Genomic DNA, 57,065 nt, shown 5'->3' with positions numbered 1-57,065 from the left:
CACCCTCCTCTTCAATGGGTTTGGAGCCCAGCAGTTTTTTGTACATCCGCTTGCCCCAAGCCCATTCCCAGGAAGCTGACTTCGCATTGAGGTACCGTTCCTTGGCCTCTTCCGGCAGGGTCTGGAAGAGCACGTTCTCTACCGACTTTACGATGAGCTCTATGGCGATCAGGATCAGCAGGACCATCAACAGGAACAGCTGTACCATAGGATACTCTATAAAGGCCGGTTTATCTCCTGAATCCACATAATACTCGACCAGGCCGAAGATCAAAAAGAAAATGAAGGGGATCCTGATCCACCAGGGTGACATAGTTCTCATGTTGCTTTATTTTGGTTGATTATCATCTAATGGGATTTCACTAACTTCTTTGATGTGCTCTTTGGAGGCGGAAAATACCCACCAGAACAACAGGGCAAAGAAGACAAAAAAGATCAGCAGGGAGATCAACGGATAGGTCGCTATCCCGTCTATACTCTCCATGTGGTTTTTGACGAATTTCAGCATGACTTATTTATTTTCTGATAATAGTTGATCGGTCTCTTTGACTTTGATGTCTGTACCCAGTCGCTGCAGGTAGGCGATCATGGCCACGATCTCACGGTCCTTCATTTCCACGAATTCCCGTCCGCTCTCCATCGCCCGGCTTTTGTCTTCCTCGTAGGATTTCGCAAAATCGGGATCGGAATACAGGTTCTTTTCGATCTGCAGGGCCTGTTCTTCCATAAGGGTGAAGGCGTTGCCGATCTCCTCTTCACTATAGGGGACTCCCAGGGAGACCATGGCCCGCATCTTGTCCTGTACGTCACTACGGTCATGCTTGTTCCTCACCAGCCACTGGTAGGCCGGCATGATGGAGCCGGAAGACATGCTCTGGGGGTCGTACATATGGTTCAGGTGCCAGTTGTCTGAGTATTTCCCGCCAACCCGCAGCAGGTCGGGACCTGTGCGCTTACTGCCCCAAAGGAAGGGGTGGTCATAGACGAATTCACCCGCCTTCGCGTATTCCCCGTACCGTTCCACTTCGCTCCTGAAGGGTCTTACCATCTGGGAGTGGCAGCTCACACAACCTTCCCGAATGTACAGGTCGCGACCTTCCAGTTCCAGGGGTGTATAAGGTTTTACACTGGTGATGGTCGGGATATTGGATTTTACCAGGATCGTAGGTACGATCTGTATGATACCCCCGATCAGTATGGCGATGGTGGCCAGGAGGGTCAGTTGTATGGGTTTTCTCTCCAGCCAGGTGTGGAAGGTCTCCCCAACCGTCCTTCTGGCGGACACCCTGGTAAGGGCAGGAGCTTCGGCCTTTTCGTCTACCACGGCACTACCGGAACGGATGGTGACCACGATGTTGTACAGCATGACGATAAAGCCGATGATGTAGAGGGAACCACCGATGGCCCGCATCCAGTACATGGGCATGATCTCATTGACCGTCTCCAGGAAGTTTCCGTATACCAGGCTGCCGTCCGGGTTGAAGTCTTTCCACATCAGTGCCTGGGTAAACCCGGCCACGTACATGGGAAGGGCGTACAGGATGATTCCCAGGGTACCGATCCAGAAATGGAAATTGGCCATGGGCAAGGAGTGAAGACGGGTCTTGAACATTTTTGGGACCAGCCAGTAGACCATCCCGAAAGTGAGGAAGCCATTCCAGGCAAGGGCCCCCACGTGCACGTGGGCAATGACCCAGTCGCTGAAGTGCGCAATGGCATTCACGTTCTTCAGGGAAAGCATGGGGCCTTCAAAAGTGGCCATACCGTATCCGGTGATCGCGACCACCATGAATTTCAGGGTGGGATCTACCCTCACCTTATCCCATGCACCCCTCAGGGTCAGCAGTCCGTTGATCATACCACCCCAGGAAGGAGCGATCAGCATTACAGAAAAGGCAACGCCGAGGTTCTGAGCCCAGTCAGGCAGGGCGGAGTACAACAGGTGGTGTGGTCCCGCCCAGATATAGATAAAGATCAGGGACCAGAAGTGAACGATGGACAGGCGGTAGGAATAGATCGGCCTGTTCGCTGCCTTGGGAACAAAGTAGTACATAAGTCCCAAAAATGGTGTGGTCAGGAAGAAGGCCACCGCGTTGTGCCCGTACCACCATTGCACCAGCGCGTCCTGAACACCCGCATAGACGGAATAGCTTTTCAGCGCGCTAACAGGTAGTTCCAGGCTGTTGAAAATATGTAGTACGGCTACGGTCACAAAAGTGGCCAGGTAGAACCAGATGGCGACGTATAAATGCCTTTGGCGACGCTTGATCATCGTGCCGATGAGGTTCCATCCGAAAGCCACCCAGATCACGGCTATGGCCAGGTCAATGGGCCATTCGAGCTCTGCGTATTCCTTGGAGGTCGTATATCCAAGGGGCAGGGTGATCGCAGCGGCCACAATGATGGCCTGCCATCCCCAGAAATTGAGGTTGCTCAGAAAATCACTGAACATCCGTGCCTTTAACAATCTTTGGGTGGAGTAATAGACTCCCGCAAAGATGGCGTTCCCAACGAAGGCAAAGATGACCGCATTGGTGTGCAGCGGCCTCAACCTGCCGAAGCTGAGCCAGGAGATCCCGTCCGTGAGGTTTGGGAACATGAACATAAAGGCCAGTAAAAGGCCTACCAGCATCCCGATGATCCCCCAGAACAGGGTGGCATAGATAAATTTCTTTACGATCTGGTTGTCGTAACTAAATTGCTGTACTTCCATAATTACATTTGTTTGCTTTTTGAATTGGTTTTTTGGATTTCAGGAGTCTTCCGCTCTTTGGTTTCATCGGATTTGAGTAACTCATCCTCAAAGAGCATCCGTACAGACGGGGTATAGGAGTCCTCGTACTGACCGCTCCGAACAGAATGTATAAAGGCAATAAAAAAAAGGAGTGCTACCATTATGCTGATGGTCAGCAACACGTAAATCACGCTCATACCTACCTGAATTCTGGTGTAAAACTACTTTGGCTCTGTTCCTTAAAAAATGACATAAATCAGTTTTTATTATTTAATGTATTTTCCTAGCCAGTTGGTTGCCATGGTGGTAAAGACAACGATACTGATCGAACTCAGGGGCATCAGGATGGCCGCCACCACGGGCTGCAACTGTCCGGTCACCGCGAAGTACAGCCCTACGAGGTTGTAGAGCAGTGACAGAACAAAGCTCATCCGAATGATCCCCATGGCTTTTTTTGAGGCCTGTATGTACTGGCCGAGATACTTGAATTTCCCGGCATCCAGGATACCGTCGCAGGCAGGGGAGAAGACATTGATGTCTTCCGAAAGTGCGATGCCCACATCGCTTTGAGCGAGGGCCCCTGCATCATTAAGGCCATCTCCAACCATCATAACCCGTTTTCCCGAATCCTGGAGACCGTTCACAAAGAGGAGTTTATCCTCGGGGCTCTGATTAAAGTACATAGGAGTAAGTGGGGGCAATAGGACTTCGAGGCGGTTTCTCTCCCCGTCGTGATCCCCGGAGAGAACCCCGATCTCTACCTGTTGTGCTAGTTGCTCCATCAGAGGTGAGATGCCGTCCCTGTACTGGCTCTGTAAAATAAAGTGTCCCTTGTATTCCTGATTCGTACTCAGGTGTACCACCGATCTGTCGGGGCTGCTGCTGGTACACTTATCGACAAATTCGGAGGAACCGATCTTGATGGAGGCAGATCCTTTGCATCCATACAGACCTTCGCCCAGGTGTTCTTCATACTGGTCGAGTACTGTGATATCGTGTTCTTTTAATAGTTGGTACAACGAGCGGCTCAGGGGGTGATTGGAAGCCCTAAGCGTACTTTTCAACAGGGAAGTTTCTTGGGGTGACAGGGCATCACCCTCATAGGTGATCTGGTCGTATTTCCGGGTAGACAGGGTGCCAGTCTTATCAAAGATCACCGTATTCACGCCTGCCAGTTTTTCAATGACGGCCGCATCCTTGAGATAGAACTTCCTCTTGCCGAAAATGCGGAGCATGTTTCCCATCGTAAAGGGTGCAGCCAGTGCGATGGCACAAGGGCAGGCAATGATGAGTACGGCTGTGAAGACGTTCCATATTTTAGAGGGGTCAGTAAATGCCCAGAAAATAGCTGATGTGAACGCTATGGTAAGTACGGCCAGGGTGAAGCGTTTACCGATCCGGTCTGTCAGGGTCTTGAACCTGCTTTCAGACCTCTCACCAAATACGGAATGGCTCCAGAGGCGTGTGAGGTAACTCTGGGAAACCTTTCCGTTGGCGAGGATCTCTATAGGCCCTCCGAGTTGTTTCCCTCCGGCAAAGAGTTTTTCGCCCCCGCCCACGTGTACGGGCCTGGCCTCCCCGGTTACGAAGCTGTAATCGATCTCTGCCTCCCCGTTTTGGAGGATCCCGTCTACCGGGATCAGCTCCCCGTGCCGGATGAGCAGTCGGTCTCCCTTTTCCACATCGTTGACCTGGACGATCTCCTCTTCTCGGGATTGGTTGATACGGGTAACGGCCACGGGAAAATAGGATTTATAGTCCCTCTCAAAGGAAAGGAAGGAATAGGTGCGTTTCTGGAAGTACTTTCCGAGGAGGAGGAAAAATACGAGTCCGCTTAAACTATCAAAAAAACCGCTTCCCCAGTCGAAAGTAATCTCCAGGGTACTCCGGATAAACAGGACGAGGATACCGAGGGCTATGGGCACGTCGATATTCAAGAATTTGCTTCTGAGGCCTTTATAGGCCGAAGTGAGGTAATCCAGGCCGGCATAGCATACGACGGGCACGGAAAAGGCGAACATCAGCCATCGGAATAGCAGTTTGTACTGGTCGAGCCAGAACTCTTCCACCTCGAAATATTCGGGAAAGGATAGGAACATGATATTTCCAAAAGCGAATCCCGCAACCCCCAGCTGGTAGATCAGCCTCTTGTCCTCAGGCTTTTTCTGCGGGCCCGAATCGGCGAGTGAAATGCTGGGTTCGTATCCTATGCGCGATAGCAGGATCGCGATCTCTTTCAAATCGGTCTCTGTGGCGCGAAAGGTGATCCTGACAGTCTTTTTTGGAAAATCGACCTGGGACTGCACTACTTCGGGAAGGAGCTTTTGCAGGTTTTCCAGGACCCAGATGCAGGAACTGCAATGAATCGACGGAATAAAGAACTCAACGACCTGGTGTTTACCGTTATTGAATTCCAGCAGTTGGGCCGCAATCTCAGGATTACCCAGAAAATCGAATTTGCCCGGGGCATAGTCGGGGGTCTTCCCGGCAGCCGACTGCAGCTCGTAATAGTACCTGAGGTCATTTGAGTCGAAAATCTCGTACACCGTCTTGCACCCCTGGCAACAGAACGACTTGTCCTGGAACAGTACAGCATCTATATCACAGGGGAGCCCGCAGTGAAAACAGCGCTCATTATCCATACACTAACTTCATACCTGAGGGCAAAGATGCGGACTGTAGCGTGCTCAAAATATGATATTAGTCAGTTTTGATTCTTAATTTTCATCCTCTAATACACCCATAGAATGATCAGAAAAATCCCGCGAATTCCATGGAGGACTCTTCAAATTGTCGTACCTTAGAGTACTGAAATCAGTACATCATGAACACCAGATGTGAGAATTGCATTATCAGGCAATTCAATTCTTTGCGGGCAATGAGCAAAGAGGAATTAAAACGGGTCTCCGATACAAAAACGACCAAGACCATTAAGAAAGGAGAGGCTATTTTTGCAGAGGGGGAAAAATTGAACGGCGTCTTCTGCGTCCGTGACGGAGTGTCCAAACTTTCAAAACTCAGCGCCAACGGGAAGGACCAGATCGTAAAACTGGCTTCCAAAGGAGAGGTCATGGGACAGCGCTCGGTGATCGCAGAGGAATCTTCCAATCTCAGTGCCATTGCCGTAAGCGACATGGAGGTCTGTTTTATCCCCAAGGAGGGGATCGTCGATGTGTTGCATCAAAACCCCAACTTCACCGTGGAAGTGCTGCGGCATATGGCCCACGACCTGAGGGAAGCAGATGACGTGATCGTAAACATGTCGCAGAAAACGGTAAAGCAGCGAATTGCGGAGGCCTTCCTGTACCTAAGGGACAACTTTGGGGAAGATGCCGATGGCTATCTCAGCATTACCCTTTCCCGGGAGGATATCGCCAACGTGGTAGGCACAGCTACCGAATCCTGTATCCGGATCATCTCCGAATTCAAGAAAAAGAAGTACATCAAGACTTCCGGTAAAAAGATAGGCGTGCAAAACGAAAAAGCACTTAGGGACCTTGTCGATGGGTTTTGAAAAAGCAGCCTGATTTACCTGCTTCACACCTCAAAGAGTTCATTTTACAGATCTTCTCAGGGCCCTTTTAAACCTGATAAATGTCATTGTTTCCGCTGGTTCGCTTCTCTACTTTTACCCCTGTTACTGTAGAGAAATTCCCATGAAACGTATTTTACTACCCACAGATTTTTCCGAGAATTCATGGAATGCCATCCGGTATATCCTGGAACTAATGAAGAAAGAGGAATGTGAATTCCATTTGTTGAACACCTATACCCCGGTCATCCCCACCAGTCGGTTTATGGCCTCTAACCTGCCGTCGAGCTCACTGGATGAGGGTAATAAGGAGACTTCCCTCAGGGGGCTGGAGGAGATCATGAAAAAGATCAAAAAGGGGTACAGGAACAAGAAGCATACCTTCAAGTTGAGATCGTCCTTTAATATCCTCGTCGAAGAGGTCAGGAATATCGTGGAGCAGGAAGGTATCCATCTGGTGGTCACAGGGACCAAAGGGGCATCAGGAGTAGATGAGGTCTTTCTGGGGAGCAATACAGTAAGGATCATCAAAGCGGTAAAGGAATGCCCGGTACTCACCATTCCCAAAGACTTTGCCTATGTGAAACCCCAGGAGGTGGTCTTTGCCACGGATTTCAAGAGGTATTACAGTCGCACCGAATTACAACCCCTGATCGACCTGGCCAAAAGTTTCAAGGCTACCATCCGCATTGTGTATGTACAGAACAAGATCAGGGCCCTTACTGAAATACAGCAATTCAACCTCAACATGTTGCGGAAGTATTTCGAAAAGATCGACCATTATATACACACCGTATCTGAACTGAATTCCGTTTCCAAGACCCTGGAGGTCTTTGCGGATGAGCTGGACATCCACCTTCTTGCCATGCTCAATTATCAGCATAGCTATATGGAACGAATGACCCGTGAGCCTGTGGTACGAAGGATGGCTTTTCACACCCAGGTACCCTTGCTGGTGATCCCTGAGCTAGGCATGAGCGCCCCGGGTAATCCAAAGAAAGAAAAGGAAATGCAGCTGGTGAAGTGAACTATTCCCGAATGGGGTGGTCTTCGTAAAAGTCTTCAAAAGTCTTGGTAGTGGTGTATTCATCCGTCAGGACCCTGTACACCATGTAGACGATCATTACCTGCCCCAGGACAGTGATATAGAAAACCCAGTTAAAGGGGAAGTCCATTGCCGCCATGATAGTCACGGTAAGCAGTACGAGGGTGGTACTTCCCACCCAGAACATTGCAGAATCTCTCATAACCTTTTAGGATAAAATTACGAGATATCCCGTACGTATCCTGTTAAGGAAATGGCAAAATCCGGGCGTTCCTATCAGTTCACCCCTGAACCCGTCCAAAACCTGACCGATGTAGGGATCTCTTTATCCCTTTCCAGCAAAAAGGGATCGAAGCCCTTCCTCACCATCAGGTACCAGGCGGTCGAGGAGACCGCAGGGGTCTTGTCTGCATGAGCCCAGAGTTGGGTGGCTCCGAAATTGGTCCCTGGATTCGACGTATAGGGCAGCCCCATGACCTCTTCATTGATCTCCCCGGGGATAAAGGCTCTATCCATCTCCAATATAATTTCCTGAACAGCTTCATGATGCTCTGCTACCTGGTAAGCCATGGCCATTTGGGCACTTCCCTCAAGCCACACCACGTCCCTGTCATCATCGAAACAATACCCGCTCACCGCATTTTTCTGGGCGGTAGCATGCTGGGTGGTAAGGAACCGGTCGGCTTTTTGCAATATTTCTTCCGGGTATCCGTCCAGGATGAGGTATCCCAGGGAATAGAGGTCCATTGCATGCTGGTAGGCCGGATTTTCCGAATCCGTGATCAGCGCCATTTCAAGAGGATCCCATCGTTGTTCTCCCAGGAATAAAAGGATACGCTCGTGGAACTCATCATAGCCCTTTACCGCGTTGAAGGCGGTGATGATTCCTTCGGTGACCCTGGGAATTGCACTCCCGTCTTCATTGGTGCCCCCTCTGAGTCCACCGTCTGTTTCCTGCAGTGATCGCAACCACGTTTCCAGGTCTCGAGCCATGGTATTATAGCGTTCAGACTGTGTGGTTTCGTGATAGTGGTTCAGGGCCCGGAGCAGCCAGGCGTTATCCCCCATCCAGATCCTGGAACCCCCTTCTCCTGAGGCATCCCTGTACTGAAAAAATCCCCCGTTGTTGGCGTGGAACTCCGATTGCAAACGCTCATTGAAAAAGTCGAAGATCCGCTCTGCCTTATCCAGATCGCCTTCTTCCATAAAGGTAAGAGCTGCAAGGGCATTGTCGTAAAGAGAGACGAAATTGGTGTACTCCGTACTTTCCACGAGTCCGCTGGACCTTTGCAAACCCGACATCCAATGGTACACCTTTTCGGGGGTGACCTCTGCCATTTCCTGCTGGGTTTCCTCAGCGGGGATATCGATAAGGACCGTTTCCGTGACGTGTTTCTCGTATACCGTGGTCACATCCTCCATACAGGAGGCCAGGCTCGAAATGAGTATCCACAGCAATACATTCTTTATCTTCATCGCAGGTTGTGTTTTGTCCCGAACCGGGGTTCAGAGCTTCTCTAAATAAACTCGCGTATCAGGCGGAACATACCCGATGCCGACCAACTCACGGACAAAATCGATTAAGGAATCCTGCTCATACCGTTCATCCTAAAATCCTGTTTATCATCTGGTTTTCGCGATTTTCCAAATCGGGGTGGATGGGTATTTCATCGATGATTTAAAGAGGCGTAAGGCCTTGAAGTCTCACGAAAGAGCGGAATAGACACAGGAATTGAGGTCCGGATATTCTATGTCGGCACAAATTCCCGCAGGGGATGCCGCATGTTTCAAAAAGCTTTCCTATCTTTGCCTTGTTGTGTTGGGCTTCATGAAAATGGAGCCGGTGTTGCGAACTAAGCGATTAGTAGCAGCCAATGAAAGGCTTTCCAAGTTGGGAGGCTTTTTTCTTTTTAAGGCGTGGTGATCCCCGTCAATGGTGACCTCAGACCGCGATGATTTCCTCCTCTTTCTTCCATATTGAAATTTTTCTTTCGGCCGTATTTGTTGTAATTTTAGGGACTAATTAAATGCCTCTGCACCATGCCGCTATATCACACTTTAGGGAAGATTCCACACAAGAGACATACTACTTTTAAGAAGCCCGATGGCAGTCTTTATTACGAGCAATTGTTCGGCACCATAGGTTTTGACGGGATGTCCTCCCTCATGTACCACATCCACAGGCCGACACAGGTGAAGGAGATCGAGAAGACGATAGACATTAGCCCTAAGGCAGCGGTTCAATACCATGTGAAGTCGAGATTGCTTAAAGGCCTGGAACTGCCTTCGGAGGACGACTATCTCACAAGCCGGAAAGTGATCCTTTTCAACGGGGATGCGCATATTGGGCTGGCGGCCCCCAGGAAGTCCATGACAGACTATTTTTACAAGAATGCAGACGCGGATGAGTTGCTGTTTGTCCACCAGGGTTCTGGTACTCTGAAAACCCTGCTCGGGGAGATCCCTTTCGGATACGGGGATTACATCCTGATACCCAGGGGGATGATCTACCAGATCCAATTCGATACTCCGGAAAACCGACTTTTAATCACGGAATCTTATCACCCCATCTATACTCCAAAACGCTATCGGAACTGGTTCGGACAGCACCTCGAACATTCCCCCTTTTGCGAGCGGGATTTCAGGCTCCCTCAAAACCTGGAGACCCATGATGAAAAAGGGGACTTCCTGATCAAGGTCAAGAAGCAGGGTCACCTCCACCACCTGATCTACGCCACCCATCCTTTTGACGTGGTGGGATGGGACGGGTACAATTACCCCTATGCGTTCTCCATACACGATTTTGAGCCCATTACCGGGCGTGTGCACCAGCCGCCACCTGTGCATCAGACCTTTGAGACCAGTGCTTTTGTGGTTTGCTCCTTCTGTCCGAGGCTCTACGATTATCATCCGGAGGCCATACCGGCCCCCTACAACCATTCCAATATAGATTCGGACGAGGTCCTCTATTACGTGGATGGGGATTTTATGAGCCGAAAGGGGATAGACAAAGGGTATATCTCCCTCCATCCCGCGGGTATCCCCCACGGACCTCATCCGGGGACCTATGAGGCGAGTATTGGGAAAAAAGGAACTGAGGAACTGGCAGTGATGATCGATACTTTCAGACCCCTGCAGCTTACACAGACCGCCCTGAACCTGGATGACGGAAAGTATTACCGTTCCTGGTTAGAGTAGGCTTTTTTCATGCATGATATAATGGATGATGCCGGCCGCGAGTTTGGCGGTCTGCTGGTCCCTGTCGTATTTCGGGTTGGTCTCAGCCACGTCCAAACCCATTACTTTTCCCGAAGTGAGGATCTCCTTCAGGCATAGCAGCACGATCTCCGGAGTAAATCCCATTGGGGATGCCGCGCTAACCCCCGGGGAGAAGGCCGAGGAAAACCCATCCATATCTACGGTCACATAGACACGGTCCAAGGTATCCAGGAAGCCTCTGAGACTTTTTTTCACGCCCTCCAATCGATTCAAAGTAAAATCCTTTAGTTCCAGATATTCTACACCCAATTCGCGGGCCCTTCTGAATAACTCAGGCGGATTGGCCTCTCTGCGGATCCCCAGGCAGAGATATTGAAATGGCTGGTCGATCTTCCTGCAATCCTCCGCGATCTGGTAAAAAGGGCTGCCGGAATGATTGCCATTTTCATGGGTTCTCAGGTCGAAGTGCGCATCGAAGTTGATAATGCCCAGGCTTTGAGAGGGGGGCAGGGTCGACCTTAGTCCGCGGTAATGGGCCAGGGATATGTCGTGCCCTCCTCCCAGGAGTACAGGAAATCCTCCCTGGTGGATGATTTTCGCCACGAGTTCTGACAGCATCTTCTGGGTCTCCTCCACATCACCCCCAATACAGCAGACATTTCCCAGATCGATCACCTCGTCCTTCGGAGAAAGGTGACTGGCCATTTTGCCAAGTTCCTTCCTAATAGCATCCGGCCCTTCTGCAGCCCCAACCCGGCCTCCATTGCGCCTGACCCCTTCATCGCATGCATAGCCTAACAGGGCGAAGGAACGGGCATCTGATTGGAATGTTTCTTCTCCCAAGGCCTCGGCCAATTGTACCTTCTCATGCAGGTATTCCTGCTGGCCGGAATTGCGGCCCGACCACAATGAGGGGTCCGGGGGAGTATATTTTCCATTCATGGTGAGCTGTTTCTTTAAGGATATTGCTTTTTATAAACCTTGTCGATGAGGTCGTCATCTACCAGGAAAGGCAGGGTGACCTTCATTTCCGGGGTTCGCTCCATTTCCCTTTTTATGGCGAAAAGGGCCTCCGGATTTCTGGCCCAGCTCCTGCGGGCAATGCCATTGTTTACGTCGTAGAAAAGCATTTTACGGATCCTGCCAGCCGCAGCCTCGCTTCCGTCGAGGACCATGCCGAAGCCACCGTTGATCACCTCTCCCCAGCCAACCCCGCCACCATTGTGTATGGATACCCAGGTGGCACCCCGGAAACTGTCGCCTATAACATTGTGAATGGCCATATCTGCCGTGTACTTACTGCCATCGTAAATATTGCTGGTCTCCCTGAAGGGGGAATCCGTTCCACTCACATCGTGGTGGTCCCTGCCGAGGACGACTGGGGCATTGAGTCGGCACTTTCTAATGGCCTCATTGAAGGCCAGGGCAATAGCTGTCCTGCCTTCAGCATCTGCATAGAGGATCCTCGCCTGGGATCCCACGACGAGGTTGTTCCTCTCGGCCTGCTCAATCCAGTGGATATTGTCCTGCATTTGCTGCCGGATCTCTTCAGGGGCGTGTTCCCTGATGCTTCTCATGACCTCAATGGCGATCTGGTCCGTTTTCCGAAGGTCTTCTGGATCGCACGAGGTGCAAACCCAGCGGAACGGGCCAAAGCCGTAGTCGAAACACAGGGGCCCCAGGATGTCCTGTACATAGGAAGGGTATCTGAAATCGGCGGTATTTCCTGCCATCACATCTGCCCCTGCTTTGCTGGCTTCCAGGAGGAAAGCATTGCCGTAATCGAAGAAATAGGTCCCTTTCTCTGCATGCGCATTGATGAGGGCCACCTGTTTTCTCAGGGATTCCTGAACCCTGACTTTGAATTGCCCTGGATCTTTCACCATGAGGGTGTTGGCTTCCTCAAAACCCATTCCGGCAGGGTAATAACCCCCTGCCCAGGGATTGTGGAGGGAGGTCTGATCGGATCCCAGGCTCACAAAGATGTCTTCTTCCAGGAATTGCTCCCAAACATCCACTACATTGCCCACGTAGGCCAGGGACACCACTTCTTTTCCTTTCATGGCTTTTCGTGTGCGAAGGACGAGTTGGGAAAGGGAGTCGTGAAGCTCGTCTACCCAACCCTGTTCGTGGCGTTTCCGGGCAGCAGCCGGGTTCACCTCTGCACATACGGTGACACACCCGGCAATATTTCCCGCTTTGGGTTGGGCCCCGCTCATTCCCCCTAGACCGGAGGTCAGGAACAATTTGCCCTCCGGACCTTCACCGGAACTGAGTACCCTCCTGAATGCGTTCATCACGGTAATGGTGGTCCCGTGTACGATGCCCTGAGGGCCGATGTACATATACGAACCAGCCGTCATTTGCCCGTACTGGGTCACCCCAAGGGCATTGAACCGTTCCCAGTCGTCCGGTTTGGAGTAGTTCGGTATCATCATCCCGTTGGTGATCACCACCCTGGGGGCGTCTTTTGAGGAAGGAAAGAGGCCAAGCGGATGGCCAGAGTACATATGCAATGTCTGTGTTTCGGTCATGGTGGCCAGATACTGCATGGTAAGGAGGTATTGCGCCCAGTTCTGGAAGACCGCCCCGTTTCCACCGTAGGTTATGAGCTCGTCCGGATGTTGTGCGACAGAAGGGTCCAGGTTGTTCTGTATCATCAGCATGATAGCAGCCGTCTGGGGCGTCCTGGCGGGGTAGTCCCCTATGGGTCGGGCGTACATGGGATAGCTCGGTTTGAACCTGTACATATAGATTCGCCCGTAGGTATTCAGTTCCTCGGCAAAATCAGCAGCGAGTTCCCCGTGCCAGTCTTTGGGGAAATAGCGGAGGGCATTGCGGAGGGCCAGGCGTTTTTCCTCATCCGTCAGGATCTGTTTCCGGGCCGGCGCATGGCTAACCTGGCTCCTTCCGGTGGTTTTTGGGGGGAGACGGGAAGGAATGCCTTCGAGCAGTTGTTCTTTGAACGATTTTTCTGTAGTAGTGCTCATGCTTTTGGTTTAGGATAAATGACTTTTCCCCTTTTGATGGTGTACATGGGCTGAAGGCTGCCCTGGTGGTAAAGGATCTCCCTGTGGTCGGATGTCGGGAAGAGGACCAGGTCTGCGAGCTTTCCTTTTGCAAGGACCCCACGGTCATGCAGGTTAAGGGCTGCGGCCGCCCTGAAGGTGATCCCCGCAAAGACCTCCGCCGTATTCAGTTTCTGCATAGCTCCAAGGATGGCTGCCTGGGTAAGGAGTTGCCCCATGGGAGCAGATCCCGGATTGTGGTCGCTGGCAATGGCCAGGCTGGCTCCGGCATCTAGGAGGTCACGGGCGGGTGCAAATCCACAACCCAGGCCCAGACTTGCCCCCGGTAGGGCAACGGCCACCACATTGCTACTTCCAAGGGCTGCGATCTCTTTTGAAGTGCTGGCCTCCAGGTGATCTGCACTGATTGCCTGGTAATCTATGGCAACCTGGCTGCCTCCCGTAGTGAACTGATCTGCATGGACCGTGATATCGAAACACAGGGCCCTGGCCTTTTTAAAATAAGGGATGATATCCGAAGGGGAAAAGGCTCCTTCTTCAATAAAGGCATCCACCCGTTTGGAGAGTCCTTCTGCCTTGATCTTTGGCAGTAGTTCTTCCCCCAGCACCTCCAAATATTCCTTCCTCGACCCTTTGAAATCCCGCGGAAGCATATGGGCTGCCAGGCAGGTGCTGACAAGATCGACAGAAAGGGATGCCCTGGCATTCCTGATCGCCCTGAGCATCTTGAGTTCCTCCTCTACCTGCAGGCCGTACCCACTTTTCACTTCCATGGTAGTAACGCCCTGAGCCAGGTGTTTCTCAGCCCTGGCAACGATCCCGAGGGTTAGTTCTTCCTCTGAGGCCTGTCTCGTCTTTGTCACCGTATCCCAGATCCCTCCCCCGGCTTTGGAGATCTCCAGGTAGGTGCTACCGGCGTTCCTCAGGGCGTAATCTCCGGCCCTGGAACCGCTGAAGCAAATATGGGTATGGCAGTCGATAAAGCCCGGAAGGGCAACCACTGGTATGTCGATGATCGTTATTTCCGCCCCAACCTCCCTGGCCTTGGATATGAGCCTTGAATGGTCATCGATCTCAAGGATAGTACCGTCTTTTACCAGTATTCCCTGATGGTGTAACACCTTTAGGGATTCTTCCCGTAGCCCACCCTTCAGAGAGAGGGCATCCATAGGGAGAAGTTCTGTAAACGGACCGATATAGGCGTAAGTATTCATGAATTAATACACTTCAAATTCTTTCCAGAAGGGGGTCTTGAGGGAATAGCCTTTTTTATTGCTGATGGCCCTTACCGCCTCAATGACCGACTTTTCCCTGATCATCCGGATCCCCTCTTCAATGTCGTCTGCGAAGACGCGGTCGCTGGATGCAAAGGAGACCTTTTTGCGTACCTCCTTATGGACCATTTCGAGGATGGCTCCCGATCTCAATGGTTTTCTGAACTCGAAAGCCTGGGCGGCTGTCAGGAGTTCGATGGCCAGGATCTTCTGTACGTTTTCTATGACCTGCAAGGCCTTCCTCCCTGCAATCGATCCCATACTTACATGGTCTTCCTGTCCGAGGGAGGTGGGAATACTGTCAGCACTGGCAGGGAAACACAAGATCTTGTTCTCACTGGCCAGGGCTGCGGAGGTGTATTGCAGGATCATATAGCCCGAATTGATCCCCGTCTCCTTCATCAGGAGTTTCGGGATGCCCGGACTATTGCCTTCCAAAGCGAGGTAGATCCTCCTGTCCGAAATATTGCCGAGTTCGGATGCTGCCAGGCAGGCATAATCTAGGGCCATAGCCAGGGGCTGGCCGTGGAAATTCCCCCCGCTGATCGTCAGGGATTCATCGATAATGACAGGGTTGTCCGTCACGGAATTCAGTTCAACCTCCAGAAGCTCTTTAAGGTGGAGCCAGGCATTGCGGGAAGCCCCGTGAACTTGCGGGATGCACCTGAGGGAATACGGGTCCTGAACCCGCTCACAATCGATGTGGTCTTCCATGATCTCCGATCCCTCCAGAAGGGACTTGATACGCCGGGCGACGTGCTGAGTTCCTTTAAAGGGCCTTAGGTCGTGGAGTTGGTTGTAAAACGGTTTAAGCGATCCCTGTAGCCCTTCTATCATCATGGCCCCAATGATGTCTGCATGCGTCAGGCAATTGTGGAAACCGTCCAGGACCTTGATGGCGTGCGCAGCGATGAACTGGGTGCCATTGATCAGGGCCAGGCCCTCTTTGGGGCCCAATTCTATGGGTGCTAACCCTGTTTTTTGCAGGAGCTGTTCCCCCGAGATCACCTCACCCCTGAAATGTACCTTCCCCAGGCCGAGCAGGGGTAAGAAGAGGTGTGATAAGGGGGCAAGATCTCCGGATGCCCCCACAGATCCCTTTGAGGGAACTATGGGGATGGCGTCATTCTCCACGTGCCAGAGGAGCCTTTTGAGAGTATTTTCAGAGATGCCGGAAAATCCCTTTGCAAGGGAGTGGATCTTGAGTACGAGCATGAGTTTTGCAATCTCAGGATCTACGGGATCTCCTACGCCTACGCTGTGACTTTGAAGGATATTTTTCTGGAGGATCCGCGTCTCTTCCCGTGAAATACTGGTGGTGCAAAGAGGTCCAAACCCCGTGTTGATCCCGTAGACAGGCTCCCCTGTATCTACGATACGCTGGACCACCCGGTGGCTCTCCCTGATCCTTTCCCAGGTGGCTTTTTTGATCTCCCCTCGAATTTCCAGCCTTCCGAGGGAAAGTGCCTTACCCGCAGTCAGGTGATCTTCCCCGAAATAAAAAATAGTATCTTTTTCCACCAACTCCTATGATTTGAATACCCTAAATGTATTCATTAAGTTTGAGATGCGCCAGAAATGGCAGAAGGCTTACACTCATGGACCATCACCTATTTTAATCCCACAGAAATTTATGATCATCGATCTTATCAAAAGTCGCCGCGCAGTATTCCCGGCCCAGTACAATGACAAACCTATAGACAGAAAGGACATCGAAAAAATACTCGAAGCTGCCCGTTGGGCTCCTACCCACCGAAAGACAGAACCCTGGCGTTTTAAGGTGCTGACAGGGGCCTCCAGGGAAAGTCTGGGATATTTCCTGTCTGCAAAGTACCGGGAAACAGAGCCCCGGCCCAAGGAGATCAAAGCCAAAAAGATCCTTGAAAAAACACAACAGTCAGCTGTTATCATAGCGATCTGTATGCAACGCGACCCGGAAGAAAGCGTTCCTGAATGGGAAGAGATCGCAGCGACGGCCATGGCCGTGCAGAACATGTGGCTTTGCTGTACTTCCATGAGGATAGGGGCCTACTGGAGTTCCCCTTCCCTTATCCGATTTATGGACGAATTCTTTCCATTGGCGGAAGGCGAAAAATGCCTGGGATTCTTTTATATGGGGTATTACGACGAAGAACCGGAACCCGGTGTCAGGTCCCCTGTGGAGGAAAAAACGGTCTGGCTAAATTAGAGGTGGCCCGGTTCAATAGAAGAAGGGGAAGAGTTCTGCCCTGTATTCCCAGGCCTTGGCAATAAAAAGACCCAGGAAGATCACCGTGACCACGAATTTGAGGAAGGTACCTGTCAGGAATCCGATAAAGGAACCGAAGGCAGCTTTGAGGGCCGATTTCTGGTCTGCCTTGTTCACTAATTCCCCCAAAAAAGCCCCGAGGAAGGGCCAGAAAACAATGCCAAAAATGCCGAGCACGGGAAAGATGATGGCCACCACCAGTCCGAGGGTGGTGCCTATCATTCCGGACCTGGTGCCGCCAAACCTCCGTGTTCCCATGGCCGGAATGATGTAATCCATGGCAAAGACCACAAGGGCTATCACCAGGGTGATTCCCAGGAACCACCAGTCGAAAGGCACGGCACTGGTGAGGTAGAGCAAGAGGAGCCCCACCCAGCTTACAGGCGTACCCGGTAAGACAGGCAGAATACTCCCCAGGATGCCTGTGAGCATCAGGATAAAACCGAGAACGAGCAAGACGATGTCCATGGAACTGTATTTCCGATAAGACTAAGGTAAGGCAGATTTGTTACACGGGATGGGAATTCGGTTTGACTAAAAAAAAGCGTAATTTTCAGCTCTGAATGCGTTCTTCTATGAGGGTTTTCGCTTTGTGCTGCTGTTTTTTCCTCCTGCTTTCATGTGACTGGCTGGCCAACCCCGAGTCTAAGACGCAGAAACTGGTGGAGGATGAATTGAGGGGGATCGACTGGAATGATGTGGATCAGTATCCCCTTTTTGAGGGGTGTGATGAGACCGCGTCAAAATATGAGCAGCGATCGTGTTTTGAGTTGACCCTCATGCAGAACCTCGGAATGAGTTTGCAGGAGTTCAGGTTTACCTCCAAGACAGACCTGCAGAGTACTGTACATATCGACTTCCTAGTGGAGACCACAGGGGAGATACAGGTGGTGGAGATGCAGAATGACAGTGCCCTTCAGGACCAGATACCGGAATTCCGGGAGATCCTAATAAGGAGCCTCAGGAATATGCCAAAACCCGAACCGGCGCTGAAACGCGGCATGCCGGTAAGGAGCCGCTTCAGATTACCCCTGGAGATAACCACAAAACAGAACGGGTGAAAAAAGAGAAGATCATCATGGGAATCGACCCCGGGACCACCATCATGGGGTTCGGGATCATCAAGGTCGTGGGCTCACAAATGTCATTCATCCAGATGAATGAACTCATACTCAAGAAGTACAACGACCCTTTTACCAAACTCAAGATGATCTATGACAGGACCATCTCCCTGATCGAAACCTATCATCCCGATGAGATCGCCATCGAAGCCCCTTTTTATGGCAAGAACGTCCAGTCCATGCTGAAACTGGGGAGGGCACAGGGAGTGGCCATGGCCGCAGGTCTTAGCAGGCAGATTCCCATCACCGAATACTTTCCCAAGAAGATAAAAATGGCCATTACGGGTAACGGAAATGCGAGTAAGGAACAAGTGGCCAGGATGCTGCAACAGGTACTCAAACTGGAGTCACTCCCTAAAAACCTGGACAGTACGGATGGGCTGGCCGCAGCCGTATGCCATTTTTACAACCAGGGAAAGGTCACACAGGGCAAATCCTATACAGGATGGGCCGCTTTCGTAAAACAGAACGGGGACCGAATCGATCGCTGATGGCCGGTGTATACATCCATATCCCCTTTTGCAAACAGGCCTGCCATTACTGCGACTTCCACTTTTCCACCAGCCTGAAGAAAAAGGAAGAGATGCTACTTGCTCTCGAAAAGGAATTGCTCATGCGAAAGGAAGAGTTGACAGGGCAGGTGGTAGACACCATTTACTTCGGAGGGGGTACGCCCTCCGTCCTGGACACTCAGGAGACCGACCGGCTGATCCAAACCGTATTGGATCACTATGTGGTGGGGGAGGACCCGGAGATCACCCTGGAGGCTAATCCGGACGACCTGTCTTCGGAAAAACTTGGACATTTTGCCGTATCCAAAGTGAACAGGCTAAGCATCGGGGTTCAATCCTTCTTTGATGAAGACCTCAGATTCATGAACCGTGCCCACAATGCAGAACAGGCCAGGGCAACCCTGGCAATGGCCAGGGAACAATTCGACAATATTTCCATCGACCTGATCTATGGTATTCCCATCGCGGAGGACGAACGCTGGAAACAGAATATTGAGATCGCTCTGAGTTACCAGGTGCCTCATATCTCAAGTTACGCCCTTACAGTGGAACCGGGAACTGCCCTGAAAAAATTCATTGACAAAGGCATCGTCCCTGAAGTGGATGATGAAAAGGCCGAGGCCCAGTTCCGTCACCTGGTCACCACGCTGGAATCGGCCGGGTTCCTGCATTACGAATTGTCCAATTTCGGGAAACCCGGGTATTTCTCCCGGAACAATACGGCTTACTGGCAGGGCAAGACCTACCTGGGGATTGGGCCTTCTGCCCATTCTTTCAACGGGCAGCAGCGGTCCTGGAATATTTCGAACAACACTCTTTATATCAAAGGGATCCAGCAGGGTCGACTCCCTGCTGAAACCGAAATTTTGACTCAAAGAGACCTGTACAACGAATACGTCATGACCGGACTGCGGACGATGTGGGGGGTTTCCCTCCAACGTATAGAACAGGAGTTTGGAAGTCATTTCCGGGAGTACCTCCTCAGGCAGGCTGAAAGGCATCTCGAAGACCAGTACCTGTATCTGGACGGGGATACGCTTCGGGTATCCCTCAAAGGTAAGTTCCTCAGTGACGGACTTGCGGCCGACCTATTTATGCTACCTTTAGAAAAGAAAACATAAACTCATATTATACTCCACTGAGCAATGATCATTTCATTTCAGATCGGCAAACGGAGGTTGGAGGCAGACCTGGATAAGCCCCTGGATATCTCCATCCCCCTCCATGCAGGACCTAACAACGTGAACGCATGGTATGTGGGACCTCCGCAGATCGAACCCCACCGGGAAGGGGACTTTACAGGAAGTGTACAAATGGGTGCCAGCACCAATTTCAATGATATCACCTTTAATCCTCATGCCCATGGGACCCATACGGAATGTCTGGGGCACATCACCCCGGAAATGGAGTCGGTCAACCAAACGCTGAAACGATTCTTTTTTCACGCCTTACTCATCACCCTTACCCCCGAGAGAGTGGGGGAGGACGCTGTGGTCTCCGGGGATCTGCTGCAGAAAGCCCTGGGCAGGTACCGGCCTGAGGCCCTTGTGGTAAGGACACTCCCCAATACTCGCGCAAAACTTTCCCGCCAGTACTCCCATTCAAATCCGCCCTATTTCTCTGAAGAGGCCATGACCTTTCTGGTGGCAAGAGGCGTTGAGCATTTGCTGGTGGACCTCCCCTCCGTGGATAGGGAAAAGGACGGAGGAAAACTACTCGCCCACAGGGCATTTTGGGGAATGGATGGAAGAAGGCGAACAGGAGCAACCATCACCGAATTCATCTTTGCCGGCAACGATATAGAAGATGGGGAATATTTGCTGGAACTGCAATTTGCACCCTTTGAGAACGACGCCAGTCCCAGCAGACCGGTACTTTATAAAATCCACTGAAAGCCCTGAATGTCTTTGCCTTTCCTTACCTTTATTGACAATACGAACGCATTATGGATGGCTTTATAGAAGCAGTGTTGGGCCTGATCCTGGGGGCAATCATCATGTACTGGGTCTACTCCTTTTTCAGGAAGAAACAGAACCGTGAAACCACGGAACGGCAATCGACCGTCCTTTTGGAGCGCATCAAAAGCGTGTGCAAACTGATCTCCGTGGAAGGCGACTTCGCCGAGATCTACAAATACGAGAACCGGAGGGAACGCTTCCTCAGCCTGGTCAGCAGTACCAAAAAAGCCCTTATTGTGATCAACGCCAAGGCCCATATCGGGTATGACCTGCAACAGATAGAACTTCGGGCCGACCCTTCGAACAAGAAGATCATCCTGGCCAATTTTCCCGAGCCACAGGTGTTGTCCATCGAGCCCAAACTAGAATTCTACGATATACAGAACGGACTTTTCAATGCCTTCAAGCCGAATGATCTCACGGCCCTGAACCAGGAGGCCATACAACACATCCGGGAGAAGATCCCCAAAAGCGGACTCATGGATACGGCCAGGAGGGAGGCCCTGGAGGCAGTGTTGCTGATGAGCAAGCTGGTGGAGACCATTGGATGGAAACTGGATTACTCGGCCCTGGAACTAAAGGAAAGTGAACGCCAAACCCTGGAAATAGGAACGGACTAAAAAACCTTGAATATGAAAAAAGTACTTCTGCTCTTCGCAGCGTTGACGGTAGTGATCTCCTGCAAAGAATCGACCAACTCAGCAGCGGACTTCGATCCTGCCTTCGTGCACTCCGTATACATTTGGCTCAAGAACCCGGACAGTGCCGATGACCGTGAGGCCTTTGAGGCTTCCATGGAGAAATTTATGAGCGGGACCCTCTATGCCAAGACCAAATTCCTGGGCACCCCACCCAGGGCCACGCGTGAGATCGTGGATGACACCTATACCTATAACCTGATCGTCACCTTTGCCTCCGCTGAGGACCAGGATAGCTACCAGACTGAAAAGTCCCACCTAGATTTCATAAAAGAATCCAACCACCTCTGGGACAAGATCGTCATTTACGATGCACTGGGCCTGCCCTCAGATTAATATTCGGTAAGATATGGATGTGGAAGAATTCAGGCAGTTCTGTCTGGCCAAAAAGGGGGTCACCGAGGAGTTCCCCTTTGATGAGGTCACCCTGGTCTTCAAGGTCATGGGCAAGATGTTTGCCTTGGTCCCATTGGAAAGGGTGCCTTCCCAGGTGAACCTGAAATGCGAACCCGAAAGGGCCCAGGAGTTGCGCGAAGAATATGACGGGGTTGTGATGCCGGCCTACCACATGAGCAAGACCCATTGGAATACCCTCTATCTCGAACAGCTGCCCCCGAAGCTTATCAGGGAACTGACAGATCTGAGCTATGACCTGGTGATTGCGAACTTCACCAAAAAACTCAGGACCGAATACGACGCCTTATAGGGTTACAGGCTTTTCACCTGCAGATCGTGAAAGGCATCGGCCTGCAGTCTGAGAAGCTCTTCGGCCTTTTGTTTCTTGTGGGCATATACCCTTTCCTCTTCTTTGATCTCACCGTAGATCCGTTCGTTCAGGGCCGCATCTGTAGCCATGATGTGCTGCCTTTGAGAAACCTTCTGGGTCACCCAGGCTTCCACGGTACTTTCCTCTTCCTCCAGTTTAAAATCATATGGCCCTTTGGGGGCGAGTAACTTCACGATGATAGGTGCGGTCTCAATGGAGAGGAAAAGCAGGAAGATAAAGAAGGATGGGAACCAGGGTAGTTCACCCAGGGCATTGATCCGGGCCATCAGGCCGTCGAAGCCGTCTATGATGGGCTGGGAGGTGACCACGGCATTCTCGTAATCGGCCGCGAGTTTCTGGATCTGGAATTCGATGGCAGCGATCCGCTTTGCGTTGTCGGCTTTCAGTTGCCTGAGTTCCAGCAGGGCTGCGTCATGCTTTTCGCGTTTTTCTTTGTACACCGGGCCTTTCCCTAACAGCATGGTCCCGGCCGTACCTTCTGCCTCTGAGATATAGGTATCGTATAGTGCATTGGTCTCTGCTTCCTTGGCGGCCACTTCCTCCTTGAGACGGACGATGTCCTGTTCCAGCTCCTGGACGGCAGGGGTGTATTGTTCCGCGATCTGGTTCTTGTTGGCCAGGGTGAATTCGTTCTTTTGTTCCAGCAGTACCCGATCGATCTCTTTCTCGAAGATCTTCATCTCCAGGGGTTTTGAGATGACCACGGCAATGATGACAGCCAGAAGGATCCTGGGTGTGGCCTGTAGGAATTCGCTCTTAAAACTGTTTCGCTTCTTGATGGTGGAAACGATAAAACGGTCGAGGTTAAAGATCAGCAATCCCCAAATAAGCCCGAATCCCAGGGCTGTGTATACATTGTCAAAAACCGTGTAAAGCGCATAGGCTGCTGCAAGAAAGGCCATGACCGCAGTAAAGAATACGGTAGCGCCTATTCCGGCGTATTTGTTGCGTTCGCCGGGGGAACAAGTGTCTAGAATAGAGGCGTCGGCCCCTGAACAGAGGATAAAAAAGCGTTGTATCATAACAGTGTTCTCAATTGATTGATAGACTATTAGAACGCGACCCCGGTAAAATTGTTACATAAAAAGGAAAGGAATTATGTTAAAGGTTCCTTATTTTGACATTTCAGTAAAATACTGATAGAAATAAGGAATGGTCTCTATGCCCTTCAGGTAATTTTCCACCCCGAAGTGTTCATTCGGGGAATGGATGGCATCGCTGTCGAGACCAAATCCCATCAGGATGGTCTTGCTTTTAAGTTCCTGTTCAAAAAGGGCCACAATGGGAATGCTTCCCCCAGAGCGTTGGGGGATGGGTATTTTACCGAAAGTCTTTTCGTACGCTTTTTCGGCGGCTTTGTATCCCGCGAAGTCGATAGGGGTGACATAGCCCTGCCCTCCGTGGTGGGGTGTGACCTTGACGGTCACCCCTTTGGGGGCGATGCTTCTGAAGTGGGAGGAAAAGAGTTCGGTGATCTCATGCCAGTCCTGGTGGGGCACCAGCCTCATGGAGATCTTGGCGTGAGCCTTGCTGGGGATCACGGTCTTGGCACCTTCCCCTGTATAACCACCCCAGATCCCATTTACATCCAGGGTTGGCCTGACGGAATTCCGTTCGTTGGTAGTGTATCCCTTTTCCCCGTAAACGGATTCTATCCCGATCTCATCCTGGTAGGCTTTCAGGTCGAAAGGGGCTTTGGCCATGGCTTCTCTTTCCTCTTTGGAAAGCTCCTGCACCTTGTCATAAAAGCCCGGAATGGTAATGCGGTTATTCCCATCGTGAAGGGAGGCTATCATTTTTGCCAAAATGTTGATGGGGTTAGCCACGGCTCCTCCGTAAAGACCCGAGTGCAGGTCCCGGTTAGGCCCGGTTACTTCGACCTCCACATAACTAAGGCCCCGCAGGCCCGTGGTGATGGAGGGAACGTCCCTGGCGATCATTCCCGTATCGGAAATCAGGATGATGTCGTTGGCCAGTTTTTCCTTGTGTTCCTTGACAAAGGTTACCAGGCTGTTGCTGCCCACTTCCTCTTCCCCTTCGATCATGAATTTGACATTACACGGAAGTTTGTTGTTCTTCACCATGTATTCCAGGGCTTTTACGTGCATGTACATCTGTCCCTTGTCATCACAGGCTCCCCTGGCGTAGATGGCACCTCCGGGGTGCAATGGGGTCTTTTTGATAACCGGCTCGAAGGGAGGGGAGGTCCAAAGGTTAAGCGGGTCCGGGGGTTGTACGTCATAATGGCCGTAAACGAGCACGGTGGGGAGGGACGGATCTATGGTCCTTTCTCCGTATACGATGGGGTAGCCTTCGGTTTCACAGATCTCGGTTTGGGTACATCCGGCTTCTTTCAGGGCGCTCTCCACGGTCTCAGCCATATGGAGCACGTCATGGCTGAAGGCTGAGTCGGCACTGATGGATGGGATCTTCAGAAGATCCATGAGTTCATTGAGGAAACGGTCTTTGTTTTGTTCGATATACGCTTTGGGTCCTTGCATGTGTCAATCATTGAATGGGCCTAAAATTACGAAAACCCGTGCTATTAAATTTGACGTGATGTCATTTTAAAGTTGAAAAATTGGATTATATTTGCAGCCCCGTTCAAAGCGGTAAATGCAGGCGTGGTGGTCCCGATATCCCGATAAATATCGGGAGGGAGGTAGCCAGCTAGACTTAATAAGCCTAGTGCCTTTTTTTATAGATGCAGGCGTGGTGGAATTGGTAGACACGCTAGACTTAGGATCTAGTGCCGCAAGGTGTGGGAGTTCGAGTCTCCCCGCCTGTACAGAAAAGAAACCTCCGATCCCCGGGGGTTTTTTTGTACGCGGAACGCCCGTATAGGCGTGGAGAGAGAAGTGTACCATGAAGGCGCAGTCCTTCATGGAGTCTCGCCGCCTGTACTGAAGCACTTCCAGTATTCAGGGTTTGCAAACAAATAATTCCTCACTAATCACAGCAACAATACTTCTCACTATTTACCTTCTCAAAACACTCCTTCCCTTCTTTAAAGGCGAAATACGAAAGTCCGAGAGTACCTAGGCTGTCTATGAATCCGATCCCAAAGAGCTCGTATATGCCACTGCTGAGGAGCAGGATCACGGACATATATACGCAGACCATGGTGCAATTGGCATCTGCCAGGATAGGAGCCGAATCGAGCCGGTGTCCGACCTTCCTTTTCCAGGCCACAAGGAGCCACATGACCAGAATGGAGATCACAGAGATCACCACGCCCCAGTAAGTCGTGATAGGTTTGTGGCCCGTCCAGATATTGTACAGGGAGGTGATCACAAGGCCTGCCACTAACAGATAAAAGGCCACTCCGGTAATCCTCAGGGCAGTCCGTTCAAACCCGTCCCTGCCGCTGTTGGGATTATTCCTGATCCGCACCACCATATGAGCGATCCCTAAACCGGAGATCACTTCTATAAAACTGTCCGTCCCAAAACCAAAGAGGGCCAGGCTTTCATCTTCAAACCCAAGATAGGTGGAGATAACGCCCTCGGCAATATTGTAGAGTATGGTAAAGACCGCCAGGCCAAAGGCCGTTTGGTACAACTTTCTGATCTCCGTGGCAGTGAGTGATTCCATGACTATTCCTTTCCCAGCTACTAAGATAGAATACTCCCGGATAAAAGATATGCGCAAAGGAGGTAGTTAAATTGAATCCATTCACCCATTAAATCAAAGCTTTTTCAGGAAGTCAATACTTTCCTTCAGGGCAATTTCAGGAGCTTGAACAGTGTCCTGTTCCACAAAAAAGTGTTTGACCCCCGCTTTTTGGGCTTCTTGTACGATAGAACGGATGTCGAGCACACCGTTACCCACCGTGGTCATATAAGGGAAAAGCTCAATCCACTGATCAGAGGTTCCCCCATCTCCTGAGAACGTAACGGATTCCTTCATATCCTTTAGATGCATGGCCAGGTAACGGCCCGGATAGGACCGGAGGTACTGAATGGGGTCGGCCCCGCCCGCACTAGTCCAGTAAATGTCCATTTCGAAAAAGACAAGGCCGTGATCTGTTCGTTCGAGGATGAGATCAAAGGGGATCACCCCTTCCACTTCCTGCAGGCCATACCCGTGGTTGTGGTAGATAAATTTAAACCCTTCTTTTTTGGCTTTCTCTCCGATGATATTGAACTCCTCGGCCATCCTCCGGTAATCGTCCAGGGAATTCCTTTTTTCCTCGGGAATGGCTGAAATTCCCATACAGTCGAGTCCCAGTGTTCGCGCCGCTTCCCCTACTTCCGTCATTCGGGTTTGCAGGGTCTCCAGGTCGATGTGAGAGGAGGTGGCCCTCAGGCCGTACTGTTTCAGGAGGGTTGCAAATTCCAGGATCGGTCGTCCAAAAAAACCGCTTCCTGAAAAACCCAGTGCGGGGGTTACACGTTCCCATCGGGCCCTGGCCGACTCGGAACTGAACGGAAAGGGTCCATAGAGTTCCACCTCCCTGTACCCCATTCGGGATAGCATCTCCAGGCTTCCTTCCAGGTCTTTCTCCAGTGATTTAGGCAGGGAAAACAACTGGATCCCTATGCTGTTCAGTTCTCTACCCGGAGCACAGGCCCCTGCGCCCAGGGCGAGTACAGCCCCGGCAGTCAGCGTAGTGTTTAGGATAAAATCTCTCCGGATCATATGATGGTGTTTCATCAGGCACCCACGAACCAGGCCCCCGAGTTATACTTTGACGGCTTTTAAGGTCAGATCGGGTTCATGGACCGTCAGGGAAAGGACCTCATTTTCCCTGACCTCAAAATGCACTTCTACAGAGGGGACCCCATTATAGGTAAAGACATTGGGGGATTTCTGGAAAAGGGCCCCGCCCGACTTTCCTAGCTTGCCCAGGGAAAGGTTGCCCCTCATGTTGTACTTCACGGAGAAACCTTCCTTTTCCCCTTCTCCGTACCGGTAGTCACCGGTGTATCTATCTTTTTCTTCCTGCGTCATGGGGATATCTTTCTCCTTCCGGTCTGCGGTCCCGAGTTCTTCCAGGTAAGCGATAAGCTGATTTGAAGATTCCACCTGCTCGTCGGAAAGGGGGATCCCATAGTCCGTTCGGAGACCTGCCTTCACATGACTCAGCAGGCTGATGCCGTGTGGGCCGGCAATGGATTCGATCCCGGGGGAGGATGCGATCATCGATTTCACGACCTCAAACCGACCGAACATTGCGAAGGTGAAAATATCCGGCCTGGCACCATGTTCGATAAGGAAATTAGCGATATCTCTGCGACCGACGTGGGAGGCAGCTCCAAGTGCCGTTTCCCAGTCGCCAAAGGCCCAGTCCCAGGTAGCCCTAGCCAGTTCGGGCCTGTGGGCGACCAGCTCCTTGACCCTGTCAAAATTAAAATGGGATGCACCCACAACCTCGGCAACTATGTCGTCATCTATGGAAGGATACCGGTGAAAGAGAGGCCCTTCTTTCTTAAAGCCTTCCCCGGGTCCCGCATTCCCTTTGGCGAATAAAAGACCTGAAAATGGCACCGCTAAAAGCCCGAAGACACCGCTCCTTACCAGGGTACGTCTCGAATAAGTTGTCATTTTTTTCATGATGAGATAAGATTTAGCTGCCTGTTACTTTGAGGAGGTTACCCGGCAAGAGTGAGATTGGGGTCCTGTCCCTAAGGTAAGAAATCATTTGCTGATCCCCCTGATTATCAGCCGACAAAATCCTCACGTGGTGAATAGGAAAGGTAAAAAGCGGGATTTTGGCGGGGTCTGAGTCGATCAAACTAAAATATTCAGATCCAGGACCGATCCGCACCTTTCTTGAAAAATCTCCTGTTTCTTTTCCCAAAGCTTGTAATCCTAATTACTCTACATTTAGAGAAGTCTAACACGGTGGAAGTACCGGTTGGAAATAGAAACAATCCATTAAAAAAAACGGAATTATGAACCCACTGAACGCTTTTGTAATTCGATATATACGACCTATAGAAATGCTCGGGGTGCTGATGCGAATCTTTAGTTTTTCCCTGGTGAGCTGGCTGGGGGAAGACAGCCCTTTTCTCTTTGTGTGGATCTTCAATACCTGTGATGCGGTATTGCTCTCCTGGACTTCTGTTCTGAAGAAAGACAATGCCTACACCTTGCTCAATGTATTTTGGATCGGAGTCGGTCTGATAGGGATCCTTCGCGCTTCAGGATGGATCTGATCTGTGATCACACCCGAGAATGATCTCTGGAGCCGGGGTGTTTTTGAACTCCAACTGAGCACGCATAGGCCGTAATCATCCCAGCAGGTGATCCACAGCATCTTCTATCGCCTTATCGAAATGATCCGAAGTGTCAAAGTATGCGATATGATTCTCTTCACAGGCCTGCTTAATATTTTTGCTATGTGCTATCATATTGTTGATGTGGTCTGCTATGTAATCGTCCGATTTATCGGTTAACCAGTCGTTCGTGCCCGTACTGAATTTTTTTATCTGTTCGATTTTTTTCCAAATGGAAACATCGGTATATCCCAGAAAACAGATCCGGATATTGTCCGGGTGTTTTTTTATTAATTCAGCCATATAACCGGGAAGTAGGGCTTCACCTTCGATTACGCAATCCGTTTCGACGTATATCATACTTTCGAGCATTGCCTGTAAAAATGGCCAGGATCTTTCGGCGATCTCATCGGGGAATAAGGTATCCCGTATTCCCACTTCCGGCATTCCATTCGTAAATCCCATCACCAGCCAATCGAGTGACAAATAAGTAATCCTTCGTTCTTCGAGGATTTTTCCGGCCATTAGGGTTTTGCCTGACCGGGATGCCCCGCTAATGATATACAACATTTTATATTCGAATTACTCTGTTCAATCACCGGACCGATCCTTTGGTCAAACGGTATTCTTAGAACTGCCGCGCTGTATTTTCAACTCTCTAAGAGTCTAAGATAAGAAACAGATCTCTAGGGGGCATTTATTTAAGCCGCTTAGAAAGCATAATTTGTCACAAAGCTAATCTGGTCAAAATTACTGCTGTTGAAGATGATTTCCGGGCCGGAATTGTTCCGGTTCTCCTTGTGAATGTAGAGCAGGTCGAAATTCAGGCCTTCCAGGTAGCCTTTAAGCTCGTAGTGTAGCCTTAAATTCAATTGATAGTATTCATCCAGGTTGTATTTGTTGAACTGGAAATCACCCACTTTAGCCCCGAATACTTCCGTAAAATCGAGCCCTACATAAAATCCTTCCCGTTTGAACCTGTGCGTGCCCGAAAGGGTGAGGACATCCACATCGCCAAGGCCCTCCAGACGGGACCGCGGAATAGAGGTAAAGAAATGGTCGCGCCCCAGTTCTTTGGGAAAGAGGAACCTTCCTGTGTCGAAGGCCCTGGTGTAAGCCAGGCTGAAATTCCAGGGCTCGGCTCCATAGGCCAGTTTTCCGCTGAGCACTTGGCCTTTCTCCTGGGGTTGTACGTATCGCCCGATGTAGGGAAGCCCGTCCTGGAATCTGTCTGGGAATTGGATGGCGTATTGTATTCCCAGGGTCCAGTCATTGTAATGCAGGTCCACCTCCAGCATGCTCGTATAACTGATGTGGTGGAGGTACCAGTGATTGGCTTTAAGATCTAAAGAGCTGATGTGATTTTCATACTGAAGCAGGGCGATGCCTTTGGATTCTGTCTTATCCCTGTAATCTGCCGTTTCCCCGTTCGGCTGGAAACCGTTGTTCACCAACCCGATGGCCTCGTTAAAGTCGTACCACTCCACCGTGCTCCTGGGGGAGACCCTGTCCAGCCAGCTTAGGGTTAGGTTCTGTCCTCCTTTTTGGTATTGAAACCAGATCCCTTTAAAGGCAAACGGTTTCATCCGTCCATCGCTCTCATTAAGCAGGGGGGTATCCTCTATGGCCAGTTTGCCATAAGTGAGATAGCCATGTTCGAAATTGAATCGGAGGTACAATTCCTCGAGTCGGTCCAGGTCGTTGAAATTGTCGAAATTAGTAATGTCGTAGAGCTCGTGCTCCCATTTGGAGATCTGGCCGGTCGTTTCATCGGCCTCATTGAGGTCTGTGGAGAACCCTTTGTAGGTGAAGATCCCCTTCACTCCCAGTTCAAACCCCTTGAATTCCCGGGTCTTGTAAGCCAGGGCCCCTCCGATTGCGTTCGTGTAGTAATCCTTGAGAGAGCCTTCATTCAGTGTAGTCATAAAAAAGTTGCGAATATGGCCTTCCACCTCCCCCCTGGTAAAAAGCTCCTTCAGGCTGTTCGGATCTCCAGGTTCGGGATGTTCCTGGGCCAGGACATGAATATACAGGAGGAAGAAAGGGATAAGGAAGATTCTTTTCATGGGTATTCGGGTTCCTGATCAGACTACTTGCGGAGTATTAAAATCTGCATGCAAAACTAGCGCTCCGGGCCTTCTTTGCCAGTAACCTGAGTTACGCTTCACCGGTGCGTTGAATAATCCTGGGATCCTACATATTTCTGATGAAGGAAGGAGAGGATCTATTGATTTAAAGACTCTGTTGCCGGACACCTTCATTTTTATAGAAATATTCCTTTTACAAAACAATTCTTCTTTTGTATCTTTGACGCCCTGTTTGCAGGTGTGGTGGAATTGGTAGACACGCTAGTATCAGGAACTAGTGCCGCGAGGCTTGGGAGTTCGAGTCTCCCCACCTGTACAGAAGAAATGAGAACCCTTCAGCAATGGAGGGTTTTTTTATTTCATGAATCAGCTCTGGCAGGATGCCGGTAGAAGTCTGAACTAACACACCCACCCGCGCACGGGTATCCGAGAAAATCCCATGGCAGTTTCAAAAATTTGTCAACTTTTTTCTGTTGATAAGTATTTAGTATGCTGATAATCAGATATTTTACGCATTGAATCGGTTCACTTTATGATTTTTATCATAAAACGGTTCCATATTTCTTGCCTACTTTTAGTCTCGTAGAATTCCTAACCGTAGATCCCATTTTTATGCAAACTACTTCCAACCCTGCTCTTTCCAAAACCTATACACAGGAAGAAGCTTTCGAAGCCTCCTTGTCCTATTTTGACGGGGATGACCTCGCAGCCCGCGTATGGGTGAACAAATACGCCCTGAAAGACTCCGAGGGGCTGTTATACGAGCGTACCCCGGACGACATGCATCGCAGGATCGCCCGGGAGATCGCCCGTATCGAGGCGAAATACCCCAACCCCATGTCCGAAGATGAGGTCTTTGGTCTCATTAAGAACTTCCGGTACATCGTACCCCAGGGTAGTCCGATGGCGGGCATCGGCAATCCGTTCCAGATCGCTTCCCTGTCCAATTGCTTTGTGATCGGTACTGAAGGGAATTCGGATTCGTACGGAGCAATCATGAAGGTAGACCAGGAACAGGTACAACTGATGAAAAGAAGGGGAGGAGTAGGGCACGACTTGTCTCACATTCGCCCCAAGGGATCGCCGGTCAAAAATTCTGCCCTTACTTCCACAGGCCTGGTTCCCTTTATGGAACGCTATTCCAATTCTACCCGGGAGGTTGCCCAGGATGGTCGCCGAGGCGCCCTAATGCTATCTGTATCCATCAACCATCCGGATGCAGAGGATTTCATCGATGCCAAAATGGAGCAGGGGAAGGTCACCGGGGCCAATGTCTCCGTGCGGATTGACGATGCGTTTATGAAAGCCGTGGAATCGGATGCAGCCTATACTCAGAAATTTCCGATCCACAGTGATACACCTAAATTTTCAAAAGAGATCAGCGCGTCTCAACTCTGGAATAAGATCGTGCATAACGCATGGAAATCGGCGGAGCCCGGGATCCTCTTCTGGGATACCATCATTCGGGAATCCGTGCCTGACTGTTATGCCGACCTCGGATACCGGACCGTCTCTACCAATCCCTGTGGGGAAATACCCCTCTGTCCCTATGATTCCTGCCGTTTGCTGGCTATCAACCTGCTTTCCTATGTGGAGGCCCCCTTTACGGAAAAGGCTGCATTCAATTTCCCGCTCTTCAAAGAGCACGTGGCCGCTGCCCAGAGTATCATGGACGATATCATCGACCTGGAGCTCGAAAAGGTGGATACGATCCTGAAAAAGATAGAAGATGACCCGGAAATGGAAGAGACCAAAAGGGTGGAACACAAACTCTGGAAGAACATACAGAAGAAAGCCAGGGAAGGCAGGCGCACCGGGATCGGTATCACCGCCGAAGGCGATATGCTGGCAGCCCTGGGCCTTCGCTATGGCAGCGAGAAAGCCAATGCGTTCTCCGTTGAGGTACACAAGACCATCGCCCTGGAAGCCTATCGGGCATCGGTACACACTGCCAGGGACCGGGGACCTTTCGAGCTTTTCGATGCCGAAAGAGAAAAAGAGAACCCCTTCATCCTTCGCCTGAAAGAAGCCGATGAACAGTTGTATTACGAAATGCTGGAGTACGGCAGGCGAAATATCGCCCTCCTAACCATTGCGCCCACAGGCACGACCAGCCTCATGACACAGACCACCTCAGGAATAGAGCCGGTCTTCCTTCCCGTATACAAGCGTAGGAGAAAGGTGAACCCGAACGATAAGGGTGTGAGGGTCGATTTTGTGGACGAGGTGGGGGATTCCTGGGAAGAATACCTGGTGTTCCACCATCAGTTCAAAGTCTGGATGACCGCTAATGGGTACGACGCACATAAGAATTATTCCCAGGAAGAGATCAATGCCATCGTCGAAAAATCGCCTTATTACAAGGCTACATCCAACGATGTGGACTGGCTGAGCAAGGTGAGATTGCAGGGAGCGGTACAGAAGTGGGTAGACCATTCTATCAGCGTAACCATCAACCTGCCTAACGATGTCTCTGAGCAACTGGTGGGGGAATTGTATCTGGAAGCCTGGAAAGCCGGATGTAAAGGGGTGACCGTGTACCGAGACGGATCCAGATCGGGTGTGCTGATCTCCAACGATGAAGAAAAAGAGGAAGAGGTCTCAAAACTCACTTCCTTTCCCGCCAAAAGGCCCCAGGTCCTGGAGGCCGATGTGGTCCGTTTTCAAAACAACAAGGAAAAATGGATCGCCTTCGTCGGACTCATAGACGGCAAACCCTATGAGATCTTTACCGGACTGGCCGATGACGAGGACGGGATCCTCATCCCGCGATGGGTGAACGAGGGCCTGATCATCAAGAACCGGGATGAGAATGGCATTTCACGCTATGATTTCCAGTACAAGAATGCGCGGGGATACAAGACCACCATCGAAGGGTTGTCCCATAAATTCGACCCCGAGTACTGGAACTACGCCAAGCTCATCTCCAGCACCCTCAGGCACGGGATGCCCATAGAGAAGATTGTGGACCTGATCGGCAGCCTCCACCTGGACAGTGAACAGATCAATACCTGGAAGAATGGAGTGGCAAGGGCGTTAAAGCGGTATGTGGCAGACGGGGTGGCCGCCAAGGGTCAGAAATGCAGCAATTGCAAATCAACGAACCTCATCTATCAGGAAGGATGTCTTACATGTACGGATTGCGGGTCTTCAAAATGCGGATGATGAAAAGAAATGCAATAGGAGCAATGTCATTTTCCTGAGAGAGAAAACAGGAAGATTACAAATAAATCAGCATTTGATCAGCATCAGGACCAGAATCCGAATAAGGCCAGGATCAGCGCTATAACAACGGATGCGAGAATCAATACGAGTACCGTTACCATGACGCGCAGAAACCCATTCAGTATTTTGGTGCCGATGTTCAGTTGTTCGTCCATGGTTCTCGTGCTTAGGTGAAAGTTACAAAAAATCCCGAACCCGGTCTTTTTTTGCATCCCCCAATTTGAATAAAAAATTTACGGGATATTATATTTAAAAGTCAGGTGGTAAAAATCTTCGATAAAAAGCGGATTCCCTGACCTTCACGGCTTTTGCGGACTCAACTTATTGCTTAGTTCCTCCAGGGATAGGCCTTTCGTCTCCGGCATCATGAATATCACAAACAGCAATTGCAGGACCATCATCAGCGCGAATATACCGAAGACCGTACCCGGCCCTATGCTGCTGAAAAGGAAGGGTATGGATGATGGGATGATAGCCGCGAGTACCCAGTGAACCGAACTACCGAAACTCTGACCATATCCCCTGAGATGATTTGGAAAGATCTCAGAAATAAATACCCATATAACGGTACCCTGCCCAATGGCATGGGCTGCTATGAAAACAAACAGGAACAGGGCGACGGCAAGGCCTTCCCACTCAAAAAAGAAAGCTGAGGCCACCAGGGTCAGGGAAAGGATGTAGCCCACAGACCCTATGTACATCAATTGCTTTCTGCCCATGCGATCGATCAGATTGATCCCAATAAGGGTAAAAACCATATTGGTTACCCCTATGCCGATACTGCTCAGGAGGGCAGTACTCGCTCCGAGTCCGGCTTCTTCCAGGATGCGGGGAGCGTAGTATAAGAAGGCATTGATGCCCGAAAACTGGTTGAAGAACGCGATGAGAAATGCCAGTAAAAGGGGAAAGCGGTACTTTCTGATAAAAATGGTCTCCCCCGGGATGGTGTTCAAATTCTCCAGTTTTACATCTTCCAGGAGCTGTTCGATATGACCCTCGGGATTTATTTCTTGCAATACAGCACGCGCTTCGTCAAAACGGGACCTGCTGAGAAGCCATCTCGGGCTTTTGGGGAGTCCGAAGGCCATTACGGTATAGATGAATGCGGGGATGGCCTCCACACCTACCATCCACCTCCAGGCATTTTCGCCTATGTTGCTGAGCAGGTAGTTGGAAAAGAAGGCGATGAGGATCCCGAAGACGATGTTGAACTGGTACAGGCCCACGAGTTTTCCCCTGTTTTTGGCCGGGGCTATCTCCGAGATATAGGTGGGGGCAGCCACGGTCGAAGCACCCACGCCGAGCCCTCCCAGGAAGCGAAAGACCGCAAAGGTAATCGGGTCGTTGGCAAAAGCAGAACCCACGGCTGAAACAGTGTAAAAGATACCGATCCAGACCAGCGTTTTTTTCCTCCCGAGCCTGTTGGTGGGAAATCCCCCCAGCAAAGCGCCTACCACAGTTCCCCAGAGGGCCATGCCGATGACCACCACTCCGTGAAAACTATCCGACGACTGCCACAGGGCCTGGAGGGTCTTTTCTGCCCCGGAGATCACTACCGTATCAAAGCCAAATAAGAATCCGGCCAGGGCAGCCGTGACAGAAAAGCGCAGAATCTTGCGGTCCATACCAAAGGGGTTTGTTGTAAATCTAGGAAAAATTAGATCTCAATCCTTTTATGGCGCCAGGATTCACAGGTCCATTTTGTCTTTGAGATAGGCCGTGATCTTTAGGGTGGCCCCTGTTCTGGAAGCTACGAAATCGGCATTGATCTTTCCTAGTCTGTTCCTTTCACGCTTGTTCCTTACGAGCTCCAGGATCCGAATTGAGAAGGATTCCGGGTTCTCTACCACAGAGATCCCGCCCAATTCCACCAGGTCCTCCGCCTCCGTGAATCCTTTGAAATCAGGGCCCGTCAGTACAGGGATCCCGAAGACCGCCGGTTCCAGGGTATTGTGCAATCCGGTGGCGAATCCCCCTCCCACATAAGCTATATCGGCATAGGAGTACACTTTGGTAAGAAGACCTATCGTATCCAGTACCAATATCCTGAATTCTGAAGGGTCCTGTTCCCCAAGCTCTGAATAAAACAGGGTTTTAGCAGGTAGGGATTCCCTGAGGGAATGGAGATGGCCTTCCTTGATGTCGTGAGGGGCGATCAGTATTCTCAGGCCGGCCGGTAATTCCGGCAAAAAAGAGAAGAGTAAAGCCTCATCCTCGGGCCAGGTACTGCCCATGACCAGACAGAGGTCGTTACCCTTAAAGCGATCCATAAATGGGAGCGTATTGTCTCGCTCCAGGATCTCGTTAACCCGATCGAAACGCGTATCCCCCGAAAGGGTGACCCCCGTGATCCCGAGTCTTTCCAGCAATTGCACAGACCTTTCGTCCTGTACAAAATAATGGGAGAATTGCCTGAGGGCCTGCCTCATAAATCCCCCGTATCCTTTAAAAAAGACCTGGTCCGGCGTAAACCTGCCTGAGATAAGGACCGCTGGAATTTGCCTTTTGGAGAGGGCATTGAGGTAGTTGGGCCAGATCTCGTACTTTACAAAGAGGGCGATCACAGGCTTTGTCAGATCCAGGAAGGTTTCTACCTTACTCCGGACATCTATCGGCAGGTAGGTGATAAGATCTACGTCCCCTGAATTCTTTTTCACCTCATAACCCGAAGGGGAGAAAAAGGTGACCAGTACCTTGTAATCGGAACAGGATTCTTTTAACGCTTTGATCACGGGAAGTCCTTGCTCGAATTCTCCCAGAGAGGCCGTATGTATCCAGATAACCCGGTCATTCTGTCCGAGGTGTTCCCTTAGAAAACTTAATACACCCCGTCGGCCTTCTACGAACAGCTTTAATTTTGGCTTGAAGAATGCGGCGATCTTCAGGAATTGCCAGGAGGCCGAGATCAGAAGATTGTAAAGGGAATACACAAGGGGTTCATTTGTCGCTAAAATAAGCTTCTTTGGGGAATTACATTGGCCGCAGTTCCTTAATTTCGTAATATTGCGGGCATAGTTTCAGGCATGAAAAAGATACAAATGGTTGACCTTACGGGTCAATACGAGGACATAAGGGAAGAAGTAAACCGGTCTATCCAGCAGGTCATGGATACAGCGGCCTTTATCAACGGTCCGGAGGTTCAGGGATTTCAGAAGGAACTGGAAGAATATCTGGGGGTAAAGCACGTGATCCCGTGCGCCAACGGCACGGATGCCCTGCAGATCGCCATGATGGGCCTTGGTCTAAAACCGGGGGACGAAGTGATCACCGCCGATTTTACCTTTGCGGCCACCGTGGAGGTCATCGCCTTGCTGGGGCTGACCCCGGTACTGGTGGATGTGGATGAGGAGACCTTCAACATCGACCCCGCGGCCGTCAGGAAAGCCATTACTCCGAAGACCAAAGCCATTGTTCCAGTACACCTTTTTGGGCAGTGCGCCCCTATGGATGAGCTTTTGGAAATAGCCGAGGAACACGGGCTCTTTCTTATCGAGGACAATGCCCAGGCCATAGGCGCCACCCATACTTTTAAGGACGGTAGCAAAAAAAAGGCGGGTACCATGGGACACGTAGCCGCTACCTCTTTCTTCCCCTCAAAGAACCTTGGATGTTACGGGGATGGTGGGGCTATCTTCACCAATGATGATGACCTGGCTCATTTTATCCGGGGGATCGTGAACCACGGGATGTATGAAAGATACCACCACGACGTGATTGGGGTGAATTCCCGCCTGGATTCCATCCAGGCCGCGGTTTTGAGGGCAAAACTGCCTCGTTTGGATACCTATTGCGAACGCAGGAGGCAAGCCGCGAGGAAATACAACCAGGCCTTCCGCGGGAACAAAGAACTTATCCTCCCAAAGACCGTGAACAATTGCGAAGGGATCTGCAGCACCTGTGACTGCCATGTGTTCCATCAGTATACCCTCAGGATCACCAATGGCAAAAGGGATGCCCTGGCGGCTCACCTATCGGAAAAAGGGATCCCGTTCGGGATCTATTACCCCATCCCCTTGCACAAGCAGAAGGCTTACGCGGACACCCGTTACAAGGAGGCTGATTTTCCTGTAACCAACCAATTGGTAAAAGAGGTGATCTCCTTGCCCATGCACACAGAACTCGACGACGAGCAGATCAGCTACATAACCACGACCATCCTGAATTTTATCTAGATCGATATGAAAATACTGGTAACCGGAGGCCTTGGATTCATAGGCTCACACACCGTTGTGGAACTTCAACAGGAAGGATACGAGGTGGTGATCATCGACAACTGCTCCAACGCCTCAGAGGACGTACTTGAGGGGATTACCTCCATCACAGGAAAGCAACCCCTCTACGAGAAAATTGATCTCAGGAACAAATCGGATGTGATCGGGTTCTTTTCCCGTCATCCCGATGTGGAGGGAGTCATCCATTTTGCCGCTTCCAAGGCGGTAGGGGAGAGCGTGGAGAAACCCCTTCTGTATTACGAGAACAACCTGTCTACCCTGGTCTACCTCTTACAACAACTGACCCGGAAGAACAAGGCCCATTTTATTTTCAGTTCGTCTTGTACCGTATACGGCCAGGCCGATGAAATGCCCATTACGGAGAACGCCCCGGTAAAACCTGCCGAGTCGCCTTACGGGAATACCAAACAGATAGGGGAGGAGATCATACGCGACACCTGCCGGGTCTGTCCCCAGCTGCAGGCTATTTCTTTGAGGTATTTCAATCCCATGGGCGCTCATCCCAGCGCTGAGATCGGGGAACTCCCCCTGGGCGTACCTCAGAACCTGGTACCCTTTATTACCCAGACAGGGATCGGGCTTCGGGAACAACTCTCGGTTTTTGGGGACGACTACCCCACGGAAGACGGTACCTGTATCCGGGATTACATCCATGTGGTGGACCTCGCAAAGGCACATGTGGTAGCTCTTAAACGCCTGCTGGAACAGGGGAATGAGGAGAACTACGAGGTATTTAATGTAGGGACAGGTACAGGGAGTTCGGTGTTGGAGGTCATCCGGAGTTTTGAACGGGTGTCCGGATCGAAATTGAATTACAAGGTGGTGGACCGCAGGGCCGGAGATGTTATCCAGGCCTATGCAGATACCTCCCGAGCCAACAGGATCCTGGGCTGGAAGGCCGAGTCGACCCTGGATGATGCCATGCGTTCGGCATGGAAATGGGAACAAAAGATACGGTCCTGACCCCCCTAGGGGATTTCCCTGAGGAGGTCCGTCCGGGCGGTTACTTCGTATATACCGTATGGGTAATGAATTGAGCAATAGTTCGGAGGTGTTGCGAAAGGCCGCTTCCCTCGACCTCTACCACAATCTGGTGGACCAGCTGGTCAAGGACTTTGCACTGGCCAACATCTCCTTCCAGCCCCGAAAAGAAGTATCACCGGCAGAGTTGACTGCCCTTCTCAGGGAAAAGGTCTATGTGTTATTGCTGGAAAGATTCCCGGACTACCTTAACCTCCTCTACATCATCGATGTGCCTGAAAACTCCCTTTCTTCTGGAGAGACAAGGGATGCTGCTGATATGGCAGAGGAAGCTGCCTACCTAATTCTGAAAAGGGAATGGCAAAAGGTATGGCTGAAACACAGCTATAGAGGGGGAGGGGTATAATCCCACTAAAAGAAAACCCTCACAAAGGGGATCCAGGCATTGGCGTAGATGCTTTTGTTCTCATCATACAGGACGTCATAGCGAATGCCGAAGGTGACAGGTCCGGAATTGTAACCGATCCCGAGAAAGAGCATAGGCAACCAGTAATCCTCCTCCACCGGTACTGCGTTGAACTGATACCTCCGATTTACCCGCAGCTGTTCGAATTCTGAGGAGAGCTGCAGGCCCTGGAAGGGTGTAAAATAGGCCAGTGCCCCGGCTCCGTAGGCCGTGAACCGGTCATCCCCGAATTTGGCATAGGAAAAACTGACATTGGTGCCAAGGGCCACATAGGGATTCAATGGATAAATGGCCGCCGGGGAGGCATTGATATTGAAGGAATTATTGCCAAATCCGATCCCGATGGCTCCTCCGTATCTCACCTTGCTCCAAAAAGGGTCATATGAACGGTTGCTCTGGCCCCTTACCTGAGTCAATCCAGACACAAAAAGAAAGGAGATCAGAAAAAGTATTCCTTTTATTTTTAAGGTACCTGACATAGGTTTGAAATTGTGAATATTAGAACGGGACATCCCTGCAAATAGTATTAAATATTGTATTTTTGATAAATTTTTACAACGGTAAGATCCGCTGATTATATGGACAAATATTCCTTTTTAAACGCTGCACATACCTCCTTTTTCGCTGAGATGTACGATAAGTACCTCACACATCCGGACAGTGTGGAGCCCAGTTGGAGGGCCTTTTTTCAGGGCTTTGATTTCGGGATGGAAAGCGCACTGGATGAGGTCGGGATAGACACGCATTCGGGTACCGCCACCCTGTCTAATGGGCAGGATGTAGTGATCCCCGAAACCCTGCAGAAGGAATTCCAGGTAGTGCGACTCATAGACGGGTACCGCAGCAGGGGCCACCTTTTTACGAAAACGAACCCCGTGAGGGAAAGGAGGAAATACTCCCCTACGCTCGACATTGAGAATTTCGGGCTTTCCGAATCAGATATGGACACCGTTTTCAATGCGGGGGAGATCATAGGGATAGGTTCCAACACACTGAGGAATATCATCTCCCACCTGCAGCAGATCTATTGTGATTCCATAGGCGTGGAATACATGTACATCCGGAGCCCCGAAAGAGTCGAATGGATTCAGGCCTGGCTGAACAGGAACAACAACCACCCGGATTTCAGCCCGGATCAGAAAAAACACATTCTCAGGAAACTCAACCAGGCGGTCTCTTTCGAAGGCTTCCTTCACACTAAATACGTAGGTCAGAAGCGATTCTCCCTGGAGGGGAACGAATCCCTGATCCCGGCGGTGGATACCATCGTTGAAAAAGCAGCAAGAATGGGGGTTAAGCAATTCGTGATGGGAATGGCCCACCGGGGCAGGCTCAATGTGCTGACCAATATTTTCGGGAAGGCTGCCAAAGATATTTTTAGCGAGTTCGACGGGAAGGATTACGAACAGGAGATTTTTGACGGGGATGTAAAATACCACCTCGGCTGGACGTCCGAACGGACAACGGAGAACGGCAACAAGATCAATATGAACATCGCCCCCAACCCCTCCCACCTGGAGACCGTAGGCGCAGTCGTGGAAGGGATCTCGAGGGCCAAGCAGGACGCGCATTTCCCGGATGACTTCTCGAAGGTGTTACCCATTGTCGTACATGGGGATGCCGCCATCGCCGGCCAGGGCATCGCCTATGAGCTGGTGCAGATGGCAGACCTCGACGGGTATCGCACCAACGGGACCATCCATATCGTGGTGAACAACCAGATCGGCTTTACGACCAACTATCTGGACGGGCGTTCGTCTACCTATTGCACAGATGTGGGCAAGGTGACCCTTTGCCCGGTCCTGCACGTGAATGCCGATGACGTGGAAAGTGTGATCCACGCCTCCCTTTTTGCCCTGGAATACCGTATGCAGTTTCAGAGGGATGTCTTTCTCGACCTATTGGGATACAGAAAATACGGCCATAATGAGGGGGACGAACCCAGGTTCACCCAACCCAAGTTGTACAAGGCCATCGCAAAACACAAAAACCCAAGGGACATCTACGCTGAGAGATTGATGTCCGAAGGGGTTATTGATCAGGACTTTGTCCGGCAGATCGAAGAGGAATACAAGTCGAGCCTGGAGGAAGAGCTCGAGGATTCCAGGAAAGAGGAAAAGACAGAAATCACCCCTTTTATGGCCGACGAATGGAGTGGCTTCCAGAATGTTCGGGAATGGGAGATGATGGAATCCGTGGATACTACCTACAACCGGAAAAAACTGGACGCCATTGCCGAGACCATTACCACCCTGCCTGAAGGGAAGAAATTTTTGAGGAAGGTGGAAAAGCTGGTCAGCGACAGAAAAAAGATGTACTTCGAAACAGACAATCTCGACTGGGCGATGGGGGAATTACTGGCCTATGGATCCCTGCTGGAGGAAGGTTTTGGGGTGCGAATGAGCGGACAGGATGTGGAGAGGGGTACCTTTTCCCACCGCCATGCGGTCATGAAGGTGGAAGAGAGCGAAGAGGAAGTGATGCTGCTGAATCACATCTCTGAAAAGCAGGGAATTTTCCAGATCTACAACTCCCTCCTTTCAGAATATGGAGTGCTTGGCTTCGACTATGGGTATGCCATGGCCAGTCCCAATACGCTGACCATATGGGAAGCCCAGTTCGGGGATTTTAGCAATGGGGCCCAGATCATGATAGACCAGTACATCTCTGCGGCAGAGGACAAATGGAAGCTGCAAAACGGACTGGTGATGTTCCTGCCTCACGGATATGAAGGGCAGGGGGCCGAACACTCCTCGGCCAGGATGGAAAGGTATCTTCAGTTGTGTGCCAGGGACAATATGTACGTGGCCGATGTGACCACTCCTGCGAATATGTTCCATTTGCTGAGGAGGCAAATGAAAAGCAATTTCAGGAAACCCCTGATCGTCTTTACCCCCAAGAGTCTGCTGAGGCATCCGAAAGCCGTTTCATCTGTAAGCGAACTGACAGAAGGCAGGTTCATGGAGGTCATCGATGACGAGTCCGCAAAGGTGGATAAGGTGAAGTCGCTGGTATTCTGCACCGGAAAATTCTATTACGACCTCCTCTCGACCCGGGAGGAACGCAACAGGGACGACGTGGCTTTGGTGCGTCTGGAACAGCTCTTCCCTCTTCCCGCAGAAAAGATGAGGGAGATCATGGCCAAATACAGCAAGGCAGAGGAAGTCGTTTGGGCCCAGGAGGAACCAAGAAATATGGGCGCATGGTCGCATCTTTTGATGCATTTTGAGGAAGCCCGTTCTTTTAGGGTAGCTTCGAGGCGTATCTATGCTGCTCCGGCAGCCGGTAGTTCGGTGCGGTCCAAGTTGAGGCATCAGCAGGTCATCGATTACGTCTTCGACAAGACCAAGGACAATATGACAAGACCCGCAATGAAAAACTGACCGAGGACCATGAGGACATTCCTGCTCTTTTTGCTTTTCTCCTGGGTCAGTTATTCTCAAAATGAGCTGCCCCAATACGCCAACATGATCTCTCAGGTAGCGGCCCTCTACAATGCCCAGGATTATCAGGGTATCTATCGCCTGTACGACGAGAACATGCAAAAGGCCCTCACTCCGGAGGAGAACCGAAAATTTTTCTCGGAGAATGTGAACCGCATCATGGGGAATATCAGGGAATGGGAATTCATTGGATATCAAAGGGGAGCCCATGTCTATCGCACCTCCTTCGAGAAGTCCATGACCAACCTGATGCTCTCCATCAGCGGGCAGAATAACAAGATCAGCGGTTTCTACATCGCCCCGGCCAGACCCATAGGTATCCCCGTACTCGAAAGGAATACCACCAAAATGATCCTGCCATTCAAGGAAGAGGTCTTTGTATATTGGGGAGGTACAACCGTGGAACAAAACTATCACGTTGCCGAGATCTCCCAGCAATATGCGTATGACATCCTGCAGGTCAGGGACGGAAGATCCTACGAGGGGGACCCAAAGCGCAATGAGAGCTACCTGGTTTTCGGGAAAGAGATCATAGCGCCCTGTGATGCCAGGGTAGTCCTGGTCATTGACGGGGTTCCGGACAATGAACCCGGTATTACCAACCCGGAACAATTGACGGGAAACACCATCGTCCTGCAGACCACCGCGGACGAGTATATCCTCATGGCGCATCTGCAGGAAGGTTCGATAGAGGTTGAAGAAGGAGAAGAGGTCAGACAGGGACAGGTAATTGCCCGCTGTGGCAATTCCGGAAATACCACAGAACCTCACCTGCACCTGAGCCTGCAGAACACGGTGAATATGGAGGAGGCAACCGGAGCAAAGTTGTATTTTGATCAGCTCAGGGTTAATGGGGAAATTAAAACGGATTATCTGCCTATAAAAGAAGATTTTATCAGAAATTTGGAATAACGTATTCAATACAAAAACAGAACCATGATATTAGAAATGAAAGTTCCCTCTCCGGGAGAATCCATAACTGAAGTCGAGATCGCTGAATGGTTGGTCAAGGATGGTGATTATGTGGAAAAAGACCAGGCTATTGCTGAGGTGGATTCTGATAAGGCTACGCTGGAACTCCCTGCTGAAGAAAGTGGTATCATCACTCTTAAAGCGGAAGAAGGTGATGCTGTTGCCGTGGGAGAGGTAGTCTGTCTGATCGATACAGATGCCCCCAGACCCGAAGGGAAAGGTGGAGAAGCCAAAGAGGCCAAAATTGAAAAACCCGTTTCTGAAGATAAACCAAAACCTGCTGAGAAGCCCAAGCCTGCTGAGGCGAAAAAATCCTATGCCAGTGGCACCCCTTCTCCTGCAGCGAGGAAGATCCTGGATGAAAAGGAGATTCCGGCCTCTTCGGTAAAGGGAACAGGCAAGGATGGCAGGATCACTAAGGAGGATGCGGTCAATGCCGTTCCATCCATGGGGACACCTACCGGTGGAAAAAGGGGAGAGACCAGGACCAAACTATCCATGCTCAGGCGGAAGGTGGCGGAACGACTGGTCTCGGCTAAAAATGAGACCGCCATGCTCACCACGTTCAACGAGGTCGACATGTCTGCCATTTTCGAGCTGAGAAACCAGTACAAAGAGGAATTCAAGGAGAGGCATGGGGTGAGCCTGGGCTTTATGTCCTTCTTCACCAGGGCGGTTATCCGCGCTCTTCAGGAATTCCCAGCAGTAAATTCCATGATAGACGGGAAGGACATGATCACCTATGACTTCTGCGATATCAGTATTGCCGTTTCCGGACCCAAGGGACTTATGGTGCCCGTGATCCGAAATGCGGAGAATCTTACCTTCAGGGGTATTGAGGCCGAGGTAAAACGCCTCGCCATACGCGCCAGGGAAGGACAGATCACGGTGGACGAGATGACCGGCGGAACTTTTACCATCTCCAATGGAGGGGTGTTCGGTTCCATGCTATCCACGCCCATTATCAATCCTCCTCAGAGCGGGATCCTGGGGATGCACAATATCGTGGAGAGACCCGTGGTGAAGAATGGGGAGATCACTATCGCACCCGTGATGTACGTGGCCTTGTCCTATGACCACAGGATTATAGACGGTCGGGAGTCGGTTGGTTTCCTGGTGGCCGTTAAGGAAGCCCTAGAAAGCCCCGAAGAGCTTCTCATGGGTGGGGATGTGAAAAAGGCCCTGGAGCTGTAGGTCATTATAAACGATCAGAAAAGCGCTCTTCAGGAGCGCTTTTTCTTTTTGAGGTAGAGGGTGCTGGTCTTGTAATCTATAATGGCCCTGCCTTTTTCCAGTAGGTCGGCGCCTATGATACCATCTACCGGAAGGGCTTCATGGGAGGTCAGGGCCTCGTTGATATGCCCGAGGTCAAACAGGATGATCTTTGTCTTTTTCCTTTTCCATTTCCCGATTTGCAAAGCGTTCTTTGTAGACAGTTGTGTCTCCATATCGGTGGCACCCGCTCCTGCGGCTTTCACCTCAGATGCCCTGGAACTGAGTTTGAAATATTCGATCTTATCCATACCCACACAGGTATTCGAAGCCCCGGTGTCCACGATGAACCTCCCGATTATTCCATTGATCGCGGCGGTGACCTCCATGTGATGGGTGGCCGTGATCGTCAGGGGTACTGCCAGGTATCCCTTCTTTTTTAAAAACGTCTTTAAGGTTCCCATTCCCGTGTTTTGTGCTAAAGATAATCCTATTTTTGTCACATGCTGATCACAGACACACACATACACCTCTATTCGGAATCTTTTGAGGAAGACAGGGCCCAGGTGGTAAAAAAGGCGTTGGCAAATGGAATTGAGCGTTTCTTCGTCCCTGCCATCGACTCAGAGTATACCGATTCCATGTTCCGGCTGGAAAAGGATTTCCCGGGGAAGATCTTCCTGATGGCAGGGCTGCACCCCACCCATGTAAAGGAGAACTACCGCGAAGAACTGGACCATGTCAGAAACCTGCTGTCTCAAAGGAAATTCTGGGCGGTGGGCGAGATCGGGATCGACCTGTACTGGGACAAAACGTTTTTTCCCGAACAACGCTTGGCCTTCAAGGAACAGATCGCCCTGGCCAAAGAATACGGGTTGCCCATCGTGATCCATTGCCGGGAATCCTTTGATGAGATCTTTGAGGTCCTGGAGGAGGAAAAGGGGGACGACCTATACGGGATCTTCCACTGTTTTACAGGGACCCTTGAACAGGCAGAAAGGGCGATCGGGTTTAACATGAAGCTAGGGATCGGGGGAGTGGTGACCTTTAAGAATGGAAAGATCGACAGGTTCCTGGACCGTATCGGACTGGAGCACCTGGTCCTGGAGACCGATGCCCCCTACCTCGCACCCGTTCCGCATCGCGGCAAACGGAATGAGCCTTCCTTTCTCATGGAGGTTTTGAACAAACTTTCGGATATTTACGGGGTGAGGGAAGAAGAAATAGCGAGGATCACCACAGAGAATTCAAGGCAGGTCTTTGGGGTCTGAGGCAGGTTGCATTAGGCAGGTAACTTTAACACACTCTATTCCGCATGTCCGTTAAAAAAGAACAAAGCAGGATCCTGATCATCTACACCGGAGGAACCATAGGCATGGTCAAGGATTACCACACCGGGGCCCTGAAGGCATTCGATTTTGCCAAGGTCGTCGATGGGATACCCGAACTGGGTCAGCTCGACTGTGCTATTGACAGTGTTTCCTTCAAATCGCCCATTGATTCCTCGAACATGAACCCTTCCCATTGGGTCGCTATAGCTACCCTGGTCGAAAAACACTACTCGGATTACGACGGCTTTGTGGTCTTACACGGGAGCGATACGATGAGTTATACCTCCTCTGCCCTGAGTTATATGCTGGAGAACCTGGAGAAGCCGGTGATCTTTACCGGCTCCCAGCTGCCCATCGGGGACCTTCGCACGGACGCCAAGGAGAACCTGATCACCTCCATACAGATCGCGGCTTTGAAGCAGGAGGGGTTGCCCGTGGTGCGGGAAGTAGGGCTCTATTTTGAGAACAAACTCTACCGGGCAAACCGCACCACCAAGATCAACGCGGAGCATTTCGAGGCCTTTGCCTCCCCCAACTATCCCATCCTGGCGGAATCCGGCGTGCACCTGAAAATACATCCGGAAAACCTGTGGAGAAATCGAATTAAAAAACCTCTAAAGGTGCACAAGGAACTCGATGACCGGGTGGCTATCCTCAAACTTTTCCCGGGGTTCAACAGGGACCTGGTCAGGAGTGTGCTCGGCATTCCCCATCTCAGGGCCCTGGTCCTGGAAACCTATGGGGCAGGGAATGCACCAACGGCCGACTGGCTGCTGGCCGACCTGAAAGGAGCGATCGACAGTGGATTGTACATCGTGAACGTGACCCAGTGTTCCGGGGGTGGCGTGATCATGGGGCAGTACGAGACCAGTAGAGAACTGGAGAAAATGGCCGTGATAAATGGTAGGGATATTACCACAGAAGCCGCCATAACCAAGCTGATGTACCTGCTTGGCAGCAAGGTTTCGGGCAATTCATTCGGGACCATATTCGAGACCTCCCTCAGAGGTGAAATGACCTAAATTTTAAGGGATAAAATTTTAAAGATCCCGATTTTTTTTGTTTCTTGAGCGCCCGTTCAAAACGGAATTTAGAGAGGTGGCCGAGTGGTCGAAGGCGCACGCCTGGAAAGTGTGTATACACCAAAAGTGTATCGAGGGTTCGAATCCCTTCCTCTCTGCTAACACCATGTGAAAGAGCTTCGCTCATGGGAGAAAAATTAGGATTTCTAATTTTTCCACTTATATTTGTCAAGTTGGCAAAATACGAAGGATTCAATGTCCTGAAGTGCAAATCTTTTAATTATTAATTGTTTATTTTTTATATCTTTAAACCTATTAACTAACTAAATTCAAGTTAAACAAAATGAAAAGATTATTCTCGATCCTGGCTATGGCTGGGCTATTTGTCCTAAGTACAAATACGGTAAGCGCAAAAGCGAATGCAATGGTTTCTAATCTCTCTGCGACTGTTGTCTCCGCGGCAATGACGATTCAGGATTCGCCAGCTGAGGAGATGGTGGAAGAAAAAGGATTCCAGCAAGTTTTGAAAGAGCAATTTATCCAAGGGGGTGCAGGATTCATGGGGATCGTACTTCTCTGTCTCATTCTGGGTCTGGCAGTAGCGATTGAAAGGATTATATACTTGAATATGGCTAGCACAAACACCGATAAACTGAAACAACAGGTAGAAGACGCCCTTGCCTCCGGTGGGGTTGAAGCTGCCAAGGAAGTATGCCGAAACACTCGTGGTCCGGTGGCTTCTATCTACTACCAGGGTCTCGACAGGGCCGGAGAAGGTGTAGAATCTGCCGAGAAGGCGGTTGTGGCCTACGGTGGTGTGCAAATGGGACAGTTGGAGAAAAACGTTTCCTGGTTGTCTCTCTTTATCGCCATCGCCCCTATGCTAGGGTTCATGGGAACGGTTATCGGTATGATCCAGGCCTTCCAGAAAATTAGCGCGGTGGGTAACCTCAGTGCCTCCCTTATTGCAGGAGACATCCAGGTGGCCCTTTTGACAACGGTATTTGGTCTTATTACTGCGATCATCCTCCAGATTTTCTACAACTACATCATCGCCAAGATCGATGGTATAGTGAACGATATGGAAGATTCCTCGATCACCCTGATCGACATGTTGGTAGATCACAAGAAATAATAAGCGCCTAAAGACAAAAGATTATGAATAAAATTGTAAAAATAGCACTGGCCGTTCTGGGTCTGATCTCGGCGATACTCTGGTATCAACTGCCCAGTCAGGACATGCCGGCCTCAGAAGCGGTGCAGAGTGGCGCCCTCACAGGGATGTTCACCATTACCTACATCCTTTTGGCTGTAGCCGTGGTGGCAAGTTTGCTCTTTACCCTGATCAACCTGGTCGCACATCCACAGAAATTGAAAAGGACGCTGGTCGTAATCGGGGTGTTCCTGATCCTGCTCGGATTCTCCTGGGCAATTTCCACTGGATCGGACGTGAATCTCGATGAGATGGCTAGAAGAGGAATCCCGACGACAGAAGAGACCGTCAAAAATATCGGCACTGGTTTAAATCTTTTCTTTGTGCTGGTTATAGTAGCGGTAGTCTCTATGCTGTATGGAGGAATCAAGAAGATGACAAGTAAATAATAAAGAACTGAGTTATGGCTAGAAGAGGAGGACCACCAGAAGTAAATGCCGGATCCATGGCAGACATTGCCTTCCTGCTACTCATCTTTTTCCTGGTAACCACTACCATCGAAACGGATGCGGGGCTAGACCGGATGTTGCCACCTATTGAACCGCCTGAAGATAATGTGATCATCAAACAGAAGAACATCTTCACGGTGAATATCAATAAGAGTGGGCAATTACTCGTAGAAGAAGAGTTGACCAACCTCAAGGACCTTCGCAAGAAAGCGATTGCCTTCCTCGACAATGGGGGAGACGGTACGTGCAACTATTGCAAGGGTAAAAAGGATGATACTTCTTCGGACAACCCCACCAAGGCCATCATTTCCCTGAAGAATGACAGGGAGACCAAGTACGGTACCTATATTACCGTTCAGAATGAACTGGTAGGTGCCTATAACGAGTTGAGGAACCGGGAGGCCCAAAGGCTTTACGGGCGTGATTTTACGGATATGGAGGCGGAGTATCTGAATCCGGAGACCCCGTCGAGTATTCGTGACGACCTTAAGGACAAAGTCCAGAGGATACAGGATCTGTTTCCTCAGAAGCTCTCTGAGGCGGAAACCGCGACTTCAAACTAATTTTTTAGGAACAAAAGACTATGGCTAAATTCACAAAGAAAAAAGACGGAGACCTGCCAGCTGTATCCACGGCTTCGCTTCCCGATATCGTATTTATGCTCTTGTTCTTTTTCATGACGGTGACCACCATGAAGGACAGTTCTCTGATGGTTGAGAACACCCTGCCGAATGCGAGCGAGGTGAAGAAGCTGGAAAAGAAGGACAGGGTATTGTATATCTATGTGGGAAAACCGACGAGGGATTACCAGAAGGTGTTCGGAACCGAGCCTAAGATCCAGTTGAATGACAAGTTTGCAAACGTTTCCGATGTGGGCGATTTTATCCTGGAGGAAAGGGCCAAAAAGCCACAGGAATTACAGAACGTTCTGACCACCGCTCTCAAGGTGGATAAGGATGCCAACATGGGTCTGATCTCTGATATCAAACAGGAACTTCGTAAAGTAAATGCCCTGAAGGTGAACTATACCACCTACGAGGGGGATGCTTTCAGGAACATCCAGTAGAATCGATAAAACAAGAAATAAAACGCCCCGATTTCCGGGGCGTTTTTTTATTGGCATTGATCCAAAAATCCTACCTTTAGGGGCATGAGGTCTTGCATTGCATTCTTCCTTTCTGCCTTTTGCCTGACGGTTATGTCTGCTCAGGATAGCTTACAGCAGCCCGATCTGAAGTATCTGGAGGACCAGTTTTACGTGGGCCTTACTTACAATTTCATAGCGAATAAACCCCAGGGTGTAAACCAGCGGAGTCTCTCCTATGGTCTTCAATTCGGATTTATCAAGGACCTTCCCCTGAACACTGAAAGAAATTTTGGCCTGGGGCTGGGGCTCGGCTACGGTTACAATTCGTATTACACCAACCTGCAGGTGGTTGAATTGGAGGATGGATTCCGTTATCAATTGCTGGATAGCGACCTTGGGGTAAAGCGAAATAAGGTGGAGACCCATTTGGTGGAAGTGCCTTTTGAGATCCGATTTCGAAATTCCACACCCTCAGAATACAGGTTCTGGCGCCTATACCTGGGGGCTAAGTTGGGCTATGTGCTGGGAGGCAGAGCGAAAACCGTAACGGCTGATTTTAAAGATTCCTTCTACGTGACGGACATAGAGAGATTTCGATATGGGGTCATGGCTAATTTCGGCTATAATACCTTCAACATTCACGTGTACTACTCCTTCAATAACCTCTTTAAGGATGGGTTGACACTGGATACCGGAGAGGACCTCACCTTCACCCCTCTGCGTATTGGCCTTATCTTTTATATCCTCTAAACCAGAAGAAATTCCTACAGCCAGAATTTCAGGGTGAGCAGCTGTGAGACCGCACCCACCAGAAACCCTATGAGAAGCTCCGTACGGGTGTGTGCCTTGAGGTACAGCCTGGAAGAGGCTACCAGGCCCGATGCGAAGAACATTAAGCTGATAGCCATGACGATATTGCGTTCAAAGTGAAAACTAAGGGCGATAAGATACATTAGGATACTGCCCATGCCCATCATGTGAAGGCTTGTCTTAAACGGGATATAAAGCAATAGGAGGCATGTACTGCTGGCGGCTATCAGACCCAGGAAAAAGAAGTACAATTCAACATTGTAATTGTCCGGTATGACCTTCAGCAAAATCATAAATAGGAGGATAAGGCTGATCATGAGGGGATATTTGCGTTCCTCTGTTTTCTCAAGGAAAATGGATCCCACGATCCCCAGGTTCTTCAGGATGAAGAAACTCAATATGGGGATAATGATGGTCAGGATAAATACCGGAAGTATGTTTCCGCTCCTCATCTCAAGGGTGGTATACTTGGGAGTGATCAGAAAATAGGATACGGTTCCCGCCAGGGGCACAAAGATGGGATGGAAGATGTAGGATGCCAGCTGGGAGAGAATTCGCATCAGATCTCTTTTCTTAGGCGGGCGACCGGTATGCCCAGCTGTTCCCTGTATTTGGCCACCGTGCGCCGGGCAATAGGATACCCCTTTTCTTTTAGAATGGATGCCAATTTATCATCGGTCAGTGGTTTTCTCTTGGATTCTTCCCCTATCACGGTCTCGAGGATCTTTTTGATCTCCTTGGTGGAGACGTCCTCTCCCTGCTCGTTTTTCATCGATTCGGAGAAATATTCCTTGATCAGCTTGGTGCCGTAGGGAGTGTCTACGTATTTGCTGTTGGCTACCCTGGATACGGTGGATACGTCCATGTCTATAGCATCCGCTATGTCTTTCAGGATCATAGGGCGTAGTTTGCGCTCATCCCCTGTCAGGAAATATTCCTCCTGGTACTCCATGATGGCATTCATGGTGATGTACAGGGTCTGTTGCCGCTGCCGAATGGCATCGATGAACCATTTGGCCGCATCGAGTTTTTGTTTGATAAAAAGGACTGCGTCCTTCTGGGACTTGGAACGTTCTTTAGCATTCTTGTATCCCGCAAGCATGTTGCTGTATTCCTTGGAAACATGAAGTTCGGGGGCATTCCTGCTATTGAGGCTCAATTCCAGTTCTCCGTCTACGATGCGAATCGAGAAATCCGGAACGATATGTTCCACGATTCGGGTATTACCTGAATAGGATCCCCCGGGTTTTGGGTTGAGCTTTTCGATCTCCGTGATGGCTTCCTTAAGCTGCTCTTCGGTGATATTGTGTTTTTGCAGGAGCTTTTTGTAGTGCTTTTTCGTGAAGTGATCAAAGGATTTCTCCAGGATCTCTACAGCCAGCTCTACCGCCGGTATGGGGTCCTTCCTCCTGAGCTGGATCAACAGGCATTCATCCAGGGAACGGGCTGCTACGCCTGGGGGGTCGAGCTCCTGTACGATCTCCAGTACCTTCTGGATGGTCTTCTGATCTGTGTAGATATTCTGGGTGAATGCCAGGTCATCCATGATATCGCTCACGGGTCGCCTGATATAACCGCTTTCATCCACGCTGCCCACCAGGAATTCGGCAATGGCCCATTCCTCATCGCTGAGGTAAAAGGTATTCAGCTGGTTGATCAGGTATTGATTAAAAGAGATACCTGCCGCATAGGGCACCGTCTTTTCTTCATCGTCTGCACTGTAGTTGCTGGTACGGGTGCGATAATCCGGGATCTCGTCATCGCTTAGGTAGTCATCAATATTGATGTCTTCCGTGTTGATGGTCTCGCTGTCGTTTTCCCCTTCGTATGCTTCCTCAAAATCATCCTCGTAGGAATCCGTTTCTTCTTTCCCGGATTCCAGGGCCGGATTTTCCTCCAATTCCTGTTTCAACCGCTGTTCAAAAGCCTGTGTAGGCAATTGTATGAGTTTCATCAGCTGGATCTGCTGAGGAGAAAGCTTTTGAGAAAGTTTAAATTGTAAGTGTTGCTTCAGCATGGGGACTTTACATTCTCATCACATAAAAGTAACGAATTTACCTTTAGAACTCCGCATTCTGCGGTGTTCTGGGAAACGGTATCACGTCCCGGATATTGCCCATTCCGGTGGCGAACTGTACGAGCCTTTCAAACCCGAGGCCAAAACCACTGTGGACTGCCGTACCGTATTTCCGGAGGTCCAGGTACCACCAGAGCTCTTTTTCCTCTATACCCAGGTCCTTTATCTTCTGCAGCAGCACGTCTAGTCTTTCCTCCCTCTGAGAACCACCCACGATCTCCCCTATACCCGGGAAGAGGATGTCCATAGCCCTGACCGTTTTGCCGTCCTCATTGAGGCGCATATAGAATGCCTTGATCTTGGCAGGATAGTCATACAGGATCACAGGGCAATTAAAGTGTTTTTCCACCAGGTAACGCTCGTGTTCGCTCTGCAGGTCGGCACCCCATTCTTCAATGATATACTGGAATTTCTTTTTCTTGTTGGGCTTGCTGTTCCTCAAAATATCTATAGCCTCCGTATAGGTCACCCTGACGAACTGGTTGTCGATCACGAACTTCAATTTGTCCATAAGGGCCAGATCGCTGCGTTCGGTCTGGGGTTTTGTTTTCTCTTCATCAAGGAGTCGTTGTTCCAGGAATTCCAGGTCTTCCCTGCAGTGCTGCATGATATAGCGGAGCACTTCCTTGATAAAATCTTCGGCCAGGTCCATATTGTCATGCAGGTCGTAAAAGGCCATTTCGGGTTCTATCATCCAGAATTCCGCCAGGTGCCTGGACGTGTTGGAGTTCTCGGCCCTGAAGGTGGGACCAAAGGTATAGACCTTACCCAGACCCATGGCATAGGCCTCTGCCTCCAGCTGGCCTGAGACCGTGAGATTGGTCTCTTTGCCGAAGAAGTCTTCCCTATAGTCTACCTCTCCCTCTTCCGTCAGGGGAGGTTTCCTGGCGTCGAGGGTCGTAACCCGGAACATTTCCCCGGCACCTTCCGCATCCGAACCCGTTATGATCGGGGCGTGGAAGTAATAAAAACCGTTTTTCTGAAAGTACTGATGTATCGCAAAGGCCAGAGCAGACCGTACCCGCATGACCGCAGCAAAGGTATTTGTTCGCACCCGGAGATGGGCCTGTTCCCTGAGGAACTCCATGGAGTGTTTCTTGGGTTGAATGGGATAGGTTTCCGGATCTGCCTTCCCGTGGATGTGCAACTCAGTCACCTGGATCTCCACGGCCTGTCCTTTTCCCTGGCTTTCCACGAGATTCCCTTTTACGCCTATGGCCGCTCCTGTGGCGATCTGCCGGAGTAAGGCATCGTCAAATTTCTCAAAGTCGACCACACACTGGATATTCTGCAAGGTAGAACCGTCATTCAGTGCGATAAATCGATTACTCCTGAAAGTCTTCACCCATCCGTTCACCTCCACCACCTGACCTCGTGGGGATTCTTGTAAAAGCGCTTTGATATGCGTCTTGACCATGTGCATTTTATTCTGATTAACCCCGCAAAGATAGTCCATTGGAGAGAACTTTTCGGACTGCAATCCCCATAATTCGAACCCTGTCCTCAGTCGTCAAGAGACTCCCCCTCGGGCAGTTCATCCTTGGGCAGGATGTCTATCTGGGGCTCTTTCAACACCGCCTTGTTGGCAATGCTTCTTTCCAGGGAGAGCAGGAGGGAGGGCAGCAGGATGAGGTTTGCGAGCATGGCGAAAAGCAGAGTAGCCGAGACCAGAGCACCCAGGGCCACGGTGCCCCCAAAACTCGAGAGAACAAAAACGGAAAAGCCGAAGAACAGTACGATAGAGGTATAGAACATGCTCACGCCGGTCTCCCTGAGGGCGGCGTAGACCGACTTCTGTATACGCCAGCGATTGGCCGTCAACTCCTGTCTGTACTTGGCCAGGAAATGTATCGTATCGTCCACCGAGATCCCGAAGGCAATACTGAAGACGAGGATGGTGGAGGGTTTTATCGGCACGCCCACAAACCCCATCACCCCGGCCGTGATAACCAGCGGAAGCAGGTTGGGGATCAGAGAGATCACGATCATCCTGAAAGACCGGAAGAGGTAGGCCATAAAAAGAGCGATCAGCCCGATGGCGAGAGCCAGGGAGAGGATCAGGTTTTTAACCAGGTATTTGGTGCCTTTTAAAAAGAGCAGTGCCTTCCCGGTCAAAGAGGTATTGTAACGGTCTTCAGGGAAGGTCTTTGTCAGGTTCTCACGCAGCCTCATCTCTATCTCCTCCATCCGCTCGGTCTTTACGTCCTTGATAAAGGTGGTGATCCGGGCTACCTGTCCGGTGCTGTCCACGAAATTCTTAAGCAGGTCGCTTTCTCCTTTCGACTTCCGCGCCACGTCCATGATAAAGGTATTTTCCTGGGAGGTCGGTAACTGATAATACCTCGGGATGCCATTGTAAAAAGCCTGTTTGGAGTATTTGACCAGGTCGACCACAGAGGTGGGTCGCGACAATTCGGGGAATTCCCTGATCACCTCGCTGAACTCCTCCATCCGGCGTAGGTTGGCCGACCTCAGTACGCCGTTCTTCCGTTCGGTGTCTACCACGATCTCCACGGGCATGATCCCGTCGAATTCCTTTTCAAAAAAGCGAATGTCCTTAAAGAAAGGGGCATTCTTTGGCATATCCTCTATGGGGCTTCCCGAGATCCTGATCTGGTAGATGCCGATGATACTCACCACCAGCAGGATCACGGAAGTGATATATACACTGATGCGCCTTTCCCTGACTATGCGTTCCATCCAGTTGACAAAAGCATCGATCCACCGCTTGTTGAGGTGTTTCAGGTGCTTTGTTTTTGGAAGGGCCATAAAGCTGTATACGATGGGGATGATCAGGAGGGAGAGGATAAAGATAAAGATGATGTTGATGGAGGCGACGATCCCGAACTCGGTCAGCAACTTGCTGTCTGTGATGATAAAGGTGGCGAACCCTGAAGCCGTGGTAATGTTGGTCATGAGGGTGGCATTGCCGATCTTGGAGATCACCCTTTGGAGTGAAAGGGCCTGATTACCGTGTTTCTTCACTTCCTGCTGGTACTTGTTGATCAGGAAGATACAGTTGGGGATCCCGATGACGATGATCAAAGGAGGGATCAGGGCGGTGAGTACCGTGATCTCATATCTCAGTAATCCGAGGATGCCGAAGGCCCACATCACGCCAATGATCACGACGCACATGGAAATAAAGGTGGCCCTAAAGCTCCTGAAAAAGAAAAAGAAGATCAGGGAGGTCACGACCAGGGCTGCGGTGATGAACATCCCGATCTCATCAATGATGTTCTGGGAGTTCATGGTCCTGATGTAGGGCATCCCAGAAATACGGACATCCAATCCGGTTTCCCCTTCAAAATTATGGATGAGCGTATGGAAGTCGTTCAGGATAAAATCCTTCCTCACTGAGGTATTGACGATGTCTTTGTCGAGATAGACGATGGTCCTTATGGTCTCGCTCTCCTTGTTGAAAAGCAGCTGGTCATAGAAGGGCAGGTCATTGAAAAGGCGAGTTCTGAGACTATCCAGCTCTTCCTGGGTTTCCGGCTCTTTTTCCAGGAATGGTTTGAGTTTGAACTCCTGCAGATCATTGTCTTTTACCAGTTCCTGGAGGTTGTCAGTGGAAAGAACGAATTCCACCTCTGGGAAGGCAGCGAGTTGTTTGCTGAGGACGTTCCAGCGATTGAATTTATCCGGGGTGAACAAGGTCGAATCTCGCACTGCCAGCACGATGGCGTTCCCTTCTTCCCCGAATCTGCTGAGGAATTCCTCGTATTCAATATTGGTGGGGTGGTCATCCGGCAACAGGTTGGCTTCCGTATTGGAGAAGCGCATGTTTTGCCACTGAAATCCGAAGAAGACCGTTATGGCAGCGATGAGTACAAGGATCAGGATACGGTTTCTGAGAATGATCCTGGCCGTCCTGGTCCAAAAGTTTTGTGAGAGCTTTGCTACCATTATAAATTCAAAAATGCCCTGAGAGGTCCTTTGTATGGCCGTGAATCTCCGAAAGTGAATCGAAAGGGCCCGGTCGGGAAACAGGGACTTCTCTAAAGCGGGTCAAAGGTAGAAAATGCGGGTCAGTGTTCCTAGTGTATACCCGGCGAATCCTCTATCTTTATCAAATAG

The 57,065-nt window shown here is 50.5% G+C and carries 54 protein-coding genes and 3 tRNA genes (1 of these 57 only partly in view); 29 read left to right on the top strand and 28 right to left on the bottom strand.

What is annotated here, in order from left to right; all coding sequences use genetic code 11:
- The 5 genes from GWK09_RS03630 to GWK09_RS03610 all read right to left on the bottom strand — a co-directional run.
- Positions 1-322, bottom strand: partial view of a cbb3-type cytochrome c oxidase N-terminal domain-containing protein gene (locus GWK09_RS03630; protein ID WP_163691640.1) — the 5' end (the start) only. It extends 626 nt beyond the left edge of the window; only the first 322 of its 948 coding nucleotides appear in the window; its start codon is at positions 320-322; its stop codon lies beyond the left edge, outside the window.
- Between the two features lie 6 nt (positions 323-328).
- On the bottom strand, positions 329-508 hold the full coding sequence (locus GWK09_RS03625) for a CcoQ/FixQ family Cbb3-type cytochrome c oxidase assembly chaperone (protein ID WP_163691639.1): 180 nt from the start codon (positions 506-508) through the stop codon (positions 329-331).
- Positions 509-511: 3 nt separating this feature from the next.
- Positions 512-2,713 (bottom strand): cytochrome-c oxidase, cbb3-type subunit I, encoded by a 2,202-nt coding sequence (gene ccoN, locus GWK09_RS03620; RefSeq protein ID WP_163691638.1) that lies wholly within the window; start codon positions 2,711-2,713, stop codon positions 512-514.
- Positions 2,714-2,715: 2 nt separating this feature from the next.
- Positions 2,716-2,931 carry a cbb3-type cytochrome oxidase assembly protein CcoS gene (gene ccoS / locus GWK09_RS03615; RefSeq protein ID WP_163691637.1) on the bottom strand — a complete coding sequence of 72 codons (216 nt, stop codon included), beginning with the start codon at positions 2,929-2,931 and terminating at the stop codon, positions 2,716-2,718.
- Positions 2,932-3,000: 69 nt separating this feature from the next.
- A complete protein-coding gene (locus GWK09_RS03610) occupies positions 3,001-5,376 on the bottom strand; it encodes a heavy metal translocating P-type ATPase (protein WP_163691636.1) in 2,376 nt (791 codons plus the stop codon).
- Between the two features lie 182 nt (positions 5,377-5,558).
- Here GWK09_RS03610 and GWK09_RS03605 point away from each other — a divergent pair, with 182 nt between their 5' ends.
- Together GWK09_RS03605 and GWK09_RS03600 are read left to right on the top strand one after the other, a co-directional pair.
- Positions 5,559-6,248: a Crp/Fnr family transcriptional regulator gene (locus GWK09_RS03605; RefSeq protein WP_239530592.1), complete on the top strand. Its 690-nt coding sequence runs from the start codon at positions 5,559-5,561 to the stop codon at positions 6,246-6,248.
- A 142-nt stretch (positions 6,249-6,390) separates the two neighbouring features.
- Positions 6,391-7,293 (top strand): universal stress protein, encoded by a 903-nt coding sequence (locus tag GWK09_RS03600; protein WP_163691635.1) that lies wholly within the window; start codon positions 6,391-6,393, stop codon positions 7,291-7,293.
- A gap of 1 nt (position 7,294) precedes the next feature.
- On the opposite strand, the gene GWK09_RS03595 is transcribed toward GWK09_RS03600, so the two are convergent.
- Both GWK09_RS03595 and GWK09_RS03590 read right to left on the bottom strand, forming a co-directional pair.
- On the bottom strand, positions 7,295-7,513 hold the full coding sequence (locus GWK09_RS03595; RefSeq protein ID WP_163691634.1) for a hypothetical protein: 219 nt from the start codon (positions 7,511-7,513) through the stop codon (positions 7,295-7,297).
- Between the two features lie 74 nt (positions 7,514-7,587).
- Positions 7,588-8,787 carry a hypothetical protein gene (locus GWK09_RS03590; protein ID WP_163691633.1) on the bottom strand — a complete coding sequence of 400 codons (1,200 nt, stop codon included), beginning with the start codon at positions 8,785-8,787 and terminating at the stop codon, positions 7,588-7,590.
- A gap of 564 nt (positions 8,788-9,351) precedes the next feature.
- Here GWK09_RS03590 and GWK09_RS03585 point away from each other — a divergent pair.
- Complete coding sequence (locus tag GWK09_RS03585) at positions 9,352-10,509, top strand: homogentisate 1,2-dioxygenase (RefSeq protein ID WP_163691632.1); 1,158 nt, start codon at positions 9,352-9,354, stop codon at positions 10,507-10,509.
- Here GWK09_RS03585 and hutG read toward each other — a convergent pair.
- From hutG to hutH, 4 genes are read right to left on the bottom strand one after another with little or no spacing between them, the layout of a single operon-like run.
- Positions 10,501-11,472 carry a formimidoylglutamase gene (gene hutG, locus GWK09_RS03580; protein WP_163691631.1) on the bottom strand — a complete coding sequence of 324 codons (972 nt, stop codon included), beginning with the start codon at positions 11,470-11,472 and terminating at the stop codon, positions 10,501-10,503. The genes GWK09_RS03585 and hutG overlap by 9 nt on opposite strands.
- Before the next feature lie 14 nt (positions 11,473-11,486).
- On the bottom strand, positions 11,487-13,520 hold the full coding sequence (locus tag GWK09_RS03575; RefSeq protein ID WP_163691630.1) for a urocanate hydratase: 2,034 nt from the start codon (positions 13,518-13,520) through the stop codon (positions 11,487-11,489).
- Positions 13,517-14,773, bottom strand: a complete 1,257-nt coding sequence (gene hutI / locus GWK09_RS03570; RefSeq protein WP_163691629.1) for an imidazolonepropionase — start codon at positions 14,771-14,773, stop codon at positions 13,517-13,519. The genes GWK09_RS03575 and hutI overlap by 4 nt, the downstream gene beginning before the upstream one ends.
- Positions 14,774-14,776: 3 nt before the next feature.
- On the bottom strand, positions 14,777-16,357 hold the full coding sequence (gene hutH, locus GWK09_RS03565) for a histidine ammonia-lyase (RefSeq protein WP_204260353.1): 1,581 nt from the start codon (positions 16,355-16,357) through the stop codon (positions 14,777-14,779).
- A gap of 109 nt (positions 16,358-16,466) precedes the next feature.
- Between hutH and GWK09_RS03560 the strand changes: the two genes are divergently transcribed.
- Positions 16,467-17,021 (top strand): nitroreductase family protein, encoded by a 555-nt coding sequence (locus GWK09_RS03560; protein ID WP_163691627.1) that lies wholly within the window; start codon positions 16,467-16,469, stop codon positions 17,019-17,021.
- 12 nt (positions 17,022-17,033) lie between these two features.
- Here GWK09_RS03560 and GWK09_RS03555 read toward each other — a convergent pair whose 3' ends face one another.
- Positions 17,034-17,549 carry a DUF456 domain-containing protein gene (locus GWK09_RS03555; protein ID WP_163691626.1) on the bottom strand — a complete coding sequence of 172 codons (516 nt, stop codon included), beginning with the start codon at positions 17,547-17,549 and terminating at the stop codon, positions 17,034-17,036.
- A gap of 107 nt (positions 17,550-17,656) precedes the next feature.
- Between GWK09_RS03555 and GWK09_RS03550 the strand changes: the two genes are divergently transcribed.
- From GWK09_RS03550 to GWK09_RS03520, 7 genes are read left to right on the top strand one after another with little or no spacing between them, the layout of a single operon-like run.
- Entirely contained in the window at positions 17,657-18,142 is a 486-nt protein-coding gene (locus GWK09_RS03550; protein WP_163691625.1) for a hypothetical protein, read from the top strand.
- The gene (gene ruvC, locus GWK09_RS03545; protein ID WP_163691624.1) at positions 18,139-18,693 is read left to right on the top strand and encodes a crossover junction endodeoxyribonuclease RuvC; all 555 of its coding nucleotides are present in this window, start codon (positions 18,139-18,141) and stop codon (positions 18,691-18,693) included. Before GWK09_RS03550 ends, ruvC begins: the two co-directional genes overlap by 4 nt.
- Entirely contained in the window at positions 18,693-19,835 is a 1,143-nt protein-coding gene (hemW, locus tag GWK09_RS03540; protein ID WP_163691623.1) for a radical SAM family heme chaperone HemW, read from the top strand. The genes ruvC and hemW overlap by 1 nt, the downstream gene beginning before the upstream one ends.
- A 24-nt stretch (positions 19,836-19,859) precedes the next feature.
- Positions 19,860-20,606 carry a cyclase family protein gene (locus tag GWK09_RS03535; protein ID WP_163691622.1) on the top strand — a complete coding sequence of 249 codons (747 nt, stop codon included), beginning with the start codon at positions 19,860-19,862 and terminating at the stop codon, positions 20,604-20,606.
- Positions 20,607-20,659: 53 nt separating this feature from the next.
- Positions 20,660-21,292: a DUF4230 domain-containing protein gene (locus GWK09_RS03530; RefSeq protein ID WP_163691621.1), complete on the top strand. Its 633-nt coding sequence runs from the start codon at positions 20,660-20,662 to the stop codon at positions 21,290-21,292.
- 12 nt (positions 21,293-21,304) lie between these two features.
- Entirely contained in the window at positions 21,305-21,706 is a 402-nt protein-coding gene (locus GWK09_RS03525; protein ID WP_163691620.1) for a Dabb family protein, read from the top strand.
- A gap of 13 nt (positions 21,707-21,719) precedes the next feature.
- Positions 21,720-22,076 carry an MmcQ/YjbR family DNA-binding protein gene (locus GWK09_RS03520; RefSeq protein WP_163691619.1) on the top strand — a complete coding sequence of 119 codons (357 nt, stop codon included), beginning with the start codon at positions 21,720-21,722 and terminating at the stop codon, positions 22,074-22,076.
- 2 nt (positions 22,077-22,078) lie between these two features.
- On the opposite strand, the gene GWK09_RS03515 is transcribed toward GWK09_RS03520, so the two are convergent.
- Positions 22,079-23,179, bottom strand: coding sequence for a DUF4407 domain-containing protein (locus GWK09_RS03515; RefSeq protein ID WP_163691618.1), 1,101 nt, complete (start codon positions 23,177-23,179; stop codon positions 22,079-22,081).
- Between the two features lie 90 nt (positions 23,180-23,269).
- Entirely contained in the window at positions 23,270-24,658 is a 1,389-nt protein-coding gene (locus GWK09_RS03510; protein ID WP_163691617.1) for a dipeptidase, read from the bottom strand.
- A gap of 205 nt (positions 24,659-24,863) precedes the next feature.
- Between GWK09_RS03510 and GWK09_RS03505 the strand changes: the two genes are divergently transcribed.
- A tRNA-Leu gene (locus GWK09_RS03505) sits at positions 24,864-24,945 on the top strand.
- Positions 24,946-25,106: 161 nt separating this feature from the next.
- Here the strand turns inward: GWK09_RS03505 and GWK09_RS03500 are convergent.
- The 3 genes from GWK09_RS03500 to GWK09_RS14925 form a co-directional block, all read right to left on the bottom strand.
- A complete protein-coding gene (locus tag GWK09_RS03500) occupies positions 25,107-25,751 on the bottom strand; it encodes a cation transporter (RefSeq protein ID WP_163691616.1) in 645 nt (214 codons plus the stop codon).
- Between the two features lie 93 nt (positions 25,752-25,844).
- The gene (locus tag GWK09_RS03495; RefSeq protein ID WP_163691615.1) at positions 25,845-26,798 is read right to left on the bottom strand and encodes a sugar phosphate isomerase/epimerase family protein; all 954 of its coding nucleotides are present in this window, start codon (positions 26,796-26,798) and stop codon (positions 25,845-25,847) included.
- Positions 26,799-26,840: 42 nt separating this feature from the next.
- Entirely contained in the window at positions 26,841-27,713 is an 873-nt protein-coding gene (locus GWK09_RS14925) for an ankyrin repeat domain-containing protein (RefSeq protein ID WP_204260352.1), read from the bottom strand.
- Between the two features lie 341 nt (positions 27,714-28,054).
- On the opposite strand from GWK09_RS14925, the gene GWK09_RS03485 reads away from it, so the two are divergent.
- Positions 28,055-28,318 (top strand): hypothetical protein, encoded by a 264-nt coding sequence (locus GWK09_RS03485; protein ID WP_204260351.1) that lies wholly within the window; start codon positions 28,055-28,057, stop codon positions 28,316-28,318.
- A gap of 75 nt (positions 28,319-28,393) precedes the next feature.
- Here GWK09_RS03485 and GWK09_RS03480 read toward each other — a convergent pair whose 3' ends face one another.
- Positions 28,394-28,903, bottom strand: a complete 510-nt coding sequence (locus GWK09_RS03480) for a hypothetical protein (protein WP_163691614.1) — start codon at positions 28,901-28,903, stop codon at positions 28,394-28,396.
- A 185-nt stretch (positions 28,904-29,088) separates the two neighbouring features.
- Positions 29,089-30,444 carry a hypothetical protein gene (locus GWK09_RS03475; RefSeq protein WP_163691613.1) on the bottom strand — a complete coding sequence of 452 codons (1,356 nt, stop codon included), beginning with the start codon at positions 30,442-30,444 and terminating at the stop codon, positions 29,089-29,091.
- Positions 30,445-30,699: 255 nt separating this feature from the next.
- Between GWK09_RS03475 and GWK09_RS03470 the strand changes: the two genes are divergently transcribed.
- Together GWK09_RS03470 and GWK09_RS03465 are read left to right on the top strand one after the other, a co-directional pair.
- Positions 30,700-30,781: transfer RNA gene (locus GWK09_RS03470), tRNA-Leu, on the top strand.
- Positions 30,782-31,077: 296 nt separating this feature from the next.
- The gene (locus GWK09_RS03465) at positions 31,078-33,630 is read left to right on the top strand and encodes an adenosylcobalamin-dependent ribonucleoside-diphosphate reductase (protein WP_163692492.1); all 2,553 of its coding nucleotides are present in this window, start codon (positions 31,078-31,080) and stop codon (positions 33,628-33,630) included.
- Between the two features lie 83 nt (positions 33,631-33,713).
- Here the strand turns inward: GWK09_RS03465 and GWK09_RS15075 are convergent, their stop codons facing one another.
- The 3 genes from GWK09_RS15075 to GWK09_RS03455 form a co-directional block, all read right to left on the bottom strand.
- Entirely contained in the window at positions 33,714-33,845 is a 132-nt protein-coding gene (locus tag GWK09_RS15075) for a hypothetical protein (RefSeq protein ID WP_262886018.1), read from the bottom strand.
- Between the two features lie 144 nt (positions 33,846-33,989).
- Positions 33,990-35,315, bottom strand: a complete 1,326-nt coding sequence (locus tag GWK09_RS03460) for a sugar porter family MFS transporter (RefSeq protein WP_163691612.1) — start codon at positions 35,313-35,315, stop codon at positions 33,990-33,992.
- Positions 35,316-35,378: 63 nt separating this feature from the next.
- Positions 35,379-36,620, bottom strand: coding sequence for a 3-deoxy-D-manno-octulosonic acid transferase (locus GWK09_RS03455; protein ID WP_163691611.1), 1,242 nt, complete (start codon positions 36,618-36,620; stop codon positions 35,379-35,381).
- Between the two features lie 93 nt (positions 36,621-36,713).
- Here GWK09_RS03455 and GWK09_RS03450 point away from each other — a divergent pair, with 93 nt between their 5' ends.
- The 3 genes from GWK09_RS03450 to GWK09_RS03440 are packed head-to-tail and all read left to right on the top strand — an operon-like array spanning position 36,714 to position 39,309.
- Complete coding sequence (locus tag GWK09_RS03450; protein WP_163691610.1) at positions 36,714-37,862, top strand: DegT/DnrJ/EryC1/StrS family aminotransferase; 1,149 nt, start codon at positions 36,714-36,716, stop codon at positions 37,860-37,862.
- A gap of 6 nt (positions 37,863-37,868) precedes the next feature.
- Positions 37,869-38,885, top strand: a complete 1,017-nt coding sequence (galE, locus tag GWK09_RS03445; RefSeq protein WP_163691609.1) for a UDP-glucose 4-epimerase GalE — start codon at positions 37,869-37,871, stop codon at positions 38,883-38,885.
- Between the two features lie 58 nt (positions 38,886-38,943).
- Positions 38,944-39,309, top strand: a complete 366-nt coding sequence (locus tag GWK09_RS03440; protein WP_163691608.1) for a hypothetical protein — start codon at positions 38,944-38,946, stop codon at positions 39,307-39,309.
- Between the two features lie 5 nt (positions 39,310-39,314).
- Here the strand turns inward: GWK09_RS03440 and GWK09_RS03435 are convergent, their stop codons facing one another.
- The gene (locus GWK09_RS03435) at positions 39,315-39,848 is read right to left on the bottom strand and encodes an alpha-ketoglutarate decarboxylase (protein WP_163691607.1); all 534 of its coding nucleotides are present in this window, start codon (positions 39,846-39,848) and stop codon (positions 39,315-39,317) included.
- Positions 39,849-39,947: 99 nt separating this feature from the next.
- On the opposite strand from GWK09_RS03435, the gene GWK09_RS03430 reads away from it, so the two are divergent.
- The 3 genes from GWK09_RS03430 to odhB are packed head-to-tail and all read left to right on the top strand — an operon-like array spanning position 39,948 to position 44,978.
- Positions 39,948-42,752: a 2-oxoglutarate dehydrogenase E1 component gene (locus GWK09_RS03430; RefSeq protein WP_163691606.1), complete on the top strand. Its 2,805-nt coding sequence runs from the start codon at positions 39,948-39,950 to the stop codon at positions 42,750-42,752.
- 9 nt (positions 42,753-42,761) lie between these two features.
- Entirely contained in the window at positions 42,762-43,724 is a 963-nt protein-coding gene (locus GWK09_RS03425; RefSeq protein ID WP_163691605.1) for a M23 family metallopeptidase, read from the top strand.
- Between the two features lie 24 nt (positions 43,725-43,748).
- On the top strand, positions 43,749-44,978 hold the full coding sequence (gene odhB, locus GWK09_RS03420; protein ID WP_163691604.1) for a 2-oxoglutarate dehydrogenase complex dihydrolipoyllysine-residue succinyltransferase: 1,230 nt from the start codon (positions 43,749-43,751) through the stop codon (positions 44,976-44,978).
- A 29-nt stretch (positions 44,979-45,007) separates the two neighbouring features.
- Here odhB and GWK09_RS03415 read toward each other — a convergent pair whose 3' ends face one another.
- Positions 45,008-45,460, bottom strand: a complete 453-nt coding sequence (locus GWK09_RS03415; RefSeq protein WP_163691603.1) for a retropepsin-like aspartic protease — start codon at positions 45,458-45,460, stop codon at positions 45,008-45,010.
- A 39-nt stretch (positions 45,461-45,499) separates the two neighbouring features.
- Here GWK09_RS03415 and GWK09_RS03410 point away from each other — a divergent pair, with 39 nt between their 5' ends.
- From GWK09_RS03410 to GWK09_RS03375, 8 genes are all read left to right on the top strand, one after another.
- Positions 45,500-46,267 (top strand): TatD family hydrolase, encoded by a 768-nt coding sequence (locus GWK09_RS03410; protein WP_163691602.1) that lies wholly within the window; start codon positions 45,500-45,502, stop codon positions 46,265-46,267.
- A gap of 44 nt (positions 46,268-46,311) precedes the next feature.
- Entirely contained in the window at positions 46,312-47,349 is a 1,038-nt protein-coding gene (locus tag GWK09_RS03405; protein ID WP_163691601.1) for an asparaginase, read from the top strand.
- Between the two features lie 70 nt (positions 47,350-47,419).
- Positions 47,420-47,507 (top strand) — tRNA-Ser (locus tag GWK09_RS03400).
- A gap of 185 nt (positions 47,508-47,692) precedes the next feature.
- The gene (locus GWK09_RS03395; RefSeq protein WP_163691600.1) at positions 47,693-48,484 is read left to right on the top strand and encodes a MotA/TolQ/ExbB proton channel family protein; all 792 of its coding nucleotides are present in this window, start codon (positions 47,693-47,695) and stop codon (positions 48,482-48,484) included.
- A gap of 23 nt (positions 48,485-48,507) precedes the next feature.
- Entirely contained in the window at positions 48,508-48,951 is a 444-nt protein-coding gene (locus GWK09_RS03390; protein ID WP_163691599.1) for a hypothetical protein, read from the top strand.
- A 14-nt stretch (positions 48,952-48,965) separates the two neighbouring features.
- The gene (locus GWK09_RS03385; protein WP_163691598.1) at positions 48,966-49,574 is read left to right on the top strand and encodes an ExbD/TolR family protein; all 609 of its coding nucleotides are present in this window, start codon (positions 48,966-48,968) and stop codon (positions 49,572-49,574) included.
- 20 nt (positions 49,575-49,594) lie between these two features.
- Positions 49,595-50,077, top strand: a complete 483-nt coding sequence (locus GWK09_RS03380; protein WP_163691597.1) for an ExbD/TolR family protein — start codon at positions 49,595-49,597, stop codon at positions 50,075-50,077.
- Positions 50,078-50,161: 84 nt separating this feature from the next.
- On the top strand, positions 50,162-50,848 hold the full coding sequence (locus tag GWK09_RS03375) for a porin family protein (RefSeq protein WP_163691596.1): 687 nt from the start codon (positions 50,162-50,164) through the stop codon (positions 50,846-50,848).
- Between the two features lie 14 nt (positions 50,849-50,862).
- On the opposite strand, the gene GWK09_RS03370 is transcribed toward GWK09_RS03375, so the two are convergent.
- The 4 genes from GWK09_RS03370 to GWK09_RS03355 all read right to left on the bottom strand — a co-directional run bounded on the left by GWK09_RS03370 (position 50,863) and on the right by GWK09_RS03355 (position 56,894).
- Positions 50,863-51,468: a hypothetical protein gene (locus tag GWK09_RS03370; protein ID WP_163691595.1), complete on the bottom strand. Its 606-nt coding sequence runs from the start codon at positions 51,466-51,468 to the stop codon at positions 50,863-50,865.
- Positions 51,468-52,925 (bottom strand): RNA polymerase factor sigma-54, encoded by a 1,458-nt coding sequence (rpoN, locus tag GWK09_RS03365; RefSeq protein WP_163691594.1) that lies wholly within the window; start codon positions 52,923-52,925, stop codon positions 51,468-51,470. Before rpoN ends, GWK09_RS03370 begins: the two co-directional genes overlap by 1 nt.
- Positions 52,926-52,968: 43 nt before the next feature.
- Positions 52,969-54,402 (bottom strand): asparagine--tRNA ligase, encoded by a 1,434-nt coding sequence (gene asnS, locus GWK09_RS03360; protein WP_163691593.1) that lies wholly within the window; start codon positions 54,400-54,402, stop codon positions 52,969-52,971.
- An 86-nt stretch (positions 54,403-54,488) separates the two neighbouring features.
- Entirely contained in the window at positions 54,489-56,894 is a 2,406-nt protein-coding gene (locus tag GWK09_RS03355) for an efflux RND transporter permease subunit (protein WP_163691592.1), read from the bottom strand.
- Positions 56,895-57,065: the final 171 nt, after the last annotated feature.

Source organism: Muriicola jejuensis, from assembly GCF_010671595.1.
GTDB lineage: Bacteria > Bacteroidota > Bacteroidia > Flavobacteriales > Flavobacteriaceae > Muriicola > Muriicola jejuensis.
This window is presented reverse-complemented; position numbering and strand designations above follow the sequence as displayed.

What these genes read in the sequence shown, in the direction of transcription:
- GWK09_RS03625 (WP_163691639.1), bottom strand. Translation starts at nt 508, where the DNA reads ATGCTGAAATTCGTCAAAAACCACATGGAGAGTATAGACGGGATAGCG.
- ccoN (WP_163691638.1), bottom strand. Translation starts at nt 2,713, where the DNA reads ATGGAAGTACAGCAATTTAGTTACGACAACCAGATCGTAAAGAAATTT.
- ccoS (WP_163691637.1), bottom strand. Translation starts at nt 2,931, where the DNA reads ATGAGCGTGATTTACGTGTTGCTGACCATCAGCATAATGGTAGCACTC.
- GWK09_RS03610 (WP_163691636.1), bottom strand. Translation starts at nt 5,376, where the DNA reads ATGGATAATGAGCGCTGTTTTCACTGCGGGCTCCCCTGTGATATAGAT.
- GWK09_RS03605 (WP_239530592.1), top strand. Translation starts at nt 5,559, where the DNA reads ATGAACACCAGATGTGAGAATTGCATTATCAGGCAATTCAATTCTTTG.
- GWK09_RS03600 (WP_163691635.1), top strand. Translation starts at nt 6,391, where the DNA reads ATGAAACGTATTTTACTACCCACAGATTTTTCCGAGAATTCATGGAAT.
- GWK09_RS03595 (WP_163691634.1), bottom strand. Translation starts at nt 7,513, where the DNA reads ATGAGAGATTCTGCAATGTTCTGGGTGGGAAGTACCACCCTCGTACTG.
- GWK09_RS03590 (WP_163691633.1), bottom strand. Translation starts at nt 8,787, where the DNA reads ATGAAGATAAAGAATGTATTGCTGTGGATACTCATTTCGAGCCTGGCC.
- GWK09_RS03585 (WP_163691632.1), top strand. Translation starts at nt 9,352, where the DNA reads ATGCCGCTATATCACACTTTAGGGAAGATTCCACACAAGAGACATACT.
- hutG (WP_163691631.1), bottom strand. Translation starts at nt 11,472, where the DNA reads ATGAATGGAAAATATACTCCCCCGGACCCCTCATTGTGGTCGGGCCGC.
- GWK09_RS03575 (WP_163691630.1), bottom strand. Translation starts at nt 13,520, where the DNA reads ATGAGCACTACTACAGAAAAATCGTTCAAAGAACAACTGCTCGAAGGC.
- hutI (WP_163691629.1), bottom strand. Translation starts at nt 14,773, where the DNA reads ATGAATACTTACGCCTATATCGGTCCGTTTACAGAACTTCTCCCTATG.
- GWK09_RS03560 (WP_163691627.1), top strand. Translation starts at nt 16,467, where the DNA reads ATGATCATCGATCTTATCAAAAGTCGCCGCGCAGTATTCCCGGCCCAG.
- GWK09_RS03555 (WP_163691626.1), bottom strand. Translation starts at nt 17,549, where the DNA reads ATGGACATCGTCTTGCTCGTTCTCGGTTTTATCCTGATGCTCACAGGC.
- GWK09_RS03550 (WP_163691625.1), top strand. Translation starts at nt 17,657, where the DNA reads ATGAGGGTTTTCGCTTTGTGCTGCTGTTTTTTCCTCCTGCTTTCATGT.
- hemW (WP_163691623.1), top strand. Translation starts at nt 18,693, where the DNA reads ATGGCCGGTGTATACATCCATATCCCCTTTTGCAAACAGGCCTGCCAT.
- GWK09_RS03535 (WP_163691622.1), top strand. Translation starts at nt 19,860, where the DNA reads ATGATCATTTCATTTCAGATCGGCAAACGGAGGTTGGAGGCAGACCTG.
- GWK09_RS03530 (WP_163691621.1), top strand. Translation starts at nt 20,660, where the DNA reads ATGGATGGCTTTATAGAAGCAGTGTTGGGCCTGATCCTGGGGGCAATC.
- GWK09_RS03525 (WP_163691620.1), top strand. Translation starts at nt 21,305, where the DNA reads ATGAAAAAAGTACTTCTGCTCTTCGCAGCGTTGACGGTAGTGATCTCC.
- GWK09_RS03520 (WP_163691619.1), top strand. Translation starts at nt 21,720, where the DNA reads ATGGATGTGGAAGAATTCAGGCAGTTCTGTCTGGCCAAAAAGGGGGTC.
- GWK09_RS03515 (WP_163691618.1), bottom strand. Translation starts at nt 23,179, where the DNA reads ATGATACAACGCTTTTTTATCCTCTGTTCAGGGGCCGACGCCTCTATT.
- GWK09_RS03510 (WP_163691617.1), bottom strand. Translation starts at nt 24,658, where the DNA reads ATGCAAGGACCCAAAGCGTATATCGAACAAAACAAAGACCGTTTCCTC.
- GWK09_RS03500 (WP_163691616.1), bottom strand. Translation starts at nt 25,751, where the DNA reads ATGGAATCACTCACTGCCACGGAGATCAGAAAGTTGTACCAAACGGCC.
- GWK09_RS03495 (WP_163691615.1), bottom strand. Translation starts at nt 26,798, where the DNA reads ATGATCCGGAGAGATTTTATCCTAAACACTACGCTGACTGCCGGGGCT.
- GWK09_RS14925 (WP_204260352.1), bottom strand. Translation starts at nt 27,713, where the DNA reads ATGAAAAAAATGACAACTTATTCGAGACGTACCCTGGTAAGGAGCGGT.
- GWK09_RS03485 (WP_204260351.1), top strand. Translation starts at nt 28,055, where the DNA reads ATGAACCCACTGAACGCTTTTGTAATTCGATATATACGACCTATAGAA.
- GWK09_RS03480 (WP_163691614.1), bottom strand. Translation starts at nt 28,903, where the DNA reads ATGGCCGGAAAAATCCTCGAAGAACGAAGGATTACTTATTTGTCACTC.
- GWK09_RS03475 (WP_163691613.1), bottom strand. Translation starts at nt 30,444, where the DNA reads ATGAAAAGAATCTTCCTTATCCCTTTCTTCCTCCTGTATATTCATGTC.
- GWK09_RS03465 (WP_163692492.1), top strand. Translation starts at nt 31,078, where the DNA reads ATGCAAACTACTTCCAACCCTGCTCTTTCCAAAACCTATACACAGGAA.
- GWK09_RS15075 (WP_262886018.1), bottom strand. Translation starts at nt 33,845, where the DNA reads ATGGACGAACAACTGAACATCGGCACCAAAATACTGAATGGGTTTCTG.
- GWK09_RS03460 (WP_163691612.1), bottom strand. Translation starts at nt 35,315, where the DNA reads ATGGACCGCAAGATTCTGCGCTTTTCTGTCACGGCTGCCCTGGCCGGA.
- GWK09_RS03450 (WP_163691610.1), top strand. Translation starts at nt 36,714, where the DNA reads ATGAAAAAGATACAAATGGTTGACCTTACGGGTCAATACGAGGACATA.
- galE (WP_163691609.1), top strand. Translation starts at nt 37,869, where the DNA reads ATGAAAATACTGGTAACCGGAGGCCTTGGATTCATAGGCTCACACACC.
- GWK09_RS03440 (WP_163691608.1), top strand. Translation starts at nt 38,944, where the DNA reads ATGGGTAATGAATTGAGCAATAGTTCGGAGGTGTTGCGAAAGGCCGCT.
- GWK09_RS03435 (WP_163691607.1), bottom strand. Translation starts at nt 39,848, where the DNA reads ATGTCAGGTACCTTAAAAATAAAAGGAATACTTTTTCTGATCTCCTTT.
- GWK09_RS03430 (WP_163691606.1), top strand. Translation starts at nt 39,948, where the DNA reads ATGGACAAATATTCCTTTTTAAACGCTGCACATACCTCCTTTTTCGCT.
- GWK09_RS03425 (WP_163691605.1), top strand. Translation starts at nt 42,762, where the DNA reads ATGAGGACATTCCTGCTCTTTTTGCTTTTCTCCTGGGTCAGTTATTCT.
- odhB (WP_163691604.1), top strand. Translation starts at nt 43,749, where the DNA reads ATGATATTAGAAATGAAAGTTCCCTCTCCGGGAGAATCCATAACTGAA.
- GWK09_RS03415 (WP_163691603.1), bottom strand. Translation starts at nt 45,460, where the DNA reads ATGGGAACCTTAAAGACGTTTTTAAAAAAGAAGGGATACCTGGCAGTA.
- GWK09_RS03410 (WP_163691602.1), top strand. Translation starts at nt 45,500, where the DNA reads ATGCTGATCACAGACACACACATACACCTCTATTCGGAATCTTTTGAG.
- GWK09_RS03405 (WP_163691601.1), top strand. Translation starts at nt 46,312, where the DNA reads ATGTCCGTTAAAAAAGAACAAAGCAGGATCCTGATCATCTACACCGGA.
- GWK09_RS03395 (WP_163691600.1), top strand. Translation starts at nt 47,693, where the DNA reads ATGAAAAGATTATTCTCGATCCTGGCTATGGCTGGGCTATTTGTCCTA.
- GWK09_RS03390 (WP_163691599.1), top strand. Translation starts at nt 48,508, where the DNA reads ATGAATAAAATTGTAAAAATAGCACTGGCCGTTCTGGGTCTGATCTCG.
- GWK09_RS03385 (WP_163691598.1), top strand. Translation starts at nt 48,966, where the DNA reads ATGGCTAGAAGAGGAGGACCACCAGAAGTAAATGCCGGATCCATGGCA.
- GWK09_RS03380 (WP_163691597.1), top strand. Translation starts at nt 49,595, where the DNA reads ATGGCTAAATTCACAAAGAAAAAAGACGGAGACCTGCCAGCTGTATCC.
- GWK09_RS03375 (WP_163691596.1), top strand. Translation starts at nt 50,162, where the DNA reads ATGAGGTCTTGCATTGCATTCTTCCTTTCTGCCTTTTGCCTGACGGTT.
- GWK09_RS03370 (WP_163691595.1), bottom strand. Translation starts at nt 51,468, where the DNA reads ATGCGAATTCTCTCCCAGCTGGCATCCTACATCTTCCATCCCATCTTT.
- rpoN (WP_163691594.1), bottom strand. Translation starts at nt 52,925, where the DNA reads ATGCTGAAGCAACACTTACAATTTAAACTTTCTCAAAAGCTTTCTCCT.
- asnS (WP_163691593.1), bottom strand. Translation starts at nt 54,402, where the DNA reads ATGGTCAAGACGCATATCAAAGCGCTTTTACAAGAATCCCCACGAGGT.
- GWK09_RS03355 (WP_163691592.1), bottom strand. Translation starts at nt 56,894, where the DNA reads ATGGTAGCAAAGCTCTCACAAAACTTTTGGACCAGGACGGCCAGGATC.